The sequence below is a fragment of the Geofilum sp. OHC36d9 genome (assembly GCF_052400685.1).
Lineage (GTDB): Bacteria > Bacteroidota > Bacteroidia > Bacteroidales > Marinilabiliaceae > CAZHHH01.
Genome location: NZ_JBQTGJ010000024.1, coordinates 1 through 55,896 on the forward strand (window position 1 = coordinate 1; position 55,896 = coordinate 55,896).

Sequence of the window (55,896 nt, forward strand, 5' to 3'; positions counted from 1 at the left end):
CTATTTGTTAACATGGCAATTCCTTTTTTTTTCATTTTACTTGACTTTTTACGTCAAGCTATTTCAGAATATGACAGATTGTCGTGCGCCCCAGTTACAGCGAAAAACAGCCCTAATGGTTTTACTTTCTAAATTTTCGGATTTTCTTAACAATCTCGCGCTCTTTTCCATATAGCCCCAAAAGAAGATCGGCCATATTGGAAGCTTCCCTGTAAACCTCATCCAACAAATTATTGGCATGGGTTGTTGCCTTTATACCGCTTGCTGTCCAATTCCGACTTTACTAAGGTTTTCTTTTATTTCTAATAATTCGACTTTGGCCACAGAATCGAATCCCTTTTCAGTCATGGTTACTTGTTCTTCCTCAATGAGTGTGATCTGATACGATAATCTTTCTATTTTCAAAATCTGAAATATGTTGTAGGAATTCATTTATTTCACCAAATAATGAACAATTATACTGGCCTTGGTTTATCGATAGTTTTCTGACAATAACTATTGTTTCGCTAATTTGCTCAACTTCATAGGAACATTGTCCATATACAGAACTAAACTGGACGCTATTTGGCAAAGATTCCATTGAGTATCCCTTTGGTACGGCTATTCGCAAAGTATCAATGTATGAGTAACTATATGGTTCATAGATATTCATATTTCTATTATCAGGAATAAAATCAAAAAATTTGTTACTGTGAAAAAAATCAGCAGAGAAAAGAATCATTGTATTTGTCTTTGAGGTATAATTGTAAATTTCACCTCTAGCGTGCAATTTTGCTTTGGGGTTTATTTTAGAATTATCTTCCAGCGAAAAGCCTTGAATTTTAATGCTTTTTGACGAGGACAAATGCTTTTGAAGTTCATCTTTTTGTTCTTTTGGAGAACTGTTTAGTAAGGAAAATATTTCAGTATATTGGTTACAGTTATATTCTGTACTTAGCTCAAAACAGGCGTCTCCCATTGTATCAATTTTAATATTGACATTTGATATTCGAGTGTTTTGATTTACATTAAAAGAAGGCGTTTTAACCAATTCACCACCGTTGGGTTTAATTAATAGCGCATAACGGTTTTGACTTCCCGGCGTAAGGAAACCAAAAGGGATTTTTTGATTCGTACATTCAAGCCATACAGTATCATTTTCAAAAGGGACGCATAGTATGATATGATTGGTTTGGTTTGCACTTGCAAAATCAGTGAATTTAATTTCCTGATATTTCCCTGTGCCAATTTCAGCATAATACGAACCGATTTCAGCACAATTTAATAATGCTTTGGTATAGTTTGATAAGGCTTTGCAGTCTCCATATCCTTTTGCATCCACATCCCTGGCTAATATTGGTTGAAATCCTCCAATGCCTAATGCTATATTCACATATCTTGTTTTGCTTTGCATATATTGGTATATAGCCTTTGCTTTATCTTTTTTTGTTGGAATGGTATCTGTCAAATCTTTAATAAATCGAACCGTTTCGTCAGACAATTCATCTCTGCCTTTGATTAAATCAGTAGTCCATTTCCCATAGCTTTGCCAGGTTGAAAAATCACCTTTACTACCTTCGTAAACAATTTCATTGGGCGACAGTAATACAGCGCACATAAAATCTAAATAATTTGGAGCTTGTGATTCATATTGTATCGCTTTAAGATTTTTTACAGACCATGTATAAACTTTTAAGTTGTCTGAAAGTGTAACATCCCGGTTATAATCATGGTTCAACTCCCTATACTTAATATCGTACTCTTTGGGTACACTAAATGACAATTCTGCTGCTTCAACCGAGACATTAAACCATTTCTGAGGAATCCATGTGTCAAAACCAACAATACCTGAATTTTCAATTACATATTCAAATTCGATGGTATAAGGAAAAGAGGTGATAGCCGGTTTAAAAAACTTTACCCTGTTGTCACTAAACAATGTGTAGTTATTGTTTGCTGCATAGTCACTGATTTCCTTTTTCTTAAGTTTTCCTTGTAAAATACCTTTCCCATTATACAAGGAACCTTTAATATCTAACACACGCGAATTTCTGTCATAAAAAAGGAGCAATTCAGAGGCATGTTTGCCATTTGGATTCAAAATAGTTATTGCATAATGTACCTCTGTTGTATATTTCTCAGCCGAAATTCTTTTGTATGATGTGTTATGGAATCGAATAACAGCATTTGCATTCAATTTTAACGAATCTGAAATATTGTCGACATCGTAATTATGCTGCCCTTGTGCTATAAATGATAAAACTAATGTCAGGGTTAAGAAAAGAGCTAATTTTTTCATTCCGATATTTTAAATAAAATCAGTTCGTTTTGTTTATCAACTATCATCTGATAAAAATTTTTCAATCCCTGATATTCCTCAGGTAAAAAAAGTGATTTACTTTGGGAAAACATTATAAAGAGAGAGATTCTGTTACCCAGCTGGGTTATATTGTAAATGTATCTCATTTTACCATCAGGGGTACAGATGTTCAGAGGTTTGGGTATTTCAGTAATGGTAAAGTTCTCAGGAAGTGAGATCGTATAAATCTGACGTACATTATAAGGATAGTCAAATTCAATGGGATAATCACGTTTTTCAAGTTTAAAGGGATTTTTTGAAATAAATGGTTGATATACAGGTTTGAAAAATGCAATATCGTTTGACTTTTCTATACTATTATTCTGGACAAATTTCAGAGTTAATTTCAAATCTTCTTGCGTAGAGTCCAACCCAACCACTTCCAATTCATTAATTTTGTAATCATTACTTCCTTTTTCAATAGATGATTGATATTCGGTAATACCGTTGTATTTTTTAATTATTTTCTTTTTAAGATAGGCCGCATACCCCTTTAAGGCCATTTCGTCAATTCCATTAATACTAAAGTCATTGTTTACATCTAATTTAAAACTTTCAATAATTGAATACGGCTTGTAATCCATCAGGTTGATCCAACTGCCACCTGTATTGTTTACGATTCGGCCTTTATCATTGAGACAACGAATGGGTAGCAGATTTATTTCTGAATAAGGGTCTGTAGCATCCATTAGCAATGTGTCGTTGCCGAGCTTTACCATCGATATAACATAATTAAACCGGCTAATTGAAGGATGTGCCGGATGTATAATGCCATTTTCTTGTGTACTAATTATTACAGGGTATGTATCAAAACCAAGTTCCCTGAGCAATACCGTCAGGTTTAGATTAATATCGGCACAGTTTCCAGTTCCTTCTTTATAGGCTTTGCTTAGACTTGATGTCGCATATTTGTTTTTATAGCCATTCCATGCCATTTTATCTTTTATAAAATTGAATGCACTATTTAAAAGTAAAAAGTCGGTTTGATCAAGCTGTTTCAGGGTTTCTACGTCATTTTTAAGATGGGACGCATTGTTTAATTCTTTCCCAAAACTAATATTACCGAGTAAATTATCATTTATTTTCTCCCAACTTGTTGTATAATATTTCATTAATGAATTGGGAAATTTGGTGGACTGAAGTTCAAATTCTATCTGACTGAGATAGTTCTCTTTGGTTCTTAAATATCCTTCAACAGGGAAAGCTGGAATTTCTTTGGCACTATAATGATAAATATTTTCGCTATAATTATATCTGTTAGTATAAGTCTGCTCTTTTACAGCAGTTCCTTCTGCCTTTTGATGATAGGTAATGGTTATTTCCCGACGGTTACTGTCCGCTTCCCTTTGTATAGGGAAATAGCCTTTTTGTGTATGATGATAATTAAAGTATTCGGGAATACTAACATGATATTCGCTTTGTAAGATTGGAATCGTTTTCTGAAAATACCATGGCCGCATATTAAAATAAAAGTCTGATTTAATAGTATATTCTATTTCAATTATAGAACCTTCCCTCACACTGGGCATTGCAAATTTTTGAGTAGTCCAGTATTTATTTGTTTCTTCTATAAATACGTCTTTTTTTTCAAGTTTGATCTTTACAATCTTATCGTTTTCTAAATTATAAGTGTACGCTTTAATTTTAACTATTTTTTCTTCATCACCATCGTGATATAATGGTATCTCAATATTAGCCCAGGAAAAACCCTCGGTATCAACTATTTTTATTCTGAAATGCCGTGAAAAAAATAATTGAAACCCTTTTTGGCTACTTTTTGCGTCATCTGAGCTTATTTTGGTATCGGCATATCTAAAATATGAATTTCCATAATCAAAAATAAAATAAGCATGAGCATTGGAGTCGATAGGACAAATATTATTATTAAACGCTTCTATCGATATCTTTCCGAATTTTTCAGGCGGTTTTTGAGAATAACAAGTTGAAAAAATGTTTGTTAATAAAATTAGGACAATAATTTTCAGGTTAGTTTTAAGTTGCATTTTTCTATATTTTTTAATTTTGGATACTATTCTTTATACATGCAGGCAACGTGCCCATAACGTTATGATTGTTTTAAGTTAATTACTGTATTTATATTGTCTTCCGGTAATTTCCGTAAAAACAGACATTGAATGTACGAATTTTCTAAAATTTGTCAAATAAATTGAATAAAAGTTGTAAATGGTTAAATGTGAGTCTCAGTGTATTTAGCTGATGCTTTTTAATTGTCTTTTTTTAATTTCCGATGTGAACCATCGCAGTTGGGCATCCTCTCTGACTGCCCGCATATACAATCGTTCAGGCCCTTTCCCCGGAATATTTTATCCATATTATTTCCGATTCTTGATTCACGGTTTTTTGATTGTTTTGGCTGAAAGAAATGCAAGAGATAGCCTCTTTGTCTTCCCGGTATCGGGTTTTAAAAAGCAATTTCAAAATCAGAATTTTCCTTAAATTCTGAATCTAATTCCGGCGGCATATCAAATTCAGTTGTCTGCTTCATCTGAAGCACCAATCCTGCTTTTTCTATATCTATAGCCTCAATTGGCTTTTAAACAATTCGCCAATTTTTAAGCGGACACCAACATTTTCTACTCATGAAACAGGTTATTAATTTTCTCACAATCAAATTTTGTTTCATGATTTATTACTGGAAGTAAAGCAATCACCATATCTGCAAGTGTCATAAAATCCTTCTCTGTATAAACGAGATAGTCAACCGTTCCCGATTTTTGTAATTTAATAGTCACGTCCGGAAAAGAAACGTCATCACCAGCCAGAATTCTTAAATCAGGGAAAGGGATATCGTCATCCGCTCTCACGGTATAGTCTGAATATTGTGATTTGGAAATAATAAATTGAGCCTGATTTTTATCTGAAGTTACACCAACAGTAAAATCTTCAAAACTTACTTCCGATCCAATTTCAATCTTAATATCGGGGAACGAAATATCATCACCTATACCAATACTAAAGTCCGGGAAGGAGATATCATCGTCAATAAAAAAAGTTACCTGCGCTTGAAGCGAAAAGCCGGTAAGACATAAGATTCCAACAATTAACTGTTTCATTATTATTATATAATATGAGTAAGCATCCCATTCAACCTTTCACAGGCTTCATCTATATTTTTCACCAATCCAATAATCTCTTTTCGCCTTCCAAAGCTTTTATTGCGGATATCTCCTGAGAAACTTCAATTACTCCCCGATAGTTATTTTTCTCATCACGAACCGCAAAATATTGGATGAATATAAAATTGCCTTTCATTTGAATCCAAAAATCCGCCTTCTCCTTTTCTCCCTTTCTAAATGATTCTACAATTTCCTCAACCACATGTACACTTTCGGGTGGATGGCAATTACTGACCTCGCGCCCGATGATAGCTGTTGTACGCGGAAAAATTCGTTTTTTAGGGTTAGAGAAGTAACACACTTTATTATTTTCATCGACATAGGTAATGTCAACCGGAAGGTGGTTAAAAACAAGTTTAATTTGCTCAACGCTCAAGGCGCCTGTCCCGAGGTTAATTTGTCCATTTTCAAGAATAGAGCGGGCTTCCTGTGAAACAGGTTTGGGCGGTTTAATATATGGGTAGCCCATTTCAAAACCCTCACGGTTCATTGCGTCGAGCTCTTTTTCGCTGATGGTTGATAGAATGTAAGGAAACAATATTTGTTCTTCCCTGAATTTGATGGCGTGCATATTAAAGAATATGTCGCCAACATATCTATTAAACGATTTTAAATCAATATCCTCCAACGAAAGCTGGCTAATTACAGTTTTAATATTTCGTCGAATATCATCCTGAAAAGACCACATAATCTGAAGACAACGATAATCATCCCATGTTTTTTCAATCATGGGAAATAGCACATTCTCTTTAATGGTATAATGCTTCACAAATACTTCAAGTTTTTCGAAAAGTTTTTTCAACTCCTTTTTAAGCATTGCGTTTTTAGCATCCTTCACAAAAGCTTTGAAAACAGGGCGAATTTTGTTTAAAACCAGCTCCATTTCATGGTTATTCTGTTCCAATACCCCCAAAAAAGAATCGGGTGCGGGTTCTATTCGTTGATAGCTTTCGATGGAAGCATGAAAAATATTCAGCACTTTATTTGTAAGAACTTTTATATCTTCCATTGGGTGTCCGTCTTTAATCAGTTCATCGAAAAGAGTGATAAAATCGGTAGGTATAACAGAATCAATGAAGCCTTCGTTTTCTCTGATAAAACTTTGTGCATTCCCAGTATTCAACAGCAGATGCGAGAGCTCCATCAATTTTGCAATTCGTTTTGCTTTTGTGTTTGTAAATTCCGACATATTATCTATTTCTTAAAAAATACCCAATATTCCTCTTCTCCTTTTTGATTTAACCAATGCTGGTAATTCAAACTCAATGATTTATCGATAAGTGGTGCCGGAATAAATGGGGCAATGACCTTTAATATCTCATTCCCGCTCAATTTTTTTACGGCCGAAAGCACTTCGTGCACGGGTTGTTCGCCCGCATTAAGCATTTCTCTGATATCGATGGACTCAGTAACCAAATCCTCGTTGAACCAATGAGGTTGTTCGCGGTTAAAGTTGCCACTATCGTCCTGAAAACCATCCAAAGCGGATTGACCAACTTCAGCTCTCAGCTTGTTTATCAACACTTCAACTTTAAGACCACCTATGGTTGCCGCCTGCGATAAACTTGTAATCCTGGTAATGGTTTTGCGCAACACCGGATTTTTTAACTTCTTAAACGGTGGCGCCGATTCAATTAGCAGCTCTTCCAACTGAGGATAGGCTTCGAGCAAATCGAATATTTTTGTTTTGGGAGTTATAACGAGCTTTTCCATCTTATTCTTCTTTGGGTTTACCATACGATAAAATACGTTGTTCCCCTTCCAAAGCCCTGTTTTCGGTAAGGTCTTGCGAATATTCCAGCGTTCCCAGGTATTCGCCATGCTCGTCACGAAGGGCAAAATATTCAATCTTGATAAACTTGCCTTTCATTTGAATCCAAAACGGCGCATGAGAGGCTCTGCCCGATTTAAAATCGTCAATAATCTTTTCTACAATATGGGTGCTTCCGGGGGGATGGCACAAACGCACATCACGGTTAATGATTGAGCGGCTACGGGCAAAAATACGTTCTTTACCCTGAGTAAAATATTTTACTTTGTCGTTTTTATCCACAAAAGTCATATCGGCAGGAATGGTATTGAGAATAGCCATTATTTCTTTGGCCGTAAAACTGCCTGATGGAAGTTGAATGTTGCCGTCATCCTTAACTGCTGTTTCATCAGTATCGCCAAATTCACTAATTAAACCTTCGGGTTTCCATTCTGTTTGCGGATCGTATAGAGTAAATCCAAATTCAAGCGTTTGTTTGTTAATCTTCCACCAATCCTCAACTGTGAGCACATCCATTGCCATAGGGAAAAGGATTTCTTCTTCCTTTTGCACCATGTCTACCAACCCCTGAATTGCAGGGTAAAAAAGTAAGTCAAGCGAATCGGCCAAATCATTTCTGGTTAAATCGGGCGTCTTAAGAATTTCGATACAAGCTTTTAACTGCTCCCGAATTTCATCGTGTTTACCCCACATTACTTTGGGAGGACCTGTAATCTCATTTTTTTCGAGGTATGGAAAAACAAGGTATTCTTTTCGTTTATAGTGTTTATCCACATCCATTAACTCGTTAAAAAGGCCTTGCAGAGCCAGCAGGTATCGCTCATATTCGTCGGCTTGAACCTCATCAAGAGCTTGCAGTAATGCTCTGGTTTTTACTGCCACATTTTTAATTGCAATATTCTCATGCTTAAACACATCCACGGGATGTCCCTGCGGAACTTCCTTTGCACCACTTAAATCAACATTACCCTCTAAAACGGAACCATGAATATCGCATAAATTAAGCACCTCCTCTTGCGGAAGTCCTTCTTGCATCAATTCCTGCTCCACTTCCACCACCTCGCCGTATGGAATATTTTTGAGCGATTCAATTAATTGTTGCCTTACGTCATTGGCTGACTCCCCGTCGTGGAGCTTCAAAATGAGTTCCTTTAACTTATCTTTTCTAAACCTCGAGTTATTAATTAATTCACTCATCGCATAAAGTTTTAAATTGATAAAAGCTTTGTCTTATTCTGTGGGTATTGAGCTCATTACAAAAAACACTTAAAGCAACATTGCTCTCATTACCTTGTGTCGTCAAAAAATACCACTATTTTATCTACCGGACAAAAAAGACTATTTCTCCGGTCTCCTTTTTCATATGTTTAAATTTATCTTTCAATGGTCATATGGAACTCTCGATGAATTTTAATCATTCTCCTGAGTGTATTTTAGAATGCTAAAATTCATGTTCGTTTCATATGTTTATAATTTGTCTCTCAGTTGCCATATGACCTTGTTCACGAACAAACCTACGCCTTAATTTTCTTCCTGTATCGTTTTCGCCACAGCAAATAGCCACTCAAAACCACCATAATACTTGCCAGTCCTGATAGTGGAACAATTAAAATATAAAAGTCACCTATTAAACTCTGAAAAAACCTGCCTGTGTGTATTTCAAGCGCTAAATTCCATAACGACATTTTAGATTCATCCAGTACATTTTCAGGCATTGGAGGGAATACCTGCGCATGATGCAATGGAATAACGCCTTTGTCATAATCTACCATGTATTGATTTCCGGCTACATCAGTAATATGCCCGGTAATTTTATAATCACCAATGGGTCGCCCTGAAGGGTTGCCCTGGTATATTTTACCCTGCGCATAGTTGTAAATGTCAGGATGTGATGGATGCCATAAAAACAAACCACTAAAAGAACCAACCAGATAAGCCCCGTTTGAAAAGGTCTCCAACGTATTAATTCCCATAACACTTACAGGCGGTTGAATTTCAATAAAAAGCGGCTGCAAATCATCCAAAGCCATGTAATACATCCCCTCTGATGTTGACAATAAGAAAATTTTTCTGTTTTCATCGTACAGCAAATCTCTTAATTTATCGTACCACGGATTGGGCTGATAAAGGTGTGAATATTTTATGGGTGCAACTTTTGCATTGGCAATGGCAATTAATAAAGGTGGACGCAAAAACATACCCGTAAAAAACAAAATGAGCAAAGCGACAAAAGTCCATGCACCTATATAATTGTGCCATTTTAAGGACCACCGGTTCACTTTAATAATGTTGGTTGATTTCTTTGTTTTTGCCTTACGCCTTTTTATCCATCCGGGAAAAATAAAATAAATAATGCCGGTAAGCGAAAGAAATATCGTCACGATCCCGAGCATATCAACAAAAAGTTTTCCGGGCAAACCAAATATTTCGCCCGAATGAATTTGCCAAATGGTTTTGAACAGACTGACTTCATTTTGGAAATCAGATGGTTTTTGTAATTCTATTTTTTCAAATACGGTATGGCTTCCATTGGACAAACCCTTAAATAAATAGGATCGATTGAGCGCATAAATGGTATCCTCAATGCTCTCAATAGCAACAAAACGTTTAATATCTACATCTAAAGCAAACTTCACCCATTCTTTTAGCTTTGCATTGTAAGCAAATAAACCAAAATGCGTGGCAGCATACAAGTGTCCGTCTGCTGAACGGAGCACATCAAATATCTTGCGGTTATCCATTCCTTTGGGAAAACCAGCGTTAAACGAACGATAATCTTTAAAAGTAGAATCGGTTACCCACACGCCAATATTGCCATACACCAAAATGCTGTCATTATTAATGATAAGATTTCCTTTTAAGGCACTATTATTCCAGTTGCGATAGTGAAAATTGTCAGGAAGTATGGTTCTGCTAACATCAATGCCGGAAAAAAATTCCCGGTGGTTCATAAAGATACCCGTGATGCTGTAATACAATAGTAATACAGAGATAATAAGCCCCGGCCACTTATGAAGCTTTTTATATACTTTGGCTAACTTACCTGATGGATTCCCCATAATCAATCACAATTTTCCATTTCAACAATATGGTAACCTTTAGCCTCTATATTTTTTATCATAATCTGGCTTGCCTCTTCGATATGGCAAAACGCACACTCTTTTGAAGAGAGTATTTCTGATTTTACCTGTTTCCCTTTTAAGTAATCATGTCCAAATTGATAAATTACTTCCGGCTCTCGTATCTGTTCCGGTACTAAAATATCAAAGTGCATTTTCTTACCATCGGTCCGTTGTACGTATGTATCCCAAACTGCTATTTTCATTTTTATTCTTCAGGTTTAATTATCCGGCAGACAAATTTCAAAGCCTCCATTATTTCATTTTCAGACCGCTGTAATTTATTTTTGTTTGCCACATGAATCTCGCAATAATAGTCATGCCCTTTTGCGGGAAACTATTCTCAAGCACGTTTCATATTTTCGATAATGGACACCCGGCTTCGCAATCATATTATCGAATACTAAAAAATATACGGCGACCAAAAGCTGACTATTTTACAAAAGACACAGGTCATTACCGTAACCTCTCTACAGTCTTTATTTTCCCATCATCAATCATCATAACCCGCCTGACAAGATAAACACGCATTGGCATAGGCATCATATTCATCAAAAGCAGGCCCGGGCTTTCCGTTTATGGTTATTACCCTGTCTATTCTGACATTTTCATCTGATTCAATAGCCAGAAATTCACCCTTATTGTTTTTTAAAATACCGGCAAATCGTCCGTTAGATTCTTCTAACGATTGATTATCACCAAAATAAACAACTCTTACAACTTGCTGCATTAAAGAGTCGGCAATTTCAAAAAAAGCCGGACTAACCGGTAAATAAATGTTATTTGCTTGCATCGTTTTCAGATTTTAAACACGCATTAATTATAGCATTGACATGGATACGTGTTGTGTTTAAGAAAGGCAAATCACAATAACTGTCGTCCGTAAACATCAATGGAAATTCGGTACAGCCCAATATAACAGCATCAATTTGTTGTTTTTCCTTCATATCTGCGACAATTTCAAGTAACTCTTGTTTTGTTTTATCTTTAAAAATGCCTAATTCAAGTTCCTGAAACAGCTTAGAATGAATGAACTCAATTTGTTGTTCATCCGGCACAATTACTTCAATGTTGTATTCGCTAAAAACCTTTTGATAAAAGTCGTTATTCATCGTAAATTTGGTACCCAGCAAACCGCACCTTTTTGCGCCAACAGATTGCGCCTCCTTAGCGCAAACATCCACAATACTAATTAACGGCAAATCAACCTTTGCCTGAATTTCACTGAATAATAAATGTGGCGTATTGGCACTTATCACAGCAAAGTCAGCTCCCGCATTTTTAATACCATTGAGGCATTGTATTAAATAATCTGCTGCTTCACCATACCTATTCGTCTCAAGTAAACCGATGAATTTTGACATCGTAACACTATAAATTACAATCTCAGGATAATCCAGACTTCCATTAGAATTTAATGCATTAAAACCATTTATTAATTCTTTGTAGTAATCGGAGGTAGCTTCCGGCCCTAACCCGCCTAATATCCCTATTTTCTTCATTATAGAATAGTTTAAGTAGAAATTTAATACGCTAACTCATCAACCAGTTTATAAAGTTCTTTATTTTCTATTTCGGTACGCAATACCAATTTCTTAAGAATTTGTTGGGTGTCATGAATAAACTCAGTTGCGTTTGCTTTTATCTTATGTTCGTTAGACCATTTCTTATCGTAAAGATTTATTATTTCTATGATATTACCCATCTCATTAAAAAACTTTCCCGCTGTATTAGCAATATTTACATCTTCGTGATTTAATAAAATGGGATATATCACTTTATCTTCAATAGATAAATGAAACTTTAACTTCCCAAATAACCCGGAAATTAATAAACGTATTTCGCGTGCATTATTCAATATTACCTCTGGCTTTAACTTGCCATTAACGTTTTCAATGGCATTTAAAATACCTTCGTGCTGCTCTCTGTACCGATTTGTGTTCATTTCGTATTAGTTAATCGTTTTAATCGAATTTAAATGACTGGTTTTGTCAGGCATAATCTGCTTCCAGGTATATTACCAGGAATCAATACAATTAGATAACATCCATAAAGTCGGGAGTTTGGCTATAAAATTCAGGTATAAGGCTGCGTAGCTCTAAAAAGAGGTGGGTTTACTGATGTAAAGAACCATTTTATAAACAAGCCTAACGCCAAAGGAGGACTTTATAAACAGTCTCTGATCGGGAGAAACATACCTGCTCTATAATTACGATGGTTCATCGGCTGCACGAACTTTAATTTTGTTTTGCTGCCCCTCTAAAATGTGAGTTTACTTTCGTTAATGGCAATTTTGAGGACAAACATAAAGCAAAAGTTAGCCTTCTCTTGTAAGCCTTATTATTAATCTACATCAACACCTTTATTTTACAAATCTCAAACAAACTCATTACTACAAGCCAAAACAGATACTGTTTATCTCAAATAGCTGAGCCATTTAGAGGCTGACTTTTACAATGCCTCGCAACACTTAATTCTTGAATATATATTCATAACTATTGTTTTTTAATTTCAACAAAGATAGATAATTTTTATAAAAAGATACTAGTGTCTTTTTATAAAAATTATACATTTGAACATAAATTCTAAACTCAAACGATTATGAATACAAAGAAGCTATGGGAAGTATTTGTACTGGTAATGGTTATATCCGTTGGAATATTAGGGTATAATAATCAATAAATTTATCGGGAAGCGCCACCTATGTCAAAAAGTCCATTATGTGGCAAATAATAAATCTTCATTTTTGAGAATTCGAAGATTGAAAAAGGTGAGTTAACCGATGTAAATAACCATTTTAAATGCGAGCGTAACGAAAAAAATAAAATTTCACTTAAAAGATGTGTAGCTCCTCAACAGCCTCTTTAAGAAAATCGCGGGAATAATAGTCATCATCCACCACTTTTTCGTTCCATATAACAATGTCTAAATCAATATTTCGGGGTCCATATTTAGGTGCTGAGCGATCGCGGCCCATGTCGTCTTCAACTTTTTTTAGAAAAAGCTTTAAATCGGCATAATCCATCCCCGTTTTAGCCAACAAGGCACCATTAATGAAGTCGGCCTGATTGATGATGCCCACAGGCTTTGTTATTTGCAGAGAAGACAATTTCATAATTTTCAACGCCTTCGTCAGGCGCTGTATGGCTTCTGCAAAATTCAGATAAGGCTCAATGTTCGATCCCATCCCTATCACGACCAAATTATCACGCATGGATCAAAATTTATTCAACAACAACTAAACTATTTCTCTTTTCTTCTCCAACGAAAAAGCAACGCTTCGGGCAAACCTTAATGCGTGTGGCTTATCAGCGGTAACTTCCACCTTCAATATCCGTTCATTTAACAACAAATAATCGGCCACGTTGTTAACCAACCTCTCCAACAAATTAAAATGGCCATCTTCCACCAAACGAACAATCCCTTTGCACAATGTTTTATAATTAAGTGCGTCATCGGGACTATCGCTTATTTCTTCACCTCTAAGACCATAGTGAATGGCAATATTTAACAGAACATCCTGTTTCTTGCCCAACTCATGAGGATTGAACCCCACTTCTGTTCGGAGCAACAAATCTCTTATAAAAATAACAGCCATAATTTAAATTAAATGTGCGCCGGAATCACAATTAATTATTTGTCCGGTAATTGAATTATTAGTGATTAAAAAATACACACTATTGACGAGGTTGTCAAGTCCAACAGCTCTCTTTAAAGGTGTTTGTGCCACCACATTACTCAACCACGAATCGTCCTTGCCCATAGGAGGTAGCACTGGACCAGGCGCCACACCATTAACGCGCATATCAGGCGCCCATTCCAACGCAGCCATCTTGGTCAGATGCATCAACGATTTTTTAGCCAGCGAATAGGCAGCGTATGAACTGTCCTCATTATGAACCCGTGTATCCAAAATATTGACAATAACCCCAGATTTATATTTAAGATAAAAATCGCGCATTAAAAAAAAAGGCGTCTCAAAATTAATGATAAACTCACGTCTCAACAGTTCACCCTCTGTTTTGGCCAAAGCACCGGGATCAAATACCGAAGCATTATTTATCAGTGCGTCTAGTTTCGAAACACCTTCAGGCAATACAGACATCATTTTTTGAGCTGTAATCTCGCCCAAAGACATATCGCCCTGAACCACACAAAACTTCTGATCAGGATAATCTTCAGAAAACTTTTTTGCCAGAGCCAACGCCTCTTTCTTACTTTCATTATAATGCAAAACCACATTCCACCCTTTTTGGGCAAAATGTTCGCAAAGAACCCGACCAACCCTTTTGGCAGCGCCTGTTACTAAAACCGTTGGATGCATCATTACTTTAATTCTCTAATTATTGATATATTAATGTCACTAATTTTTCAAGTCCCTGGCGATCAGAATCCTCAAAACGATTAAAAGCCCGGCTGTCGACATCTAAAACAGCCACTATCTGTCCCATTTTATCTTTCACTGGGACCACAATTTCTGAATTACTAAGCGAAGAACAGGCTATATGACCAGGAAATTCATTGACATTACCTACCACCACACTTTCTCCTCTATTAATTGCAGCCCAACAAACCCCAACATCTTTTTTCAATTTCAGGCAAGCCACCGGACCCTGATAAGGCCCTACAATCAGGTCGCCACCCTCTAAAAAATAAAATCCAGTCCAAAAATAATCCTTCATTTTATGATGAAGCAAGGCAGCCATCGTTGCCATACGAGTAATCGGATGCGAAGTGGCTGAAATTAAACCAGCAACCTGTTTGTATACACGCTCATACCGAGCCAAATTACGATCTTCCATATACTAAACTATATTTATAGAGAAACAAAAAAACGAATGGACAACTTATTTCTGTTTATAATTTGTTTTCATTTGCCTGAAGAAATACTCAAGAAACAATCGTCCTCCAATGTAAGGATCAAAAATAAGTGTAAATAAATATTTAATTCTGACCAGTTCATCATTTAACTGTAGCCTACAAATCACAAACTAAAAAATAGATTTAATTACAAAAAATAGATAAACAACAAAATTATGACATTTCTTCCAACAATAAGAACCAAATTATTAATGGCTGAAATTACGACATTTTCAGGGTTTGAGCTCAATTCAAAAATAATTTTCCCAAAATATTAACAAAATTAAAGGTTGCACAAAACAGCCGGCATTAACTTTCGTCAAAACCGGCTGTCCACTCATCTACTAAACCTAAACCCAAAACTATGCTATTTAAACATTCAGGTATTCGAATACCTGAATTATTTAAAAATAAAATTAATTTGCGTAACTGCCTTCAGCATCTCTCAACATACTTTGTAATTTCTTACGAGTAAAGAAAATACGACTCTTAACTGTTCCGATAGGGAGTTCCAACTTCTCAGCAATTTCTTTATACTTATACCCATCGGTATGCATTTTAAATGGGATGCGAAAGTCATCGTCCAACTTCTCAATATAGTGATTCATTTCTGAAACACTGTGCACCATTTCTGGTGTTTCAGAGGTATAATTACGACGGTAAGCCACCCTTAAGGCATCTTCATTACCGTCAAATGTATTACGAGTTTTTTGGTTACGACGATAATTATTAATAAAGGTATTCTTCATAATAGTAAAAATCCAGGCCTTAAAATTTGTATTGGCCGTAAACTGATTACGATAGGTCAAAGCCTTTAAAATAGTCTCCTGTAACAAATCTCTTGCATCTTCATCGTTAGCGGTCAAACTTAATGCAAAATAAAGCAACTTGTCCTGTAGTCCCAACAGGTGATTATTAAATTGAATTGTTGTCATGGCTGATGATTTTGTTTTGTTTGTATAACAAATGTACGCAAAGAATAAACAACAACAAATATTTATGACCAGATAATTATAAGTATTTAGACTAAATATAAATAAAAACCACTGTAAAACTTTACAAATGAGAAATTTAATATATAATATCAAAATTGTCAATAGTTCATAGCCAAAAACTATAAAGTAATTTCCTAAACAAAAGCTTTTAGAATCTTTTTATCCTAAATACACCATTTATCAACGCTGACCGCCAGCTTTTTGACATAGATATTGAGCGAATAAACTCGTATTTTTAGGACGAGCACAACGCGGTAGTATGACTTTTCTTGCAAGCACTAATTAATTAGATTATTTTTAAAGCTGGTAATAACTACTAAGCCGTCGCAAAACAAGTTATAGAAAAAACCATTCCGATATGAAACGACACATCACCTCATTGCTTATACATGGTAATAAAGAAGAAAAATCAGCAGAATCAAACAGAAGTCTGAAAATACCGATATACGAAACGGCCTCGTTTGATTTTGAAACGTCTGAAGACATGGAGAAAGCATTCAGAGGCGAAAGTAACGCCTTTTCATACTCCCGAATATCAAACCCTACTGTTAACGAATTGCAAAATCGGCTACAGCTATTCAGCGGCTCGGCTCACAGTTTATGTGTAAGTTCGGGAATGGCGGCTATTTCGAACGTATTCCTGACATTATGCAGCGCAGGTGATAACATCATTACATCGCGGTATCTTTTTGGCAACACCTATTCTTTATTTGCGAATACGCTAAGTTCGTTTGAAATTGAAACCAGGTTTACCGATCTTGACAACCTATCAGAAATAGCATCTCACATCGATTCGAATACCAGAGCCATTTTTCTTGAGGTGCCCACCAACCCACAATTAATTATTTTCGACATCGAAAAAATAGCGGCGCTGGCACAGGAAAAGCAAATTCCCCTGGTGATTGATAACAGTATTCTGACACCTTATGCCTTTCATGCCAATGAATTTTGTGTTGACATCGAAATATTTTCCAACACTAAATTTATTTCGGGTGGCGCCACTTCCATTGGTGGCGCTATTCAAATTTATAAATCCAACAAATGGCAATTTATTCCTAAACTAAAAAAAGAATATGATGCTTTTGGACAACAAGCCTTCTTTAAACGTCTATACAAAGAAATTTACCGAAATATCGGCGCCTGCTTATCACCATCCAGCGCATGGCTTCAACTGCTAGGCCTGGAGACAATAGGTGTTAGAATTGACAGAATTGAAAAAAATGCGCTCACAGTGGCTCAGTTTCTTGAAAACCACCCAAAAGTAAAACAAGTTAGTTACTTATCACTTCCCTCCTATAAATACTTTGACAGAGCCCAAAAATATACCAATGGACACGGAGGTTGCCTCATCAACTTAACATTAAAAGATAAAAAAGCCTGTTTCACAATGATGGATAAGCTAAAAATGGTGAGAAGAGGAACCAATTTTTGCGATAACAAATCAATGATTATTCATCCGGCATCAACTATTTACTGGGATTACAGCGCTAATGACAAAGAGTTGATGTTGATAAATGAAGGCACGCTTCGCTTGTCGGTAGGATTAGAGCACCAGGATGATATCATTGAAGATTTGTCCCGCGCATTGCAATCAATATAGTTAGTTCATACAAGGCAAGTCTATTTAGAGTCTGTCTATAAAGTCAACTTCTGCGTTACGCTTGTCATAAAAACAGTCATTTACGAAAAGTAAACTCCTTGATTTTTATGACTTCGCAAGCCTTGAATTTGAACTTTATAGTTCGGACACTTAGTTTATAGACAGGCACTATTTAGTGTTTGAAATATAAAGCCCAACTTCTGCGTTACGCTTGCTCTAAAAATGGTCATTTACGGGAGTAAACTCACATTTTTCGAGCTGCGCAAACCTTGAATTAGAACTTTATATTTCAAACACTTAGTTTATGGACAGACTCTATTTAGCGGGAGGCCATCAGAGACAAACGCGCTGCTTCAAGCTTATCCCGCTCCTGTGCCGATAAATCAGGATATTTTAAAGGTAAAGCCTGCAATCGATTGACAATAATATTACTGACAGCCAGCCGCATAAACCACTTTTTGTCGGCAGGAATAACATACCAGGGTGCATAATCGGTACTGGTATTTGATAATAATTGCGAGTAAGCTTTCATATAAGCATTCCAATGTTGCCGTTCAGACACATCCGCCATGGAGAATTTCCAGTTCCTGGCCGGGTCATCAATTCGTTTCAAAAACCTCTTTTTTTGCTCCTCTTTCGACACGTTAAGAAAAAATTTCAGGATAATCGTTCCATTATCGTGCAAGTGTTTTTCGAAATGATTAATCTGGTTAAATCGTTTTTCCCAAAAATGATCGTCCACATCATCGACGGATGTAATACCAGGCAATTGCTGCTTCAGCAGATACTCCGGATGAACTCTCACAACCAACACTTCTTCGTAATACGAACGGTTAAAAATACCAATACGTCCACGCTCCGGCAACCGCTGATAAATTCGCCACATATAATCATGATCCAATTCCTCAGCCGAAGGTGTTTTAAAGCTATACACCTGTGTTCCCTGCGGATTAACGCCCGACATCACATGTTTGATGGTGCCATCCTTACCCGCCGCATCCATCGCCTGAAAAATAATTAACACCGAATACCGATTATGTGCATATAACTTATCCTGAAGCTGCTGCAAAGCCTCGATATTTGAATTGAGCTCCACCGCAGCGTCGTCCTTATCGCTCATACCATTGGTATAATCGGAATGAAAATCACTCACCTTCACTTTTTCCCCAGGCTTAACCCGCAAAGCATCATCATTATTTAGTTGTATCATAAATCATGATTTTTATAGCATAAGATACAAACAAAGAAGGCATGTACAAAAATAAATTCGACCATATCACCAATTTGCGTCTATTCAGGAACTACACATAAAAACGTATTGTTTTAACCGAAAGCGCAAATTAAAAACTTTACCAATCTGATTAATATGAGTTCTCTATGCCAGAGAACCATTTTAAGGACTAATATAGCGCAAACTCCCGACTTTATGGACAGGCACTATTTAAATACCGTAAGGATAAAAGGAACCAACACAGGCACCAGCATTGATAATACCAACCCACTAAAAACAGCCACAACAGCCATTTCTTTCCCGCTATACCGAACCACCACCGGAAGTGTAGTGTCCATGGCAGTAGCACCACCTGAAGCAATAACCGCATATTTTCCGAACCATTTGACCAAAAGCGGCGCCAAAGTTAAAGTCAACACTTCTCTGAAAATATTAGCCAGCAAGGCAACCACACCCAGTTCTTCCCCACTTATTTCGGCTATCAAAATTCCGGATAAAGAGTAATAACCAAAACCGGCACCAACAGCCATTGCCTCCCGGATTGAAATATTAAATAACAAAAAAGAAAACAGTGTCGCACCCAATAATGAACCCAAAATAACGGCCAATGGCACCAAAATCATCTTTGCATTAACCTGTCTGAAAATACGACGCATCTCGGTATCGCTACCAATGCCAATACCAACCAACAGCATCAATAAGTATAATGTATAAGAGGATAAATCTTCATTATGCATCCATTCCGGCGCCAACCCGGTATAAGCAATTAATCCACCTGCAAAAAAAACTGAAAGAAAAAGTAAACTACTTTTCATATGATTATAATTTGTTTCTCAATTGCCATATGAAACTCTCCGGAATAATCATACTTCTGTATGTGAATCAATTCCCATGGCTCGTTTCGTACCCGTAAATAATTTGTTCTGTAAGGAGAAGGCAGAACGCCCTTATAAAATTCATATTTATTTATCTTCTCAAGCAAGTTGACTCACTCTGGTGATGGTTGATCGTTAATTTTTAAAAAACCAACGAATAAATAATAAAACCAATACCATACTTCCAAGTGAAGCTCCTATTGTAAGCCACAGTGCGATTAACCCCAAACCAGCCATCTGACTCACCACTTTCTCGTTAAATCCCACCGACAAACCAAGGACGAACAAAAGCACACCGATTAAAGCCAAAGTCAGTGTCTCCATTCTCTTTTTTGAAACTGCCGGATGATTTAACCATCGACCTGCCAATAGGCCAATCAAAAATAAACCAATTACAAAAAAAGTAGTCATTAACATTTATTGTTAAAATCAAGCATTAAAGATAAGAACTAATCATCTATTTTTGTGCGTTCGTCAAAGCATTCTAATAAATGGTCAATTTAGACTTGAGCTCCCAGAGTCTTTGACGTACATTTGCATCATAGAAATTACAACGGGAAACGAAACAATACTTACGACTACTATTTAAAAAGGGGAATTATGATGAAAATTTTGTCTATTATTTTTTATGCAACTGCTATTCTACTCATTTCAAAATGCCACAACTCAAGCAACGAGAGTAGAATGAACAAAAACAGAATAAACGATACACCAGATTCAAGAGAACTTATTTTGTCAGAAAGTAATTATGTAACGCCTCCTGATGGTGAAGTGCCAGAAATACTAACTTATTTTCCAGACTCTATAAACAAAAGTATAACAGCCATTCAAAAAGAAACCATTGCGGTAAAAAAATTAAACGCCTCCGTCTTTTTCTTTCAACCAGCAGGTAGTTTTATAGAATAGACACAATAATTTTATCACCCCCATCAATCCTATAAAAAGTGTCAACTTTTGCCATTGAATGATTGTCTTCAATGGCATTTTTATTTGTAGACCGTTAAAAACGAGGCGGTTTTTCATTGGGAAAACGTGTCGCATATTCAGACCAAAAACTCTTTACCTCAGTCTTAACCTCTTTATGAAGCCACAACATTCCCAATAAATTTGGAATGGTCATAAGTGCAATTGTAATCCCTGAAAAAATCCATATAAGGGATGTATCAACAACAGACGCCACAAAAAACCCGGCTATGTAAAAAACTTTATAGTAGACAACCGACTTCATTCCAAACAAATAGATCATTGCGCGTCCACCATAATAACTCCAGGAAATAGAAGTAGAAAAAGCAAATAACAGTAACCCTACCGCCACAATATACTTTCCCCATTCGCCCAACCAACTTCGTGAAAAAGCGATCGTCGTTAAAGGAGCGCTATGAACCAGAGACTTACCTTTAATCTGAAAATGCGTGTTAAGATGCGGTTTTCCTTTGGTCACAATCAACCCTCCGGTATATGGGATCCCTTTTTTTAACACCACCACATCGTCGGCCAGCGAACGGGCATGAATCAGTGACACATCTGAGCGTATGGTGCCATTTTCAACATCAAGCGTGCCTGAAAACAGAGGAAGAATCTGATCGCCATTAATGTGGGCCACCAATTTTGCTCGTGATGCCGATTGCGACTCAGAATAAGAACCATCGAGAATCTCCAGGTCGGTAATTTGAAATAAGTTTTCATGCTTTTCCTTCCACACCCCGGAAGCCAACAGAGTCATGCCTGTTAAGGTACAAATAATAATGGTGTCGATAAAAGGTTCTAACAAAGCAACCAACCCTTCCGAAACGGGTTCATGCGCACGCGCAGCAGCGTGAGCAATCGGCGCCGAACCCTGTCCTGCTTCATTCGAGAACAGACCACGATTGACACCACGATTAAAAGCAAAAGAAACCGAAGCACCCAAAAATCCACCGGAAGCGGCCGTCCCCGTAAAAACATCAGAAACCATTGCGACTATTGATGGCCAAATATTCTCATAGTTATAAGCAATAACCAATATGGCACCCAAAAAATAAACAAAAGCCATTAAAGGCACCAACATCTGTGTAACTCTGGCAATACGTTTAATACCTCCAACAATAACAAACGCTAAAAAGACAGATAAAACAAGTCCCGTATAAACATGAGGTACCGAAAAAGTTTCCCACAGAGAATTGGAGATACTATTAATCTGAGGCAGGCAGCCGGTTCCAAATGACGAAAAAACCGTTGCAACAGCAAATACGACACCTAAAACCTTTCCAAAATGAATCACTTTGCCCGAAGGCATTGAAAACTTCAGCCTCTTTTTCATATAATACATAGGGCCACCGGCGATGGACCCATCTGAAGCTCGCTCACGGTACTTGTGCGAAAGCGTGACTTCCACAAATTTTGTGGTCATACCTATTAAAGCTGTCACCAACATCCAAAAAAGCGCTGCCGGCCCTCCCAGATGCAAAGCAAACGCAACACCTGCAATATTGCCGGTTCCCACAGTTCCCGACAAAGCCGTTGTTAAAGCCTGAAAATGGCTTGTATCACCCTTGTCGTCTGCACGATCAAACTTACCCTTTACAATTTGTATCGCATATTTAAAATAACGAATCTGTGGAAAAACCAGATATACGGTAAAAAACAACCCTGTTCCCAAAAGCAAGAAAACAAACCACTGCGACCCACCTATTGAGGCATCTATAAATGATAATATCTCACTAAATCTTTGCATAATTATCGCACATTTGAACAACTTATTTCTTATAAACAAGGTCGATTATCTTTCATTTTGAAATATTTAAGCGACCAATTTTAACAAATATAAAATATTAGTTGTCAATATCGAAAAAACTGACACTTTTTATACAAAAAACCCCGAATCAGCAAAACTGCTCGGGGTAAAACGATTTCTAACATAAAAATCAAGCTGTAAATTCGCTTAGCGCGTCATAGGCTTTGCCGCCATATACGACAGAAGGGCCACCTCCCATAAGAATGGCGACCCCAATGGTTTCAACAATTTCATTTTTGGTTGCACCTATGTCCAAAGCGGCTTTAACATGGCAGGCAATACAGCCTTCGCACTTAACCGCAATGGCAATACCCAAAGCAATCAGTTCCTTATATTTAGCCGACAACGCTTCGTCTTGTGCGACTGACTCATGCATCTTTACGAAGCCCTCTCCGACACCCGGATTTGCTTGAGAAAAAGTTTCAAGAAAACCATAAACCTCTTCGACTTGTTTTGAATACGTTCCCATAATTTAGTTTTATCAACGAGTTTCAGCACCCAAAAGATAAAACGAAATAGAAAGGAAGTCCAGACTTTATTTAGTGCCTGTCCATAAACTAAGTGTTTGAAATATAAAGCTCAAATACGAGGCTCGTGAAGTCATAAAAAGCAAGGCGTTTACTTTTCGTAAATGACTGTTTTTATGACAAGCATAACGAAGTAGTTGACTTGATAGACAAACACTATTTAGCCCAATCGCATCGACAATTGGATACGTTTACGATCCACATCCACCTCCAGCACCTTTACCTGAACATGCTCGTGAAGTGCCACTACCTCATTGGGATCAGAAACAAACCGATCGGCAAGCTGGCTTATGTGAACCAACCCATCCTGCTTAACGCCAACATCCACAAATGCGCCAAAATTGGTTATATTGGTTATGATACCGGGCAAAACCATACCTTGATGCAAATCCTCGATGGTATGTACATCGGGAGAAAATTCAAACACTTTAATTTGCTGACGAGGGTCACGGCCGGGCTTTTCCAGCTCAGATAAAATATCTGTTAAGGTCGGCATACCGACTTTATCACTCACATATTTTTTAAGATCAATTTTACTCCGAAGATCCTTATCATTAATTAAATCGACGATATCGCAGCCCAAATCAACGGCCATTTTTTTAACAATGCCATAGGACTCAGGGTGCACAGCCGAGTTTTCAAGCGGATTAGCGGCGTGACTGATACGAAGAAAACCCGCGGCCTGTTCAAAAGCCTTAGCTCCCAGTCGTCCGACCTTCAACAACTCCTTACGCGATTTAAAAGGTCCGTTCACGGTTCTGTAATCCACAATATTCTTAGCCAGTTGAGGACCCAGTCCCGACACGTATGTCAACAAATGGCTACTGGCCGTATTAAGCTCTACGCCAACACTATTTACGGCCGACTCCACCACCTTATCCAATGAATTTTTAAGCTGTGCCTGATCAACATCATGCTGGTACTGACCAACACCTATCGATTTAGGATCAATCTTAACCAACTCGGCCAAAGGATCCATCAAACGGCGTCCGATAGAAACCGCTCCACGAACCGTCACATCATAATCGGGAAACTCATCACGGGCCGTTTTACTGGCGCTATAAACCGAAGCACCATCCTCACTCACCACGAATACCTGTATGTCACGATTGAACCGGATATTGCGAATAAATGCCTCCGTTTCGCGACTGGCCGTTCCATTTCCAATGGCAATAGCCTCTATTTTATAGGATTCAACCAGAGTATCAACTTTTCGATATGCCTGTTTCATCTCATTTTTAGGGGGATGCGGATATATCGTTTCATTATGCACCAAATTACCCTGTTCATCCAGACAAACCAACTTACATCCGGTACGGAATCCGGGGTCAAGCGCCAACACACGTTTCTGCCCCAAAGGTGCCGACAACAATAATTGTCGCAGATTTGCAGCAAACACCCGAATCGCTTCCACTTCTGCTTTTTCACGCAAAACAGCAGAAACTTCATTCTCAATGGATGGCGCTAACAACCGCTTGTAACCATCTTCAACGGCCATTTCTACCTGCTGCGAGGAAGCAGTCCGGCCTTTCACAAATAAACGATTTAGACGATGCAATGCTTCTTCTGCTTCAGGAGATACTGAGACTTTAAGAAAGCCTTCCTTCTCGCCCCGCCTAATTGCCAGTAATCGATGCGAAGGACAACGACGCACCGACTCTGAGAAATCGAAATAATCGCGATACTTAGCAGCCTCTTCCTCTTTCTTTTTAACGACTTTAGACGTAATAACCGCTTCACGTTCAAAAAAATGACGAATAACCTCACGGGCTTTCGCATCCTCGTTCACGCGCTCCGCAATAATATCACGGGCCCCTTGCAATGCAGCCTCAGCATCGGGCACTTCATCATTTAAAAAATCAAGAGCCCGAAGTTCTACATCCTTTTCATGCTGAAGCAAAATGAGATTTGCCAAAGGCTCCAATCCTTTCTCCCTTGCCTTTACCGCACGGGTTTTTCGTTTTGGTTTGTACGGCAGATACAAATCCTCCAGCTCATGGGCATCCCAGGACTGCTCAATTTTACGGCGCAATTCATCGGTGAGCATTCCCTGCTCATCAATCGTCTCCAAAATTGTTTCGCGTCGCTTCTGAATATCCTGAAGCTTTTCATATCGCTCCTTAATGGTTCCAACAGCAACCTCATCAAGACTGCCGGTCATCTCCTTCCGATAGCGGCTAATAAATGGAATCGTAGCCCCCTCATCCAAAAGAGCCATTGTATTTTTTACCTGACGCAAAGAAATCCCGGTCTCACGGGCAATGATGTCTGAAAACATAAACTAAAGTTCGTTATCGGGTTTCATTAATAATTCAATTCCAGTATCTCAAAAAAAAAGGGCAAAACAGCAAGCCATTTACACCCTTAACAATTGGCCATTTATATTCATAAAGGCTGAACTAAAAAATTAAAATTCAATGCTTGCAATGTTCTGAAAACGCATGTTTACTCAAGTAAATACAAATTGTTGAGGACAAGCGTAACGCTGAGCACTAATTAGAAGATTTCTTTTTGGGTGAAAAATTTTTACGCCCGCCTTTGGCCCCTTTATAACCGCCTTTACGATGGAAATTACCTCTTTTGGATTTAGAAGGATCATACTCAGGTCCAGGCTCAAACCCATCGGGCAGAGGCGATTTATATACAGTGGTGTCAATTAAACGCTCAATGGTAGCAAATTTTTCCATGTCGTTTTCATTGATCAGCGTCAGGGCCACGCCTGTAGACTTGGCTCGTGCTGTTCGTCCCACACGATGGACATAATCTTCGGCATCGCCAGGAACGTCATAATTAACAACTAAATCGATACCATCCACATCAATACCTCGTGCAATAATATCTGTAGCAACCAAAATTTCGGTTTTGCGATTTCTAAAATTAAGCATCACCGACTCACGTTCAGACTGATCCAGATCGGAATGAATGGCTTCAGCCTGAAAACCCTCACGACGTAAAGCTTTATGAATCTCTTTAACCTTCAATTTTGTTGATGAAAAAATAAGAACACTATTGAGATCCTTCCCTTTAAGTAACGACGAAATAAGCGGAATTTTCTGAGTATCGTAAACCAAATAAGCCGCCTGTAAAATTCCTTCGGCCGGTTTTGACATGGCAATACTTATTTCTTCGGCATCGGGTTTCAACAATTTACGCGAAAGATCCCTGATTTTAGGCGGCATAGTAGCCGAAAAAAGTAACGTTTGGCGTTGTGAAGGCATCGCCTTCACTATTTGCATGATATCATCGTGAAACCCCATATCGAGCATTCGATCGGCTTCATCCAAAATTAAATAGCTAAGTGATGAAAACTTAACATATCCCATTGACAAATGCTGTAATAACCGACCGGGTGTTGCCACCACCACATTGGCACCTGTAATAAGCGCTTTTTTCTGCATTTCCCATAGCCCGGCATCATTACCCCCATAAACAGCAATTGAAGTCACCGGCAAAAAATAAGAAAAGCCTTGCATTTGCTGGTCAATCTGTATGGCCAATTCGCGCGTTGGGACTAAAATAAGAGTAGTAGTGACATCGGTATTTCCTGCTACCAGCTGATTAAATACTGGTAAAAGATAGGCTGCCGTTTTCCCTGTCCCGGTTTGTGCACATGCAATCAAATCCCTGGATTGCAAAATAATAGGGATGGTTTGCTCCTGCACCGGAGTGGCATCTTCAAAACGCATGGCCTCTAATCCTTCCAGGATCTCGGCGTTAAAACCAAATTCTGTAAACTTCAAAATAACAAGTATTAAGGAAAAACTTATTCAACAAACAATACCAACCCTTTCAGGTATTCACCTTCGGGATGATAAATATCTACCGGATGGTCGGCCGGTTGACTCAATTGATGTAACACGCGTACTTTACGCCCCGACCGGGCTGCGGCAGAAAATATCATAGTACGAAACGCCTCTTTAGAAACCACCTGCGAACATGAAAATGTAAATAAAATACCGCCAGGCGCTATCATTTCCAAGGCTTTGGCATTAAGACGGCGATAGCCTTGCAGGGCATTATTCAACACCTTCAGATGCTTGGCAAACGCGGGTGGGTCAAGAATCACCAGGTCATAAACCTCCTTGCTGCTTTCCATAAATTTAAATGCATCCATGGCAAATGCTTCATGCCTCGAATCGTCGGGAAAATTCAATTGTACATTTTGACGTGTCAACTCCACGGCCCGCTCTGAGCTATCGACCGAGTGCACCAAACGCGCATTCCCACGCATGGCATAAAAGGAGAAACCGCCGGTATAACAAAACATATTCAAGACCGAACGGCCGTCACTATACTTCTCAAGAAGCGCACGGTTGTCTCTCTGATCCACGAAGAAGCCCGTTTTTTGTCCTTTTTCCCAATCAACATTAAATTTAAGACCATTTTCAAGGGCTATCGTCCCATTATTGCGTCCCCATATAAACCCATTTACCGGCTCCACTCCGGCTTTAAATGGTAAAGTACCTTCCGATTTTTCATAGATGGCTTTTAAGCCATCGCCCAACACGTCACGTAACACCTGAACCAGCATCTCCCGTAACCGATACATGGCTACCGTATGCATTTGCACGACAGCGGTTGAATCATACATATCGATAATCAAACCGGGAAAACCATCACCTTCGCCATGAACAAGTCGAAACGCATTGGTTTTATCAGACCCGGCCAGCCCCAACGTCTGGCGTAACTTCAAGGCCATTTCCAGCTTACGATGCCAAAAAGACGCATCGATCGTCTCTTCGGAAAAAGAAACAACCCGAACGGTTATGGATCCAATTTGATAATGTCCTCTTGCCAAAAAATTGCCATGCGAATCTTCCACGGTAACCAAATCACCTTCTTCAATATTTCCACGCACATGTTTCACGGCACCGGAAAAAACCCATGGATGAAAGCGTTTAAGGCTTTGCTCCTTTCCAGGTTTCAAAATAACTACTGGTAATGACATATAAAGAGGATACTAATTTTTATAAGATATTTTTTTTACTTTATAGGATGGATCAATAACAATAAGTTCTTCAAAAATTCGTAATCCAATCCAGGCATCAATGGCCGCATAGTCAATTTGCCCTTCAGTGAGGATTTCTGCTTCCCAATTACTCAACCGTTGTCGCTTAGAGACTCTAACATTTAGAACTAATGCCGCTAAAGCCTTGAGACTAAAAACATCGATACCAAAAGATTTAACCATATCCTGCAATTCGACAAATCCGCCGGGCTTAAATTTACAAAGTCGATTTAAACCTCTTAGGTCATCACGAATCCCCACACCTACTTTCAAGATGTTGGGGTCAGACAAAAGACGAGCCAAGGAGGCTGTCAAACCGGTTTTGTTCAACCGAAACAGGAAAGCTCTTGATCTGGTAGAGAGTTGAAGCAGTGAGACGTTATGATTGGCCCCTTTTTTAAACGATGGTTTTGTTTCTGTGTCAAATCCCAGCAACTTTTCGTGAAGCAACGTTTCAACAATCTCATCGACCTTTTCAGGATTTTCAACCACGGTAATAATTCCACTAAACTGACAAAGGGGTAATTCTCCTATGGCTTCTTTACTTATACTACTATCCATTTAAAGAAATAAATTTCAGATTAACTCTCCTCGTCGGGCAGATTGACATGTTCATCCTGCCATTCACGCTGACGCTGAGAAATAATCCAGTGATCTGTTTTGCGTTTTTCGGGATCGGAAGAAACGACGTCTTCTTCTTCTTCATCCCCCAATGGCTCATTGGTATAATAAACCTGGTGCAAAGCCCTGAGAACATTAACCAATCGTTGTCCCCAGTACATCTGAAAATTCTGGACCAGCTCAACCAATGCATCATTCATAATTTCGGTAACAGCTGTACGATATAACATCAAAAAATCTTTGACATCCTGATAAATATCGGCCATATTCTCAGAAACAGTTGATGTAAGCGGTAAATCGCTACGCTGCATGTCGGCTGTAAATACTTCCAGATAATCATCACTACGGCCCATTTTTCGCTGTATCAACAAGCGCAATGCCTCATATTCATCTTCAGACACACTTTTTTCCAAAAAATCATCAAGCATATTGCTAACCTGTGGCAATAGTGTTGCTTTCAAATACATCAAAGGGAGAATCTTAAGAGCTGTTCCGACAAAATCGCGCGATGGCTGTGCCTCCATTCCTTCAAGCCAGGCACAAAATTCCCGGCTAACCGTAACAAATTCGATAACATTAGGCGAATATACCGGGTGTTCAAAACTCTCCACCATCTCCTTCATAAGCGATCGATAAAAATAAAAAGCACTGATTATTAAATAAAACCATCTTTATTATTAATATCAACAAGAAAATGCCATCTCTTTTTTGTTACTCTGATCTTTCAAAAAAGTCATTTACCATAGTAAACTCACATTTTCAGAACTTGACAAGCCTTGAATTTGTACATTTCTTATCAAGTACTTGAGTTTTCTTATTGATACTAATCAGACAAAGTTACAAAAAACCGCTCAATAATTAATCACGAACACACCATTCCATTGTACCGGCATCATTTTCTGTGATTAAACCCACCTCCTCAAGCCAATGAAGAACACGCCAAACATCAGCTTCAGCAAACCGTAGCTGCGAAACTAATTGCGCAGCAGTCAACGATTTTTTTTGAAGAATGACCTTCACCTGTTGTTCTATTGTCTGAAATAAATCATCTGAAAGGGACGTTTTACGACGTTCAATGCAAACATCACAATGGCCACAATAATTACCTTCATTTTGGCCAAAATAGCGTAACAACAATTTACTCCGGCACAAATGTGAAGTGGTAGCATACGCCAATACAGCATCAACACGTTTACGATATTGTTCCAATCGATTTTTATAAACCATAGGTGCAAATTGCACGTGTCTGGCCTCTTCGCGGCGGCGTAAAAAAGTAACCAACGGGGTTTTGCGCTGAGGGATATAATGCAAAACCCGAAGCTTCGACAAGAGCTGTAATTGCTCATAAACTGTATCACGGGTTGCCTCCAAACGTTTAGCCAACGTTTCTTCATCGATGGTGGCATACTCGGTAAACAAACCCGTATAACTGCGAAGTAAAGTTTTAATAAGCGATGCGAGATGGGGATGGGAATCCTGAAAATCGTACAACTCAAAATTATCCATCAGCATCATCAACTTTGAAGGGATATTGGTCTGCTCCGAAAAATCGAGATACCCAGCACGGGTTAAAATCTTAAGACTATTAAAAACTGTGAGTATATTAAATTTATAAGCCGAACAAAATTTTCCAATATTGAAGTCGAACATCTGGTTTTCACCAAACCCCACCGCCACCTGAAAAAAATTCCCAAGGGCTTCATAAACTCTGCGAATAATATCGGGCTCAGGGAAAGAAGTTGTAACACTTCGGTTCAATTGCCTTTTATCATTATCGGACCATAGCAAAACGGCGTAAGCTTTATGGCCATCACGACCTGCACGACCAGCTTCCTGAAAATAGGCCTCCAACGAATCGGGAACATCCATATGGACCACGACTCTAACATCTGGCTTATCTATTCCCATTCCAAAGGCATTGGTCGAAACAATTACCCGGCACAGCCCTCGCATCCATCCATCCTGACGTGCATCCTTAACTCTGGGCGAAAGACCGGCATGGTAAAAATCGGCAGGGATGCCATTTGAGGTCAAAAATTCGGCATACTCATGCGTTTTCTTTCTGTTGCGGACGTATACAATAGCCGTTCCAGGCACAGAATTTAATATCCGCAGTAATTCCTTCGACTTATCTTCTGATCTTCGTACCACATAAGCCAGGTTAGGGCGTTCAAAGCTTTTCTTAAAAAGATTGGTTTTCTTAAATAAAAGTTGGTTTTGAATGTCAACAGCCACCTGAGGCGTAGCGGTAGCTGTTAGCGCCAATACCGGCACTTCAGGCAAAGCCTCCCGTATTTCGGCAATCTTAAGATATGATGGCCGGAAATCATATCCCCATTGCGAGATACAATGTGCTTCGTCGATGGCTAACATATTCACCTTCAGATGGGGTAATTTATCATGGAAAAGGGAGGTTGATAATCGTTCGGGCGACAAATACAAAAACTTATAATTGCCATAAATGCAATTATCAATTGTCACCTGCAACTCACGAGTCGTAAGTCCCGAGTGAATCGCCGCAGCTTTTATTCCTCGTCGTTTCAAATTCTCAACCTGATCCTTCATTAAAGCAATCAAGGGCGTCACCACCAAACAAATTCCTTCCATGGCCAAGGCAGGCACCTGAAAGGTGATAGACTTACCCCCCCCAGTTGGTAGCAGTCCCAACGTATCGTTGCCCTGTGCCACCGACCGGATGATATCTTCCTGCAGGGGCCTGAAATTGTCGAACCCCCAGTATTTCTTTAATATTTGTCGATAAATATTCTCCACAAAGTTCAAATGTACAAAAACACAAAGAAAAGGGGGAATTTGACAAATGCAAACTCCCCCATACCATTAATAAATACAATTCTAATTAATCAACTCCAGATCTCTGACCTTAACCGACAAGTAAGACTTAACTTCCCCTTCTTTTGACTTATAGGCATCGCTCTCCGGGACGCCTTCCAACAAAACCTTGGTTCCTTTTTTAAGGTAATCGGCCACTTTGGTACTCTGTTCTTTTCCTCTCCACATGTTAGCCTGTACCCATTCTGTTTTTTCAACTTTGTTGCCCTGTTGGTCACGATAATCCATTGAAACAGCAACACTAAATTTAATTAATTTGCTGTTGCCAACTTCCTTGACCTCAGCATCAGCGCCTAAAGCACCTGATAAAATCATCTTTAACATGATATTATTTTTTAGGTTAGAAGAAAATTATCAGAATAAACTTACAAACTAATCATCAAAAGATCAACCGTTTCGTTCAAATTTTAGTCTAAAAAAATCCAAAACGACAATAAAAATGGCTGAATGCCGGTACTTCTTCTAAATTAGAATCAGGGAAAAAACTAATAAGAAAAACTACTTCCGCCCAAAAATTCTCTTAAAATAGAAGTTGGTGGAATTTCACGCGGCTGCAAGGGTTTAAAATAACTAAAAAACTTTAACAGACGGTTGGCTTCGACAAATTCGGGCTGATTAGGCTGAACCTCGAGCAAAATTGACTCGGCATAAGGCTTTAATACCGCCAACTCATACAACAACGCCGAGTTAAACATAATATCAGCTTCTTCCTGAAAAGGAAATATGTGTTTATCTTCTCCCCTACGCACACTTCCCCATCGTGAAATTGTTTGTTGTGCTGAATATTTCCGGTATTTATAATCTCTGACTATTCTACGAATTAAACGGTTATCGGTGGTTGGAATCCTCGTTTGATCATCAATATTGATTGAAGTGAGGGCTGATACATAAACTTTAAATTTAGCCTCGTCGGACACCGAAGGCGTTAATTTAGGATTCAGTCCATGAATACCTTCAATAATGAGAATATTTTCACGTCCCATCTTCAATTTCTCATCATCATAATAACGTGTTCCTGTTTCAAAAGAAAATTTAGGAATCTCAACTTCCCCACCACCAAGCAAGGTCACCAAATGCTCATTAAACAACTTTAAATCAATAGCTTCTAACGCCTCAAAATCTAAATCCCCATTTTCATCTTTGGGAGTATGATCCCGATCCACAAAATAATTATCGAGCGAAAGATTCAGCGGTTTTATACCTAATACCATTAGCTGAATAGCCAGTCTTTTGCCAAAGGTTGTTTTTCCACTGGAAGATGGCCCGCTAATCAGCACAATACGTATTTTATCTTTTCGGGCAAATATACGATCGGCAATCTGAGCAATTTTTTTTTCGTGAAGTGCCTCTGTAATCTTTATTAGCATATCGGAACGTCCGCCGCCAGACCGAATGGCGTGATTTAAATCACTCACTTTGGTAACATTCAGCACCTTGGTCCAGTGACTAAATTCCCGAAAAATTTCAAATAATTGATTCTGAATAACCAGATCTTCCACTTCATTGGGGTTATCCGCCTTGGGCAAACGCAACAAAAATCCGTTATAATATTTATTCAGATCAAAAACTTTAAGATAAGAAGTATTGGGAACCATTAAGCCATAAAACATGCCGATATGCTCCCCCATCTTAAAATAGGTTGAATAATATTCTCCCCGGTGACGAATTAGCGCTGTTTTATCTTCTATTCCCTTTTCCTTAAAAAGAGAGATAACATCGTCTGTTTCATCCTTTATTTGCAAAATAGGTAAATGACGGTCCGAAATTTCCCGCATTTTGCCAGCCAAATTGATGACCATTTGTACGGTAAGTTCCTGATTGAGATTATCCAACTCACAATATAGTCCTTTACTAACGGAATGCTCAATACGAAGGTGGGCACCCGGGAACATTTCATCAACAGCGGCCAAAAGCAAAAATGACAAACTGCGAACATATATTCGCATGCCGTCAACATGTGTAATATCAATAAACTGAACTGTTTTGGGATGAAACAACTCATGCGAACACGCTCTGAGGCGATTGTTAACCAGTGCCCCTAAAATGGGGTAAGGCAATTTGATATTCAGCAATTCAGCAATTTCACTAAGAGAAGAACCACGCCTGCAACGAATTGATTGACCATTATTCAGACACTTAACTTTTATTTCTTTATCCATAATTTATTTCTAAAAAAGGCGATTATCAGTTACAGACCAGCAAAAACCAGTCCCAACGAAATTAACCAAAAGAAATGAAAAAAGGCAAAAGACAGAAAGTTATCTCTCAAACAAAAAAACGGAATAATCAGAGAAAGAAACCTATTCTTGAGCTATCGCTTTACATTTACTGCACAACCCATAAATATAAAGCGAGTGATGTGAAACTTCAAAATCCATGGTTTCCGAAGCATTGCTCAAAACAATCTGAACCGAAGGATCGCAAAATTCAGTTACACTGCCGCATTTGATGCAAATAAGATGATCGTGTTGCTTTGATTCAAAGGCTTTTTCGAACTGGGCAATATTTTTTCCAAACTGATGCTTGATCACCAGCTTACAATCCAGCAATAAATCAATGGTGTTATACAAAGTAGCGCGACTAACTCTATAATTCTTATTCTTCATAAAAATATAGAGTGACTCAATATCGAAATGGCCATTGTGAGAATATATCTCATCTAAAATAGCATATCGTTCAGGGGTTTTACGATGTCCATTTTTCTGCAAATATTCAGTAAAAATCTGTTTCACCACCTCTTTTGCACGCGTCTTATCCATAATTAGTCCTATTAAAAACAACGGTGCGAAATGTAGCAAATATTAGTGAGAAATACAAAGCGTCAAATCAATCACTTCAAAAGGCTACAAATTATAAGTCACCTAAAAAAAACGGTTTAGGTTGCTATACTAATTCGTTCCTGCCGTGTTACATTATATACCCCCTTAATAGCGGAGATATTATATATCAGATTATTCAAATCTTCTGTATTATGTATGTAGAGATAAATAGTCCCCTCAAAAATGCCATCATGACTTTCAAAATGAATCGACCGCATATTAACATTCTGGTCGTCGGAAATAACTTTTGTTATTTTGCTGACGATACCAATCTGATCGATACCTGAAAGATTTATTAAAGCCAGAAAAGACAATATTTTATGCGACTCCCAACTGGCCGAAACAATACGATTACCCTGCGAAGACATAAGCCGTATAGCCACCGGACATTTTCGGCTATGAAGCGTCAATTTATTGTGTTCATCCATGTAACCGACCACATCATCGCCGGGAATGGGATTACAGCAGGTAGCAATAACGTATTGATCATCAGGCATATCATCAGATATAACCATTTCTGTTTTTCCTGCATTCTTACCGATAACACCCGCATTGTGTTTTCCAAATGAAAGGCGCCAGTAACGAACCCATTTATTGGAAGTTTTATCACTCAGAATTTTGGGTAGATTATCAAGTCGGATAAGATTTTTAGCAATTTTATAAAAAAGCTCATCTTTGACAGGAAGGTTATAAAAACCCTGAATTTTCTTAAGAATTTTAGCGTTAATGGTGAGCTTCATGCTATTGAGAGCCTCTTCAAGGAGCCGCTCCCCTTTTTGCACCATGGTTTTACGTTCCTTTTTAAACGCCTCTTTTATTCTCGTTTTAGCCTTGGCCGTGGTCACATAATTCAGCCACTCATACTTTGGGGTCTGTCGTTCAGAAGTAAGAATCTCAACCTGATCTCCACTTTTTAATTCGTGACTAAGTGGCACCAGCCGATAATTAACCTTTGCACCAATACATTTATACCCTATATTAGAATGAATTTCAAATGCCAGATCGAGCGCTGTAGCGCCTTTAGGTAAAATTTTCACGTCGCCTTTAGGCGTAAAAATCATCATCTCGGCACTAAACAAATTGAGTTTAAAATCGTCAAGAAACTCAAGCGAGTCGGAGTCGGGATTTTCAAGAACCTCGCGTATGCGTTTTAACCAATTATCGAGTTCTGATTCTTTATCGGTGCTTCCTTTATACTTCCAATGAGCAGCAAAACCACGTTCTGCTATTTCATCCATTCGTTCACTCCGAATCTGAATTTCCACCCACCGGCCATCAGGCCCCATAAAAGTAGCATGCAAAGCCTCATAACCATTTGCCTTAGGAACACTTACCCAATCCCGCAAACGGTCGGGCTTGGGCTTGTACATATCGGTTATAAGAGAATAGATCTGCCAGCACTGAATTTTCTCATTGATGCCATCTTTAGGTTTAAAAACAATACGAAGCGCCAGCAAGTCATAAATTTCATCAAAAGGAATCTGTTTTTTTTGCATCTTACTCCATATAGAGTAGATGGATTTTGGACGTCCTTTAATATCAAATTCAAACGCCTCATTCTTAAGACGTTCAATAATTGGCAACGAAAATCGGGTCAACAAATGGTCGTTACGAATCTGGTATTCTTTGAGATGCTCAGAAATGTCGTTATAAACGGCAGGATGTTCATACTTTAAACTCAAATCCTCCAATTCAGACTTTATGGCATACAAACCCAGACGATGGGCCAACGGGGCATAGATGAAAAGCGTTTCGCCTGCAATTTTCAACTTTTTGTGTTCGGGCATACTGTCAAGCGTACGCATATTATGCAAACGGTCGGCTAATTTGATAAGTATAACCCGCACATCCTCAACCATGGTAAGCAAAAGCTTACGAAAATTTTCGGCCTGACGGGATTGGGTTTGATCAAAAGCACCCTCCAGTTTGGTAAGACCATCAACAATGCTGGCTATTTTATCGTTGAAAATCGTTTGAATATCTTCAAGTGTATAGTTGGTATCTTCCACCACATCGTGCAACAAGGCCGCAGTAATACCCTTGGCACCCAGACCAATCTCTTCAGCTACAATACGAGCCACCGCCAATGGATGCATAATATAGAGTTCGCCAGACTTTCGGCGAACATTTTTATGCGCTTCCATAGCCAATTCAAAAGCCTTATAAATCATCCGGTAGTCATCTTTCGACAAACTACGGGTACATGATTTCAGAATATCTTCAAGCTGTTTTTTGGCCTCTTGCTCTTCTTGATTAAGGACGGAATCTTTACTCATAATAGCATCAACATAAACTCCTAAAATAATTTAATGTTTTGATAAATCAAACAACCCTGCATTTATTTAGTTTCAGCAAGAAAACAACATTTTTGTTGCGTTACTTTCGCCATCAAAATAACCATTTACACAAAAAGATACACATTTTTCAAGCTGCCACCAGAGTCATCTGGCAAGCACTATTTACCCGCCACAACCACATAAAAATCGTCGGGTTGCAAATATTTTTGAGCCAGAAACATAATTCGTTCCGGCGTGATTGCTCTTAATTCCATTTCCATGCGTCGGTAAAAATCGAAATCCAGCTTATTTTCCTGAAGGGTCCGATAGATGTCGGACGATGAAAATGGGCCATCAAAATACCGCAGCATCTCGCCCAACATAAAATTCCGCACCAACTCCATCTCGTTCTCCGAAACCAACTCAGTGGTCAAACGAATCATTTCCTGACGAATGGCCTTCAGCGCTTCATCGCGCATCTCACCGGCCACTTCGGACGAGATTGTCCAAACGCCGCCTTCCTTATATGAAATAAGACTGGAACCAATGCCATAAGTCAACCCTTTTTCCTCCCTCACAGATGTCATCAAACGAGAGCCAAAATAGCCACCCAAAATGGTGTTTAGCACCATGAGTGAAATAAAATCGGGATGCGTATTATTAAACATAGGCCGTCCGATGCGCAAAGCCGATTGCAACGCTCCCTGTTTCTCTATCAGATGAAACTTACCAGCATCCGACATTAGCTGAAATGAACGTCCGGCAGGTTGCGCATTACGACTAAAACAACCATCTCCAAAATAACGATTTAATAAATCAGAAATATTTTTGCCTGGCTGACCGGCGACAACAATACTCATTTCTGCCGACTGGTATTGCGATTGATGAAAACGAACAAGATCGTCGCGCGTGATATTATCAAAATCGCTGCTACTGACTCCCCTGCCATAAGGATGTTCAGGACCAAATATTACTTCATAAAATTTACGCGCAGCCAATGTCTTCACCTTCTCAGAATCCATCAAAAATTCCTGCCGTCGTTTATTAATATAAATAGCAAATTCCTTATCGTCAAACACCGGATTTTTGATAACATCTTCAACCAAAGGCAACAATTCCGGCAGATCTTTGGTAAGACAAAATAAGGTAACAACGGCATTATGATAATAACTGGAAGTAGACAGATATGCCCCATAGAAATCAAACGTATCAGCGATCTCCAATGCCGATTTGGAGGTGGTTCCTTCAGTTAAAAGATTACCGACCGCCGACGATAAAAGAGGCTTATTGGCCTGCACTGCGCCAGCCGGAAAAACCCAATCAATTTTAGCAACCTCCTGACTACCGGCTTCAATCAACGACACATCTACCTCATTCCCGAGTTTAAATTTCCCCACCGGTAAAAAACCTATTGCGCCAGGCAACTCAAAACCCGGGCCTTCTACCCGGTTTATTGATTTTATCATGTATAATTATTTACTGTTTAACCGCCAAATAACGAAGAACCGTACTATTCTCAGTACGGAAAATCATTTTTGCAGCCTGTTGTATTTCGTCGGCTGTAACAACACGATAATGGTCTATTTCTCGATTAATTTCATCCGCATCGCCCATCAACTCATACTGTGCCAAATTCATGGCTTTATTTAAAAAACTTATTTCCGAAAAAACAAGATTGGATTCCATCTTATTCTTCACCTTTTGCAATTCAACCTCTGGCAGCCCATCCCTGACTATACGATTAAGCTGCTGCCAAATGGACTCTTCCGCTTCTTCTATTGTAACGCCAGGCATAATACGCCCCGTAATAGTAAACAGACCCGGATCCATATCACCCGAGAGATAGGCATTAATGTCAGAAAACAACTGACGATCCTTCATCAACGCCTGCGTCAATCGGGACGACGGACCGTTTGACAGCACATCTGACAACAAATCATTAATAAAAAAATCAGGATCGGAACGACGTCCAATATGAAAATTTATGGTTATCAGGCTGGCCGTTACATCGCGCTCAACAGTCAACATCTCCTGAGAGGTCCGTAGCGGCTCCTGAGGAATATTACGTTCAGGCACTTCGCGCCGTGGTATTTCACCAAACCACTTTTTAGTCAATTCAAATACCGCATTTGGATTCACATTACCAGCTACCGCCAGTACGGCATTATTTGGTGCATAGTATTTGTAAAAGAAATTTTTCACCTCCTCCAACGTCGCATTCTGAATATGCGAAATATCTTTGCCAATTGTAGGCCACTGATAAGGATGCTTCTTATAGGCCAATGGACGGGTTAAGAGAGGAATATCGCCATAAGGCTGATTCAGATATCGTTGTTTAAACTCCTCTATAACCACCTTTCGCTGAACTTCCAGACTTTTCTCCGTAAAATTAAGGGCCATCATGCGGTCCGATTCCAGCCAGAAGGCCGTTTCCAGATTTGCCGAAGGTAACGTCACATAATAATTGGTAAAATCGTTACTGGTCCACGCGTTATTTTCACCTCCCACACGTTGCAACGGCTCGTCGTAAGATGGGATATTTCTGCTGCCTCCAAACATCAGATGTTCGAAGAGATGAGCAAACCCCGTTCTACGCGGATCCTCGTCGCGAGCGCCCACATCATACAGTAAATTAACCGCAGCCATAGGTGTTGTTGTATCGGGATGCACCACCACCTTTAGCCCGTTTTCGAGCTGGTATTTCTCAAACTCAATCATTCATTTCCTTTCTGTAAAAGTGACAATCGTTGCCATGCCTGCATATAACCATTCAGTAAATCGTCAAAAATATCAGACACGGGTTTAACCTCTTTAATTAAAGTGGCCACCTGTCCTATTTCCAGTTCTCCATTTTCCAAATCGCCGTCAAAAATTCCTTTTTTTGCACGTCCACGCCCCAGCAACAGACTTAGCGACTCTTGCGTAGCACCGCTATCTTCGGCCGTCTTCACCAAGTCAAAAAAAGCATTTTTAAGCAACCGCGTTGGCGTAATCTTTTTCAATGACAACATAGTCTCGCCTTCCCTGGCGCCGGCTGCATATAATTTAAAAACAGCATGCGCCGACGACTCTTTCGACAGCGCAAACAGAGAACCGATTTGTACACCTTCAGCACCCAAAGCCATAGCTGCCAGCATCTGTTCCCCCGAACCGATTCCGCCGGCTGCAATGAGTGGCAATGTATTTGAACGACGTATGATGGGAATCAGATTCATGGTCGTAGTTTCCTCACGACCATTGTGCCCGCCAGCCTCAAACCCCTCGGCCACAATGGCGTCAACGCCGGCCGCCTCACACTTGGCTGCAAAACGACTGTTGGCAATAACGTGCACCACAGTTATGCCGTGCGATTTAAGCAACGGCGTATATTTTGCCGGACTTCCGGCCGCAGTAAAAACTATTTTTACCCCTTCCGAAATTATTATCTGCATTAACTCATCAACGCCGGGGTTTAGCAAAGGCACATTAACGCCCCAGGGCTTATCGGTGGCCTGCTTCATTTTTTGAATATGTTGCAGTAGTGTTTCGGGATGCATGCTTCCTGCACCCAGAAGCCCCAAGCCGCCACAATTACTAACCGCCGACGCCAGCCGCCAACCACTGCACCAGACCATTCCTCCCTGAATAACCGGATATTTTATATCAAAAAGTCGGGTAATTCGATTATTCTTAAAACTCATAATCAATAATAAATATGAATTCGTACTTAGTGCTTGCTAAAAAGTCCAACTTCTGCGTTATGCTTATTTCATACATGTTCATTTACCACAGTAAAGTCACTCTTTTAGGACTACACAAACCTTAAATTTGAATATTTCTTAATCAAACGCTTGAAAATTCACATACTGGTACTACTTAAACGGGCAAAGATAGTGGAATAAAAAGTAAGAACAACATGAAAACAGTACGACCAAAACAGTTGACAGCATGGTTAATATACAATCAAAACTGACACTTTTAGAGCTGTGTAAGCCTTGAACCTGAACATTTAAGTTCAAACTTTTATCTTTATTTTTATCCCGTTAACCAGTCGATGTCAACAGTTACTTAGTTCTCCATGCGAACCATTTTAAATAAAACATCAAAATAAAAACAGACCGTCATTTCCACCTGATCATCTATGACTTCAACAAAAGTCAATATTTCTTTTTGACGCGATCCAATTCACGCGAAGCGTCTTTTGACTTAAGCGTTTCCCTTTTATCGTATTGCTTTTTACCCTTCGCGACGGCTATTTCCATTTTAGCAAGTCCCCTATCGTTAATAAAAAGACGAATGGGAACAATGGTGAGGCCCGATTCTTTTGTTTTGCGCTGAAGTTTATACAGTTCCTTACGTTGCAACAACAACTTACGTTCACGCATAGGCTGGTGATTGTTATAGGTACCATAAAAATACTCTGAAATATTGAGGCCTCTGATCCATAACTCATCGGTCATAAAAAAACAATACGAATCCACCAGGCTGGCACGCCCCATGCGAATTGACTTAATTTCGGTACCAACCAGTTGAATACCGGCCACATACCGATCAATCAATTCGTAATCGAAGGTAGCCCGCTTGTTTCGGATATTAATCCTGTTATCAGACATAAACAACTAATTTCAACAATGAATAATAAATTAAAGAGGGCAACAAATGTATCAAAACAAAAAGAAGAACAGTTAACCACACACGACGGTTCATTTCTGCTTTATTCAGGTACTGCTGCATTCCGAGCCAAATAATATAAGCCGCGTAAAAAACCAAAAGGTTAGCCATTAAAAATTCAGGCACCAGAGATGTTATTAAAGTAACCACATACCCCAACCCGGATGAATAGGCAGATAAAGCAAACACATTGTTCTTTTCCATTTCGGATGACAACACGTAGCTCATTATGAAATAAGCCAGATATAATCCCCCAAAAAGAGCTATAAAAATTACCGTAGCCTGTTTCAGGGCTAACTCAAGACTAAATCCCTGATGGTTAAAAATAAACCCGACAAACGTTGTTAAAGCACATAATGCCATTAAAGGCAAAGCAAAATCTGATAAGATGGCATTTAAAGACTTCTTTTCACCATACACCTCAGCCCACCCTTCGGATGGATGAATAGTAAACAGCCACAATCTTTTAAAAAGATCCTGATATAATTGCGACGTAGTCCTGTTTGTTCCCTCAGTCATAAATTATTTTTATTGGCATTCTGTGATCAGATGCAAATTTAAGAAAATGCCTTGAGTCACCTCATCAAAACAGATAATTTGATACCCATAGGCTGGTTATCATCAACAAAATTTTATCTTTACCCAACAGAAATGTTATAACATGCATCCAGGCAAATATAATTTAATAGTAATTACTGGTCCAACGGCCAGTGGAAAAACAGCATTTGCGGCACATCTGGCCAACGCGCTTGATGGTGAAATTATCAGTGGCGACTCACGGCAAATATACCGCCGCATGGATTTGGGAACCGGCAAAGACTATCAGGACTATTTGGTAGACGGAAAACAAATACCGGCTCACCTCATCGACATAAAAGAACCCGGCTATAAATATAACGTATATGAATTCCAAAACGATTTTTTCAAAGTTTTCACGCAGTTAACAGAACAAAATAAAACAGCCATTTTATGCGGTGGCACCGGATTGTATATTGAAGCCGTATTGAAAGGCTATAAAATGATTCATGTACCGCCCAATCCAGAGTTAAGAAAGTCGCTGGAAGAAAAATCGTTAAAGGAACTGGAAACCATTTTAAGCCAATTTCGTAAATTACACAATTCGACAGATACTGATACCGTTAAACGCGCCATCAGAGCCATCGAAATTGAGACCTATTACCAGAGTCATCCTGACCTTGAAGTAACTCTGCCGGAAATAAGACCGCTCATAATCGGCGTTTCCATTGACCGGGAAGAAAGACGGAAAAAAATCACACGAAGATTAAATCAACGCTTGAATGAAGGCATGGTTGAAGAAGTAAAACATCTTCTTGAAGAAGGCATACCTCCGGAAGATTTAATATATTATGGTCTGGAATATAAATTTTTAACGCAATACGTTATTGGAGAATTAAGCTACGATGAGATGGTTCGACAACTGAATATTGCCATTCATCAATTTGCAAAACGACAAATGACGTGGTTTAGGGGCATGGAAAGACGAGGTTTTAATATTCATTGGATAGAAACCTCACAACCGATGGAAGAAAAAGTAAACACAGTCATAAATCTTTTAAGCGATTAAAACAAACGCCCATATTTGTTTGTATTATATTAAAACACAAATAAAGAAACCTAAGCCAAGGGATTCAAATCTCAAAAAAATGAAAGGAGACAGCGTGTGACACCAATTTTCAAAGAACTGGTATCTATGAGAGAAGCTGAGAGCTATATAGAACGTTTACAACGACTGGCTAATAACAATAAAAAGCTCAAAGCGCAAATAGAAGAACTGACCAGCCGTTTTTCGACCATCGAAGAACAAAACAGAAACTACCAAAAGCTTCTCCATCAATTTACTCCTGAACCAGATATGACGACGGGTAAAGACCGACGCAAATCCACCCGTCGGCTAAGAATGGTATCTGTACTATATGTAGGAATCTCCGGTTTCGACAAATTGTATCAATGCGAACATCCTGAACAAATGATTGATCGTTTGGACGAGCTTAGTATGCATCTGGACGAGATCGCATTTAAACATAACATCGTCAGAATCAAATCGCTTGGTGACGCAATGCTGTTTGCCACAGGTTTACAGGGCGAAACGCGCACCAACGCCATCGACATAACAGAAGTCGCACTGGAAATGCAACACATGGCCAAAAGCCTGATCCAAAACGACAGTCAAATAATTTGGCAAACACGCATAGCCATTCATACCGGTTCCGTACTGGCAATTCCCGAATCAAAAGAAAATCCTGTTTTCAGCTTTTCGGGCGATAATTTAAAAATGGCGATACGATTGGGCGAAGCAACCCCTCCATGTGCAATAACGGCTTCGGTAATGACCTACGAACTGATAAAAGAATTCTTTGTGGGAATTCATATTGGTCAAATGCCATTTAAATACATCGGAAACTTAAACATTTACCACATACAGGGTTGGGTTCCCGAACTACAATGCGACAAAAATAATTATGAGGCCAACAGTTCCTATAAAGTTAAATATGGCCATCTAAAATTCATGGATCTTCAGGAAGAAGTGCTGGACTATCTGGAAAAAAATCTTCCTGAAAAATTATTCTATCACAACATAAAGCACACGATAGATGTGATTACTGAAGTTGAATTAATTGGGTGGTCGGAAGGTGTTTCAGAAGAAGAAATTTTACTATTAAAGCTGGCCGCACTTTTTCACGATGCAGGTCATACCATCAACTATGTTGACCATGAATACCACAGTACCGTAATGGCCCGCGAAAAAATACTAAGCTATAATTTCCCCCATGAATATATCGATACTGTAAACCGGTTAATTATGGCCACCAAAATGCCGCCACAACCCAAAGATCTTTTAGAAAAAATTATGTGCGACTCAGATCTGGATTATCTGGGCAGAACCGATTTCATTCCGGTATCCAATACCCTTTATCAGGAATTAAAGGAACGAAACATGGTAGGTTCACTTAACGACTGGAATAAAAGACAATTACGTTTTATTAAAGAACACCAGTATTTCACCAAAACAGCCTCTCGCCTACGCGAGGTTAATAAACAAAACCAAATAGAACGGTTAAAACAAATTATCTATTAAATACTGCTGTCGGATGCCGCTTCAGCCCAACGGCAACGGCTTGTAAAAATAACCAACAACGACATACGTCGTGCAACGAGACGTATCTCTTCAGAGCAGCTCAAAACAATCCTTCTTAATTTTTAAAACGCAAATGAATCAGGACAATCTCCGGACGATTGCCGGTGCGCACCGGCGGTCCCCAGGTGCCAAAACCTGTGCTCACATAAAAATGCGTTTTCCCTTTTTGCTTATACCCCCGGCTCACTTCAAACAGCTTCTGTGTTATATAACCAAAAGGCCATAATTGTCCGTGGTGAGTATGTCCCGATATCTGAACATCAACACCGGCATCAGCCACCGCATCCAGGTTATAAGGCTGATGGTCGAGCATTATAACAGGCCTGCTCATATCGACACCGGCAAGCAACTCATTTAATGACAAACGCTCATTTTGCGTTCGGGCATTTTTAAAACGGTCTTCGCGCCCCACCACATAAAAAGCGTTGCTGATTAAAACAGAAGAATCACGCAACATCTTTATCCCATTTTGCTCCAGGTATTTTACTGAAGGCTCTACGCCACCAATATATTCGTGATTACCCGTCACGGCATAAACACCAAGTGGCGCTATAATTTTCTGTAGATTCTCACCCAGATTCTGCTGAATCACGGGCCCAACATCCTCATCAACCACATCGCCGGCCAGCAAAACCAAATCGGGCTTTAACGCATTAATGCTATTCACCAGCTTTTGCGTTTTGCGGGGACCAATAATCGTCCCCATGTGAACATCGCTCACGGCAACAATAGTAACCGACTTCATATCACCGGCAGGCTTATCAACCGACAAATTCAACGTCACAGTTTTGGCATGCCATGCATTAATATGACCGGCCAACACGACTACAACCACAATTCCTGCAACAGCTATCAGAGAATACCACTTTAGCATTAACACATCTGAATTGAAATACTGAAAAAAAGGCACAATTGAATTAACAACCCTTGCAATGTCAATCACCAGCAGTAACAGGGTCGAATAAAGCATCACCGCAAACCAAAAAGCCCCAATCCAATGTAACGTAATTGGGATAGGATGGTACCAATATTTTTCCAGGATACGCCCCAAAGGATAAGCCAACACCATCAATATCATAAAAAGGACAAACCAAACGCGCAAGTTTGGATAAACCTCCAGAGCCTGATAGCCCCTGTAACCAATGTATAAATTCACTAAAAAATGAACGACAAAAACGAGTATAAAAAACATAAATTCCATAATTTTAAATGATACATCCAGCTATTAAGGTGTCGTTATATGATATTAAAAATCTGACTATAAAATGTAATTTTTGCGTTATGCTTGCACTCAATCCAAACTCACAACTTTATGGACAAGCACTATTTATCGAAGATTATAACCGATAAAACAGTTGAAGGTTCATTCAAATGATAATCCAGGCAACCATCATAAAGAGTTTAACTGACTGTCTGCGCAAAACGAATTACCAAATAATTATATCTTCAGCATAAACCGAACAATCCATCGAAACATAATGCCCGGTAAAATTTTATGAAACAACAATAAGGCTTTAGCCCGATATCCGGCCGGATAACGAATTCGAAACCCACCCTGAACCGCGGCCTTATAAATAGTTTTCACCACCACATCAGCACTTTCGGCCCGTTTGAAAAGGTCGTTATAAAAAGTATCGACCTTACGGACGAACCCTTCATACTCAGCGCCTGAAGCAACCAAATCAACACGCGACCGGCCGTTAAACTCAGTCCTAATAGGCCCCGGTTCTATCAACCTGACTTTAATATTAAACGGTCGCAACTCATACCAAAGGCTTTCGGAAAAGCCTTCTATGGCAAATTTTGAGGCGTGATACACCGAGTAAAGCGGTAAAGCCAAACGCCCCGCAATGGATGACAGATTAATAATGGTTCCTGCCTTTTGTTTCTTAAAATGAGGCAAAAAAGCTGAAATAACCCGCGTCGTCCCCAAAAAATTGGTATTTAATTGTCGGAATAAAGCCTCTTCGCCAGCACCTTCAAAGGGACCAACAGCACCGTAACCCGCATTATTTATAATCACATCCACCTGACCAAAATCTTTAAAAACACGATCGACCACCAGCCCGATAGCGGCAGGGTCAGTCACATCAAGCTGATAGATGTTTACCCCTTTCAATTGGCGAAGTTCATCAGCAGCAGCAGGATTACGCATCGTAGCAGCCACCTGCCATCCTTTTTCAACAAAATATTTAACGGTGGCCAACCCAATACCGGATGATGCGCCGGTAATAAAAACAACATTATTGGTCATATCTGATTTTTAGTTTAGTAAACAATCAACCATTCCATTTAGTTGTAAAAAAAAACACAGAATATGACAAAGCATACTCTGTGTTTTCGTACTATAACAATTCAGTTTAATAAGCAAATAAGGGGAATCCGGTCATCATTTCATTTACCTCCTTGCGCACAGTGGAAATCACCTTTTCGTCGTCAGGACTTGAAAGAACTTCATCTATTAAGCGAACAATCGGCGACATATCACCTTCTTTTAAGCCACGTGTGGTAAGGGCAGCTGTTCCCAAACGAATACCGGAAGTCTGAAAGGGCGAACGGTCATCGAAAGGCACCATATTTTTGTTAATGGTAATATCGGCCATGACCAATGTGTTTTCGGCCTTTTTACCGGTCAGGTCCGGAAATTTAGTACGTAAATCAACCAACATACTATGATTATCGGTTCCGCCGGAAATAATCTTATAACCTTTCTCCATCAACAGCCGAGCCATTTCAGAGGCATTTTTCTTAACCTGTGTTTGATAAACCTTATATTCAGGTTGTAAAGCTTCGTAGAAAGAAACCGCTTTGGCGGCAATAACATGTTCCAAAGGTCCGCCCTGAATACCAGGAAAAACAGCAGAATCGAGCAATGAAGACATCTTACGAATGATTCCTTTTTTGGTAGTTTTACCGAAAGGATTATCAAAATCTTCACCCAGCATAATAATACCACCACGTGGACCACGCAACGTTTTATGCGTTGTAGAGGTTACAATATGTGCATATTTAACCGGATTATTAAGTAATCCGGCTGCAATTAAACCGGCAGGATGCGCCATGTCAATCATCAGCAATGCACCCACTTTGTCAGCAATAGCACGCATACGTTGGTAATCCCAATCGCGCGAATAAGCAGAAGCACCACCAATAATTAATTTTGGTTTATGTTTAAGCGCCTGCTCCTCCATCATATCATAATCAACCAGCCCGGTATCTTTCTTCACCCCATAGGCAATGGGCTCATAAAGCAAACCAGAACTGTTAACAGGAGAGCCATGTGACAGGTGACCACCATGAGACAAATCAAGACCTAAGAACTTGTCACCGGGCTCTAAAACCGTCATCAAAACAGCCATATTAGCCTGTGCACCACTGTGCGGCTGTACGTTGGCCCAGGCCACGCCAAACAACTCTTTCAGGCGCTCAATAGCCAACCCTTCACTCTGGTCAACCACCTGACAGCCGCCATAATAACGCGCACCCGGAAGTCCTTCAGCATACTTATTAGTCATAACAGAACCCATAGCTTCCATCACCTGGGGGCTAACAAAGTTTTCAGAGGCAATTAGCTCAATGCCATCCATCTGACGGTGCTGTTCTTTTTTGATTAAGTCAAAGATTTGTTCGTCTCTTTTCATGTGTTTATAATTTGTTTTTTAAGGTCACATGGAACTCGCCTTAATTAATTATACTCTTGTGTGTGAAGCAATTCCCATGGTTCGTTTCATCCGTGAATAATTTGTTTGTTAAAATCAGATGGAACGTCAGATTTGCTATGAACATGAATATTCGTGTTATCCCGCAAAAAAACTCGTCTCATCTGTAATATAATTAGCTTATTACGTAAGGACAGAAGCAACTTATTCCGACACCGGAATTTGTTTCACTAAACATTTTACAAATCAAAAGCTCTAAAAAAAGGACCAAAATGAAACACACAAAACCAACAACTACCCTCTACATTAATTGCTCAATCCTAAATTAAAGCGAGTTAATTTGGCTACAAAAATACCGTAATTAATTAAGATAGCCAGCAGATAACCTTTAAAAATCATTCATTTAATACTACTCTTCCGAGAAGTGAATCAGTACACGCCGGTACACCGAGAAAATCTTCGATTTAGAAACAAAACCGACATATTTACCATCGTCAACCACCGGCAAATTCCAGGCACCCGTGGCCTCAAACTTATTCATCACCTCATCCATATTTTCATCTATATTGATAAACGCCGGCGGAACCATCATCAAATGACTGACCTTAGTGGTTGTATAAAGCTCATTGTTAAACATTATTTCACGGATATCGTCGAGAATAACAATCCCGATCAGTTTATATGAATCGTCAACCACCGGAAAGATATTTCGGCGGGCCTTGGCAATTATCTTGACCAATTCGCCCAGCGTCTGATCCTGATGAACGGTTGTAAAATCAGTTTCGAGCACCTTATTTAAACGCATCAGCGTTAATACAGCCTTATCCTTATGATGAGTAATAAGTTCACCACGACGGGCCAGCCGTTTGGTGTAAATGGTATGCGGCTCAAAATATTTGTTTGTTAAAAGAGAAATAGTCGATACGGTAATCAGAGGAATAAAAAGCGCGTATCCATTGGTAATTTCAGCAATCAAAAAGATTGCAGTCAGCGGTGCATGCATCACACCGGCCATTAACGCGGCCATGCCCACCAGGGTGAAATGTGAAACAGGCACATCAGCACCAAACGTATTGAGCAGTAGGGCCAAAAAATAGCCTGTTACCCCGCCGATGAATAATGAAGGAGCAAAAATACCACCAACACCACCACTTCCGTTGGTTGCGACTGACGCCACCACCTTAAAGCCTATTAAAGAAAGCAGAAAAATAAGAACCACCCACTGCTGATCTTTGAAGCCATAAAAGATACTGTTCTCAAACAAGGCATAGGAGTTGCCCGAAAGAAGTGATGTGATAGTCGTATAGCCTTCACCATATAACGGGGGCAGTATAAAAATAAGAACACTTAAAACCAACCCTCCGACAATCCATTTGACATAGGGATTTTTAAGACGTTCCATTTTCTGTTCCAGAAAAAGCGTTCCCCGCGTTACATAAAGAGAAACCAAACCTCCAACCACCCCTAATATGACATAAAAAGGTAAATTATTCAGTTCAAACGGCGCCTCCAAAATAAACGTAAACTCAGCACCCTTACCAAGAAAAAAATAGGCAATTGAGGAAGCTGTCACAGCAGACAGCAACAAAGGCACTATCGACACCATTGTTAAGTCCAGCATCAACACCTCAAGCGTAAACATCAATCCCGCCATTGGCGCCTTAAAAATACCGGCGATGGCCCCGGATGCACCACAGCCAACAAGTAATGTTATTGTTTTGTAATTCAGATGAAACCAACGTCCCAAAGTTGATCCTATCGCAGCCCCGGTAAGCGCAATTGGCGCCTCAGCTCCTACCGATCCCCCAAAGCCGATGGTAAAGGCACTGGCAATTACCGAAGTAAAAGAATTATGACTCTTAATGTGGCTGTCCTTTTTAGAAATGGCATATAAAATCTTAGTGATGCCATGCCCAATGTTATCCTTAACCACATATCGTACAAACAAAATGGTAATTAAAATGCCGGCCATAGGATACAACAAAAACATGTAATTCCAGTTTGTTATATTAAAATCCTCCGTCACAAATACCTGAATATAGTGAATGGCATTTTTAAGAATAACAGCAGCTAAACCACTAAATAAGCCAACAATAAGGGCCAGTATTAGCAGAAAATTCTGGTGAGAAATATTTTTAGCACGCCAGATATTAAACTGGGTAAACCAATTAGAGAAAGAATCTTTATCAATCATTTTAAAAATTTCGGCAGTGCGAATTTAAACCTATTTGTCATTTTTATCAAACCAAATTCAAATGAAGCTGTTTAAAATATCTTAATTTTGCAGCGCCATAAACGGCAAAGGTGAAATTAAAAATTCTAATCACAAAACCAACATGTTATTAAGTATTGATAAAAATAACCTTGAGAATGTCATTATGATTGGTGACAGGGTACTTATTAAACCCAAATCACCCCAAAAACAAACCAAATCAGGCCTCTATTTACCTCCAAACATCCAGGAAAAAGACAAAATAGTGCAGGGATATGTGGTAAAAACCGGCCCCGGATACCCCATTCCGGCAATTGCAGAAACCGATGAGCCCTGGAAATCGAAAAATGAAAACGTACAATACGTTCCGCTACAACCCCGCGAAGGCGATATGGCCGTTTATATGCAAGGAAGCAGTTTCGACATTGAATTTAATGGCGAAAAATATCAAATTGTACCACAATCGGCCATTCTGATGTTAATCAGAGATGAAGGCTTATTTGAGTAATAATCAGACACAAGACAGCAGCGTGACAAACAAACGGCCATTTCTTTTGTTCCAATAATATTGAAATAATGCAAACCCAAAAAAAGATATGTGCAACATAAAAACCTTAGTCTCTGCATTAGGTCTGTTCCTTATGATGGGTACAACCCTGCAATCGCAAACGGCGGTGCTTTCGGGCGTTATTAAAGATGCCTACTCCAACGAGCCACTGCCCTTTACCAATATTATTGTATACGACACCACAAACGGAACGACCAGCGATGAGGACGGGCTATTTAAATTTGAAAATCTGAGCCCCGGTTTTGTACGCTTGCAGTTATCGTCCATAGGTTATGAACCACTCGTAACAGAACAAATCATGCTCTCATCGGTACGGCCAAATTACGTGGAAATTGCACTAAAACCAGCCACCACCAGTCTCGAAGAAGTAAAAATAACAGCCAGTCCCTTTGCAAAAAAGATTGAGAGTCCGCTGTCGCTGCAACGCATAGGTCTGGATATTATTGAAAAAAGTGCCGGCGCCAGCCGTGACTTTGCCCGGGTGTTACAAAGCTTCCCGGGTGTAGGCAGCACCACATCGTATCGTAACGACCTGATCGTACGTGGCGGCGGACCGTCAGAAAACCGCTTTTACCTCGACGGCATCGAAATTCCGGTGCTGAATCATTTCTCCACACAAGGTGCTTCGGGAGGTTCCATCAGCCTTTTAAACGTCGATTTTATACGAGAAGTTGATTTCTATTCAGGGGCTTTCCCGGCTTCACGCAACAACGCTTTAAGTTCGGTTTTCGAATTTAAACAGATTATACCGAACCCCGAAAAAACGAGTTACAAAGCCGTTATAGGCGCATCCGAAATAGCAGCATCGGTTAACACGCCACTGTCAAAAAAAACCACCGCACTCTTCTCGGCCCGTCGGTCGTATTTACAACTATTATTTAATTACATTGGTTTACCATTTCTGCCGACCTTCAACGATTTTCAATTTCTCACCAAAACGAAACTGAACCAACGCAACGAACTAACTTTTTTAGGGGTTGGCGCCATCGACCGGTATCGGCTTAACACAAGCACTGAGGCCACTGAAGAAAACCAATATATCCTCAACTATCTGCCAGAAAGTGACCAATGGAATTACGCCATTGGCAGTTCGTACAAGCACTTTTTCACCGACAGCTATTTTATTTTATCGGCCAGCCGCAATCATCTCAACAATGTCAATTTCAAATACACCAATAACGACGACAGCTCACCCGACAACTTACAGTACGACTACATCTCTGACGAAATAGAAAACAAATTACGATTTGAATATTTCTCAAACCCCGGTAGTATGACTCTGAGCACCGGGTTCAATGTAGAAACAGCCGGCTACTATAACCGAACCAGCAACACCGTCTTTTCTAACAATCAGGTGAACCGTGAGGATTATACCTCAACATTAAACCTGTTTAAGTGGGGCGGTTTTATTTCACTGTCGCAAACATTTTTCAACAACCGCCTGAAAGTATCGGCCGGAACACGTGTGGATGCCAACAACTACAACAGCTCCATGCAAAACCCCCTCGATCAGTTCAGCCCACGCGCTGCATTGTCATTTCAAATAATGCCCCGCGTAACCTTTAACACCTCTTTGGGCAGCTATTACCAATTGCCGGCATACACCACAATGGGTTACCGCGACGAAAACAACGACCTGATAAACAAAGCCAATGAATTAAAATACATACGAGCCAACCATTTTGTGGCCGGTTTTGAATGGCTTCCCAACGGCTACACGAAGGTTAGTATCGAAGGCTTCAATAAAAATTACAGCAATTATCCTGTTTCGGTTAGCGATGGCATTTCTCTGGCCAGCAAAGGTGCCGACTATGGCGTATTGGGCGACGAAGAAGTAGTGCCACTGTCAGATGGTAAGGCTTATGGCGCCGAGTTACTCATCCAACAAAAATCGCCCAATGGTCTAAGCTACATTTTGGCTTATACGCTGGTAAAAAGCGAATTCACCAATATAGACGGTCAGATGCTCCCTTCATCGTGGGACAGTGGCCAGCTGCTCACCCTGACGCTCAATAAATCATTCAGAAACAACTGGGATGCAGGTCTGAAATGGCGCTACATTGGGGCACTCCCCTACACACCCATCGACTACGAAACTTCACAAAAAGTGGAAGCCTGGGATGCCCGTAACCGGGAGTACCTTGACTACACAAAATTCAACAGTCTGAGATACGACCCCTTTCATCAACTTGACATTCGGATTGATAAATCGTATTACTTCAAAAAATTTGCGCTTGAAGTATACCTTGATGTGCAAAACGCCTACAATTTTCAAAGCAGAAATGCGCCCAAATTAATTCAGGAAACAGATGAAAACGGAAATCCTCGTCTTTCAAACGATGGCTCACAATATATACTGAAAGAACTAACCTCCACATCCGGAACCGTTCTGCCCTCAATTGGGATCATATTAGAATTTTAATTGACGCAACCCTTTAAAAAGATTACCATCTAACGCTTGAACCGGTTCGTAGAAAGGAACATTTTTTGCAGATAAAACATTGATAATATCTGCATTAACATCTCACATTACAGTGTTGGAGCTAAAAAAAATTATAGATGACTGCAAAGAAGGGCGTCGCGATGCTCAACAAATGCTATACGAGCATTTTGCATCGCGGATGTTTCCTGTTTGCCTTCGCTATGCCAAAAACAGAGCCGACGCAGAAGACTATTTGCAGGAAGGTTTTCTAAAAGTGTTTGCAAAAATTCATCAATTTAACCATGCCGGTTCCTTCGAAGGCTGGATGCGACGAGTAATAGTTACAACGATTCTTCAAGACCTTCGTAAAAAATCCAAAATACATTTTGTAAAAGAAGAGGAAATAATGAATCTGACCGAGGAGAGCCCGGCCGAAGAAGATGATTCATCCGGCACCCAACCATCACTCAACGAAATATTGAATTGGATCAGTAAACTTCCCGATCGGTATCAAATCGTGTTCAACCTGTATGTCCTTGAAAATTTTTCACACAACGAGATAGCCAAAGAACTGGGTATTTCGGTAGGAACCAGCAAATCAAATTTATCGCGTGCCCGTCAATGGCTGCAAAAACACATCAAGACCCAGATACCCGCGACTGATAAAAAAGAGGTAATATGGCAGATATAAAATATATAGAATCGGAATATAAAAAACAGATGGAAGGACAGATCACTGCGCCTCCAGCTGATATGTGGTCAAAAATTGAAGCATCTTTAAACGCCCAAAGCAATAAAAAAAGACTAATACTCCTTTGGGCCATTCCGGCTGCTGTCGTGATGATTGGCCTTTTAACCATTGGCATTTATGTGATACTTCCGCAAAAAAACTTATTGCCCAACCTGAGTGTATTAACTATTCCTGAATCAGAAAGCAACACCGAGGCATCACAGACAGCCGAACAGAGCCCTTATTTGTCAGACCAGGCAGATGATAAAATGATTGACGAACCATCGCAGTCACCCAACAGCGCCTCCCAAACAGAAAACATGAACCGGCCAAACAGCAATTATACTGCTGCAACAACCAATCAACCGGCTAACAACGAGCCGGTCGTTAAAACCACACTTTTTACATTAAAAAATCAATCCAAAAAGGAGAGTCCCCAAAAGGCAACTCCAACCGACATGCCTTTGCTGGAACATCAGCACAACAGCCCTCTGTTTGAGCCCCAGAAGGTATTGGCCGATAAATTACAATTCAAAGAAACCAAAACCAACTGGATTCAAAAATTCAACGTAAACAATCCGTCTGACGAAACAGCCACGACCAAAAACAAACAAGCCGTGAAAGTTCAACTGGGAGGCAGCGTGTCGCCCACATACAACTACCGCACATTATCACACTACGATGCAAACAACAGTTACCCCTCAGGGCAAAATACCGAAAAAGGCATTGTAACACTGGCTGCCGCCTTCGATGTAAACGTTAAGGTGCATAAAAACTGGACGATAGAATCGGGCATCCGATACTCGCGTATGGGCCAGGAAGTGACAGCAGGTGTTCAAAAAGAACGGTTTTATGCCATGTCAGAAAAATCAAGCGTTCCTGCTGTCAGGAATATTTCTCTCACCAACTCATTGGGTAGTTTTGAAACAAAAGATGCATCCGCCAATAAACCTGTGAAATCGATGGATTATAGCTCATCGCAGGAAATTAATCTATTGGCTTCTTCTGCATCCGAAAATAGCAATATGAACATCAAACAGTACCTCGACTATGTTGAAGTACCGCTAACCATTCGTTATTACCTGCCCCTGGACGGACACATCAAACTGTCGCTGGCTGGCGGTATTAGCACCAACTGGCTCATCGACAACCGGGCGTATCTAAACAACGATGGAGAGCAGCTCTCGTTGGGTGAAACAGCAGGTATATCATCCATGACGCTGAGCAGTCATGCCGGAATAGCCATGGGCGTCCCGCTGGTGGGCAGACTGTCGCTATCGGTTGAACCGCGTATCAACTATTTCCTTTCAGAAATAAATAAAGATCATCCATCCGGATTTCGACCTTACTCATTGGGATTCTTCACCGGATTAAGATATACACTGGGGAAATAACAAAAAAACCTGGTATGATACGGCGATGAATTCGGACTAAAAAATGCCCAACGATGTGTAACAGAGTTACGCTAATGCAAGTATTATAAAGGAGAGAAGGATTATTTTTAATATTAAAGACAATTCATGTCGGTTGGTGATTTAAAAAAAAAGGACGCTTTTTACATACCTACATTGCTTCCCCGGCAAAAAAGGACGTCGTGTAGATACCTACATGGCTTCCCAGACAAAAAAGGACGTCGTGTAGATACCTACATGGCTTCCCAGACAAAAAAGGACGCCGTGTAGATACCTACATGGCTTC

General features: G+C 39.5%; 48 protein-coding genes and 1 pseudogene. 9 read left to right on the top strand and 40 right to left on the bottom strand.

The window, feature by feature from the left end:
* Positions 1-364: 364 nt before the first annotated feature.
* The 16 genes from ACT3CD_RS15640 to ACT3CD_RS15715 all read right to left on the bottom strand — a co-directional run bounded on the left by ACT3CD_RS15640 (position 365) and on the right by ACT3CD_RS15715 (position 16,160).
* Entirely contained in the window at positions 365-2,278 is a 1,914-nt protein-coding gene (locus ACT3CD_RS15640) for a DUF3857 domain-containing protein (RefSeq protein ID WP_444646595.1), read from the bottom strand.
* A complete protein-coding gene (locus tag ACT3CD_RS15645) occupies positions 2,275-4,341 on the bottom strand; it encodes a DUF3857 domain-containing protein (RefSeq protein ID WP_444646596.1) in 2,067 nt (688 codons plus the stop codon). Before ACT3CD_RS15645 ends, ACT3CD_RS15640 begins: the two co-directional genes overlap by 4 nt.
* Before the next feature lie 591 nt (positions 4,342-4,932).
* Positions 4,933-5,412: a hypothetical protein gene (locus ACT3CD_RS15650; RefSeq protein ID WP_444646597.1), complete on the bottom strand. Its 480-nt coding sequence runs from the start codon at positions 5,410-5,412 to the stop codon at positions 4,933-4,935.
* 61 nt (positions 5,413-5,473) lie between these two features.
* Positions 5,474-6,664, bottom strand: coding sequence for a DUF438 domain-containing protein (locus ACT3CD_RS15655; RefSeq protein WP_444646598.1), 1,191 nt, complete (start codon positions 6,662-6,664; stop codon positions 5,474-5,476).
* Positions 6,665-6,669: 5 nt separating this feature from the next.
* Positions 6,670-7,188, bottom strand: a complete 519-nt coding sequence (locus tag ACT3CD_RS15660) for a DUF1858 domain-containing protein (RefSeq protein WP_444646599.1) — start codon at positions 7,186-7,188, stop codon at positions 6,670-6,672.
* Between the two features lies 1 nt (position 7,189).
* Positions 7,190-8,443, bottom strand: a complete 1,254-nt coding sequence (locus ACT3CD_RS15665) for a DUF438 domain-containing protein (protein WP_444646600.1) — start codon at positions 8,441-8,443, stop codon at positions 7,190-7,192.
* Positions 8,444-8,760: 317 nt separating this feature from the next.
* A complete protein-coding gene (locus tag ACT3CD_RS15670; protein WP_444646601.1) occupies positions 8,761-10,305 on the bottom strand; it encodes a PepSY domain-containing protein in 1,545 nt (514 codons plus the stop codon).
* A gap of 2 nt (positions 10,306-10,307) precedes the next feature.
* Positions 10,308-10,571 (bottom strand): DUF2024 family protein, encoded by a 264-nt coding sequence (locus tag ACT3CD_RS15675; protein WP_444646602.1) that lies wholly within the window; start codon positions 10,569-10,571, stop codon positions 10,308-10,310.
* Positions 10,572-10,858: 287 nt separating this feature from the next.
* Positions 10,859-11,158 (bottom strand): hypothetical protein, encoded by a 300-nt coding sequence (locus ACT3CD_RS15680; RefSeq protein ID WP_444646603.1) that lies wholly within the window; start codon positions 11,156-11,158, stop codon positions 10,859-10,861.
* On the bottom strand, positions 11,145-11,867 hold the full coding sequence (locus tag ACT3CD_RS15685; RefSeq protein ID WP_444646604.1) for an aspartate/glutamate racemase family protein: 723 nt from the start codon (positions 11,865-11,867) through the stop codon (positions 11,145-11,147). The genes ACT3CD_RS15680 and ACT3CD_RS15685 overlap by 14 nt, the downstream gene beginning before the upstream one ends.
* A gap of 23 nt (positions 11,868-11,890) precedes the next feature.
* Positions 11,891-12,310: a hemerythrin domain-containing protein gene (locus ACT3CD_RS15690; protein WP_444646605.1), complete on the bottom strand. Its 420-nt coding sequence runs from the start codon at positions 12,308-12,310 to the stop codon at positions 11,891-11,893.
* A gap of 888 nt (positions 12,311-13,198) precedes the next feature.
* A complete protein-coding gene (gene folK, locus ACT3CD_RS15695; protein ID WP_444646606.1) occupies positions 13,199-13,579 on the bottom strand; it encodes a 2-amino-4-hydroxy-6-hydroxymethyldihydropteridine diphosphokinase in 381 nt (126 codons plus the stop codon).
* 24 nt (positions 13,580-13,603) lie between these two features.
* Positions 13,604-13,963, bottom strand: a complete 360-nt coding sequence (locus tag ACT3CD_RS15700) for a dihydroneopterin aldolase (protein ID WP_444646607.1) — start codon at positions 13,961-13,963, stop codon at positions 13,604-13,606.
* A 3-nt stretch (positions 13,964-13,966) separates the two neighbouring features.
* The gene (locus tag ACT3CD_RS15705) at positions 13,967-14,692 is read right to left on the bottom strand and encodes an SDR family oxidoreductase (protein WP_444646608.1); all 726 of its coding nucleotides are present in this window, start codon (positions 14,690-14,692) and stop codon (positions 13,967-13,969) included.
* A gap of 16 nt (positions 14,693-14,708) precedes the next feature.
* Positions 14,709-15,167, bottom strand: a complete 459-nt coding sequence (locus ACT3CD_RS15710; protein ID WP_444646609.1) for a GAF domain-containing protein — start codon at positions 15,165-15,167, stop codon at positions 14,709-14,711.
* 474 nt (positions 15,168-15,641) lie between these two features.
* The gene (locus ACT3CD_RS15715; RefSeq protein ID WP_444646610.1) at positions 15,642-16,160 is read right to left on the bottom strand and encodes an RNA polymerase sigma factor; all 519 of its coding nucleotides are present in this window, start codon (positions 16,158-16,160) and stop codon (positions 15,642-15,644) included.
* Positions 16,161-16,578: 418 nt separating this feature from the next.
* Between ACT3CD_RS15715 and ACT3CD_RS15720 the strand changes: the two genes are divergently transcribed.
* A complete protein-coding gene (locus ACT3CD_RS15720; protein ID WP_444646611.1) occupies positions 16,579-17,820 on the top strand; it encodes an aminotransferase class I/II-fold pyridoxal phosphate-dependent enzyme in 1,242 nt (413 codons plus the stop codon).
* Between the two features lie 319 nt (positions 17,821-18,139).
* Here the strand turns inward: ACT3CD_RS15720 and ACT3CD_RS15725 are convergent, their stop codons facing one another.
* The 3 genes from ACT3CD_RS15725 to ACT3CD_RS15735 form a co-directional block, all read right to left on the bottom strand.
* A complete protein-coding gene (locus tag ACT3CD_RS15725; RefSeq protein ID WP_444646612.1) occupies positions 18,140-19,030 on the bottom strand; it encodes a polyphosphate kinase 2 family protein in 891 nt (296 codons plus the stop codon).
* 227 nt (positions 19,031-19,257) lie between these two features.
* Positions 19,258-19,866, bottom strand: a complete 609-nt coding sequence (locus tag ACT3CD_RS15730) for a lysine exporter LysO family protein (protein WP_444646613.1) — start codon at positions 19,864-19,866, stop codon at positions 19,258-19,260.
* Positions 19,867-20,061: 195 nt separating this feature from the next.
* Positions 20,062-20,337, bottom strand: a complete 276-nt coding sequence (locus ACT3CD_RS15735; protein WP_444646614.1) for a LysO family transporter — start codon at positions 20,335-20,337, stop codon at positions 20,062-20,064.
* A 189-nt stretch (positions 20,338-20,526) separates the two neighbouring features.
* Between ACT3CD_RS15735 and ACT3CD_RS15740 the strand changes: the two genes are divergently transcribed.
* Positions 20,527-20,832, top strand: a complete 306-nt coding sequence (locus tag ACT3CD_RS15740; RefSeq protein WP_444646615.1) for a hypothetical protein — start codon at positions 20,527-20,529, stop codon at positions 20,830-20,832.
* Positions 20,833-20,926: 94 nt separating this feature from the next.
* Here ACT3CD_RS15740 and ACT3CD_RS15745 read toward each other — a convergent pair whose 3' ends face one another.
* From ACT3CD_RS15745 to ACT3CD_RS15825, 17 genes are all read right to left on the bottom strand, one after another.
* Positions 20,927-22,639: an alanine/glycine:cation symporter family protein gene (locus ACT3CD_RS15745; RefSeq protein ID WP_444646616.1), complete on the bottom strand. Its 1,713-nt coding sequence runs from the start codon at positions 22,637-22,639 to the stop codon at positions 20,927-20,929.
* Between the two features lie 190 nt (positions 22,640-22,829).
* Complete coding sequence (locus tag ACT3CD_RS15750; protein ID WP_444646617.1) at positions 22,830-23,168, bottom strand: carboxymuconolactone decarboxylase family protein; 339 nt, start codon at positions 23,166-23,168, stop codon at positions 22,830-22,832.
* Positions 23,169-23,386: 218 nt separating this feature from the next.
* The gene (locus ACT3CD_RS15755) at positions 23,387-25,504 is read right to left on the bottom strand and encodes a Tex family protein (RefSeq protein ID WP_444646618.1); all 2,118 of its coding nucleotides are present in this window, start codon (positions 25,502-25,504) and stop codon (positions 23,387-23,389) included.
* Between the two features lie 214 nt (positions 25,505-25,718).
* A complete protein-coding gene (locus ACT3CD_RS15760) occupies positions 25,719-26,966 on the bottom strand; it encodes a DEAD/DEAH box helicase (protein ID WP_444646619.1) in 1,248 nt (415 codons plus the stop codon).
* A 23-nt stretch (positions 26,967-26,989) separates the two neighbouring features.
* Complete coding sequence (locus ACT3CD_RS15765; RefSeq protein ID WP_444646620.1) at positions 26,990-28,174, bottom strand: class I SAM-dependent rRNA methyltransferase; 1,185 nt, start codon at positions 28,172-28,174, stop codon at positions 26,990-26,992.
* 12 nt (positions 28,175-28,186) lie between these two features.
* Complete coding sequence (locus tag ACT3CD_RS15770) at positions 28,187-28,795, bottom strand: 3'-5' exonuclease (RefSeq protein WP_444646621.1); 609 nt, start codon at positions 28,793-28,795, stop codon at positions 28,187-28,189.
* 20 nt (positions 28,796-28,815) lie between these two features.
* Positions 28,816-29,478 carry a DUF5063 domain-containing protein gene (locus ACT3CD_RS15775; RefSeq protein ID WP_444646622.1) on the bottom strand — a complete coding sequence of 221 codons (663 nt, stop codon included), beginning with the start codon at positions 29,476-29,478 and terminating at the stop codon, positions 28,816-28,818.
* Between the two features lie 235 nt (positions 29,479-29,713).
* Positions 29,714-31,627, bottom strand: coding sequence for a RecQ family ATP-dependent DNA helicase (locus ACT3CD_RS15780; protein ID WP_444646623.1), 1,914 nt, complete (start codon positions 31,625-31,627; stop codon positions 29,714-29,716).
* Positions 31,628-31,708: 81 nt separating this feature from the next.
* A complete protein-coding gene (locus tag ACT3CD_RS15785) occupies positions 31,709-32,029 on the bottom strand; it encodes a single-stranded DNA-binding protein (protein ID WP_444646624.1) in 321 nt (106 codons plus the stop codon).
* A 161-nt stretch (positions 32,030-32,190) separates the two neighbouring features.
* Positions 32,191-33,864: a nucleoside kinase gene (locus tag ACT3CD_RS15790; protein ID WP_444646625.1), complete on the bottom strand. Its 1,674-nt coding sequence runs from the start codon at positions 33,862-33,864 to the stop codon at positions 32,191-32,193.
* Between the two features lie 141 nt (positions 33,865-34,005).
* Complete coding sequence (locus tag ACT3CD_RS15795) at positions 34,006-34,464, bottom strand: Fur family transcriptional regulator (RefSeq protein ID WP_444646626.1); 459 nt, start codon at positions 34,462-34,464, stop codon at positions 34,006-34,008.
* A 116-nt stretch (positions 34,465-34,580) separates the two neighbouring features.
* Positions 34,581-36,800, bottom strand: coding sequence for a RelA/SpoT family protein (locus tag ACT3CD_RS15800; RefSeq protein WP_444646627.1), 2,220 nt, complete (start codon positions 36,798-36,800; stop codon positions 34,581-34,583).
* A gap of 179 nt (positions 36,801-36,979) precedes the next feature.
* Positions 36,980-38,266, bottom strand: a complete 1,287-nt coding sequence (locus tag ACT3CD_RS15805) for a M16 family metallopeptidase (protein ID WP_444646628.1) — start codon at positions 38,264-38,266, stop codon at positions 36,980-36,982.
* A 10-nt stretch (positions 38,267-38,276) separates the two neighbouring features.
* Entirely contained in the window at positions 38,277-39,518 is a 1,242-nt protein-coding gene (locus tag ACT3CD_RS15810; protein WP_444646629.1) for a M16 family metallopeptidase, read from the bottom strand.
* Positions 39,515-40,480, bottom strand: coding sequence for an NAD(P)H-dependent flavin oxidoreductase (locus ACT3CD_RS15815; RefSeq protein WP_444646630.1), 966 nt, complete (start codon positions 40,478-40,480; stop codon positions 39,515-39,517). Before ACT3CD_RS15815 ends, ACT3CD_RS15810 begins: the two co-directional genes overlap by 4 nt.
* 456 nt (positions 40,481-40,936) lie before the next feature.
* Positions 40,937-41,392, bottom strand: a complete 456-nt coding sequence (gene smpB / locus ACT3CD_RS15820; protein ID WP_444646631.1) for an SsrA-binding protein SmpB — start codon at positions 41,390-41,392, stop codon at positions 40,937-40,939.
* Positions 41,385-41,969, bottom strand: coding sequence for a YIP1 family protein (locus ACT3CD_RS15825; protein ID WP_444646632.1), 585 nt, complete (start codon positions 41,967-41,969; stop codon positions 41,385-41,387). Before ACT3CD_RS15825 ends, smpB begins: the two co-directional genes overlap by 8 nt.
* 142 nt (positions 41,970-42,111) lie before the next feature.
* Here ACT3CD_RS15825 and miaA point away from each other — a divergent pair, with 142 nt between their 5' ends.
* Together miaA and ACT3CD_RS15835 are read left to right on the top strand one after the other, a co-directional pair.
* A complete protein-coding gene (gene miaA, locus ACT3CD_RS15830) occupies positions 42,112-43,035 on the top strand; it encodes a tRNA (adenosine(37)-N6)-dimethylallyltransferase MiaA (protein WP_444646633.1) in 924 nt (307 codons plus the stop codon).
* Between the two features lie 126 nt (positions 43,036-43,161).
* Positions 43,162-44,547: an adenylate/guanylate cyclase domain-containing protein gene (locus ACT3CD_RS15835; RefSeq protein ID WP_444646634.1), complete on the top strand. Its 1,386-nt coding sequence runs from the start codon at positions 43,162-43,164 to the stop codon at positions 44,545-44,547.
* A 115-nt stretch (positions 44,548-44,662) separates the two neighbouring features.
* Here ACT3CD_RS15835 and ACT3CD_RS15840 read toward each other — a convergent pair whose 3' ends face one another.
* The 4 genes from ACT3CD_RS15840 to ACT3CD_RS15855 all read right to left on the bottom strand — a co-directional run bounded on the left by ACT3CD_RS15840 (position 44,663) and on the right by ACT3CD_RS15855 (position 50,460).
* A complete protein-coding gene (locus ACT3CD_RS15840) occupies positions 44,663-45,799 on the bottom strand; it encodes a metallophosphoesterase (RefSeq protein ID WP_444646635.1) in 1,137 nt (378 codons plus the stop codon).
* Positions 45,800-46,045: 246 nt separating this feature from the next.
* Complete coding sequence (locus ACT3CD_RS15845; protein WP_444646636.1) at positions 46,046-46,861, bottom strand: SDR family oxidoreductase; 816 nt, start codon at positions 46,859-46,861, stop codon at positions 46,046-46,048.
* A gap of 106 nt (positions 46,862-46,967) precedes the next feature.
* Positions 46,968-48,248, bottom strand: coding sequence for a serine hydroxymethyltransferase (gene glyA / locus ACT3CD_RS15850; protein WP_444646637.1), 1,281 nt, complete (start codon positions 48,246-48,248; stop codon positions 46,968-46,970).
* 427 nt (positions 48,249-48,675) lie between these two features.
* A complete protein-coding gene (locus ACT3CD_RS15855; protein WP_444646638.1) occupies positions 48,676-50,460 on the bottom strand; it encodes a chloride channel protein in 1,785 nt (594 codons plus the stop codon).
* A 142-nt stretch (positions 50,461-50,602) separates the two neighbouring features.
* Here ACT3CD_RS15855 and ACT3CD_RS15860 point away from each other — a divergent pair, with 142 nt between their 5' ends.
* The 5 genes and pseudogenes from ACT3CD_RS15860 to ACT3CD_RS15880 form a co-directional block, all read left to right on the top strand.
* On the top strand, positions 50,603-50,986 hold the full coding sequence (locus tag ACT3CD_RS15860) for a co-chaperone GroES (RefSeq protein ID WP_444646639.1): 384 nt from the start codon (positions 50,603-50,605) through the stop codon (positions 50,984-50,986).
* Positions 50,987-51,074: 88 nt separating this feature from the next.
* Positions 51,075-53,468 (top strand): TonB-dependent receptor, encoded by a 2,394-nt coding sequence (locus ACT3CD_RS15865; protein ID WP_444646640.1) that lies wholly within the window; start codon positions 51,075-51,077, stop codon positions 53,466-53,468.
* 79 nt (positions 53,469-53,547) lie between these two features.
* Complete coding sequence (locus ACT3CD_RS15870; RefSeq protein ID WP_444646641.1) at positions 53,548-54,159, top strand: RNA polymerase sigma factor; 612 nt, start codon at positions 53,548-53,550, stop codon at positions 54,157-54,159.
* Complete coding sequence (locus ACT3CD_RS15875) at positions 54,147-55,592, top strand: hypothetical protein (RefSeq protein ID WP_444646642.1); 1,446 nt, start codon at positions 54,147-54,149, stop codon at positions 55,590-55,592. The genes ACT3CD_RS15870 and ACT3CD_RS15875 overlap by 13 nt, the downstream gene beginning before the upstream one ends.
* 73 nt (positions 55,593-55,665) lie before the next feature.
* Positions 55,666-55,737 (top strand): annotated as a pseudogene (locus tag ACT3CD_RS15880) (hypothetical protein); the annotation flags it as partial.
* Positions 55,738-55,896 lie beyond the last annotated feature (159 nt).

Coding starts and splice junctions, on each gene's coding strand:
- ACT3CD_RS15640 (WP_444646595.1), bottom strand. CDS start 2,278: ATGAAAAAATTAGCTCTTTTCTTAACCCTGACATTAGTTTTATCATTT.
- ACT3CD_RS15645 (WP_444646596.1), bottom strand. CDS start 4,341: ATGCAACTTAAAACTAACCTGAAAATTATTGTCCTAATTTTATTAACA.
- ACT3CD_RS15650 (WP_444646597.1), bottom strand. CDS start 5,412: ATGAAACAGTTAATTGTTGGAATCTTATGTCTTACCGGCTTTTCGCTT.
- ACT3CD_RS15655 (WP_444646598.1), bottom strand. CDS start 6,664: ATGTCGGAATTTACAAACACAAAAGCAAAACGAATTGCAAAATTGATG.
- ACT3CD_RS15660 (WP_444646599.1), bottom strand. CDS start 7,188: ATGGAAAAGCTCGTTATAACTCCCAAAACAAAAATATTCGATTTGCTC.
- ACT3CD_RS15665 (WP_444646600.1), bottom strand. CDS start 8,443: ATGAGTGAATTAATTAATAACTCGAGGTTTAGAAAAGATAAGTTAAAG.
- ACT3CD_RS15670 (WP_444646601.1), bottom strand. CDS start 10,305: ATGGGGAATCCATCAGGTAAGTTAGCCAAAGTATATAAAAAGCTTCAT.
- ACT3CD_RS15675 (WP_444646602.1), bottom strand. CDS start 10,571: ATGAAAATAGCAGTTTGGGATACATACGTACAACGGACCGATGGTAAG.
- ACT3CD_RS15680 (WP_444646603.1), bottom strand. CDS start 11,158: ATGCAAGCAAATAACATTTATTTACCGGTTAGTCCGGCTTTTTTTGAA.
- ACT3CD_RS15685 (WP_444646604.1), bottom strand. CDS start 11,867: ATGAAGAAAATAGGGATATTAGGCGGGTTAGGGCCGGAAGCTACCTCC.
- ACT3CD_RS15690 (WP_444646605.1), bottom strand. CDS start 12,310: ATGAACACAAATCGGTACAGAGAGCAGCACGAAGGTATTTTAAATGCC.
- folK (WP_444646606.1), bottom strand. CDS start 13,579: ATGCGTGATAATTTGGTCGTGATAGGGATGGGATCGAACATTGAGCCT.
- ACT3CD_RS15700 (WP_444646607.1), bottom strand. CDS start 13,963: ATGGCTGTTATTTTTATAAGAGATTTGTTGCTCCGAACAGAAGTGGGG.
- ACT3CD_RS15705 (WP_444646608.1), bottom strand. CDS start 14,692: ATGATGCATCCAACGGTTTTAGTAACAGGCGCTGCCAAAAGGGTTGGT.
- ACT3CD_RS15710 (WP_444646609.1), bottom strand. CDS start 15,167: ATGGAAGATCGTAATTTGGCTCGGTATGAGCGTGTATACAAACAGGTT.
- ACT3CD_RS15715 (WP_444646610.1), bottom strand. CDS start 16,160: ATGACAACAATTCAATTTAATAATCACCTGTTGGGACTACAGGACAAG.
- ACT3CD_RS15720 (WP_444646611.1), top strand. CDS start 16,579: ATGAAACGACACATCACCTCATTGCTTATACATGGTAATAAAGAAGAA.
- ACT3CD_RS15725 (WP_444646612.1), bottom strand. CDS start 19,030: ATGATACAACTAAATAATGATGATGCTTTGCGGGTTAAGCCTGGGGAA.
- ACT3CD_RS15730 (WP_444646613.1), bottom strand. CDS start 19,866: ATGAAAAGTAGTTTACTTTTTCTTTCAGTTTTTTTTGCAGGTGGATTA.
- ACT3CD_RS15735 (WP_444646614.1), bottom strand. CDS start 20,337: ATGACTACTTTTTTTGTAATTGGTTTATTTTTGATTGGCCTATTGGCA.
- ACT3CD_RS15740 (WP_444646615.1), top strand. CDS start 20,527: ATGATGAAAATTTTGTCTATTATTTTTTATGCAACTGCTATTCTACTC.
- ACT3CD_RS15745 (WP_444646616.1), bottom strand. CDS start 22,639: ATGCAAAGATTTAGTGAGATATTATCATTTATAGATGCCTCAATAGGT.
- ACT3CD_RS15750 (WP_444646617.1), bottom strand. CDS start 23,168: ATGGGAACGTATTCAAAACAAGTCGAAGAGGTTTATGGTTTTCTTGAA.
- ACT3CD_RS15755 (WP_444646618.1), bottom strand. CDS start 25,504: ATGTTTTCAGACATCATTGCCCGTGAGACCGGGATTTCTTTGCGTCAG.
- ACT3CD_RS15765 (WP_444646620.1), bottom strand. CDS start 28,174: ATGTCATTACCAGTAGTTATTTTGAAACCTGGAAAGGAGCAAAGCCTT.
- ACT3CD_RS15770 (WP_444646621.1), bottom strand. CDS start 28,795: ATGGATAGTAGTATAAGTAAAGAAGCCATAGGAGAATTACCCCTTTGT.
- ACT3CD_RS15775 (WP_444646622.1), bottom strand. CDS start 29,478: ATGAAGGAGATGGTGGAGAGTTTTGAACACCCGGTATATTCGCCTAAT.
- ACT3CD_RS15785 (WP_444646624.1), bottom strand. CDS start 32,029: ATGTTAAAGATGATTTTATCAGGTGCTTTAGGCGCTGATGCTGAGGTC.
- ACT3CD_RS15790 (WP_444646625.1), bottom strand. CDS start 33,864: ATGGATAAAGAAATAAAAGTTAAGTGTCTGAATAATGGTCAATCAATT.
- ACT3CD_RS15795 (WP_444646626.1), bottom strand. CDS start 34,464: ATGGATAAGACGCGTGCAAAAGAGGTGGTGAAACAGATTTTTACTGAA.
- ACT3CD_RS15800 (WP_444646627.1), bottom strand. CDS start 36,800: ATGAGTAAAGATTCCGTCCTTAATCAAGAAGAGCAAGAGGCCAAAAAA.
- ACT3CD_RS15805 (WP_444646628.1), bottom strand. CDS start 38,266: ATGATAAAATCAATAAACCGGGTAGAAGGCCCGGGTTTTGAGTTGCCT.
- ACT3CD_RS15810 (WP_444646629.1), bottom strand. CDS start 39,518: ATGATTGAGTTTGAGAAATACCAGCTCGAAAACGGGCTAAAGGTGGTG.
- ACT3CD_RS15815 (WP_444646630.1), bottom strand. CDS start 40,480: ATGAGTTTTAAGAATAATCGAATTACCCGACTTTTTGATATAAAATAT.
- smpB (WP_444646631.1), bottom strand. CDS start 41,392: ATGTCTGATAACAGGATTAATATCCGAAACAAGCGGGCTACCTTCGAT.
- ACT3CD_RS15825 (WP_444646632.1), bottom strand. CDS start 41,969: ATGACTGAGGGAACAAACAGGACTACGTCGCAATTATATCAGGATCTT.
- miaA (WP_444646633.1), top strand. CDS start 42,112: ATGCATCCAGGCAAATATAATTTAATAGTAATTACTGGTCCAACGGCC.
- ACT3CD_RS15835 (WP_444646634.1), top strand. CDS start 43,162: ATGAGAGAAGCTGAGAGCTATATAGAACGTTTACAACGACTGGCTAAT.
- ACT3CD_RS15840 (WP_444646635.1), bottom strand. CDS start 45,799: ATGTTTTTTATACTCGTTTTTGTCGTTCATTTTTTAGTGAATTTATAC.
- ACT3CD_RS15845 (WP_444646636.1), bottom strand. CDS start 46,861: ATGACCAATAATGTTGTTTTTATTACCGGCGCATCATCCGGTATTGGG.
- glyA (WP_444646637.1), bottom strand. CDS start 48,248: ATGAAAAGAGACGAACAAATCTTTGACTTAATCAAAAAAGAACAGCAC.
- ACT3CD_RS15855 (WP_444646638.1), bottom strand. CDS start 50,460: ATGATTGATAAAGATTCTTTCTCTAATTGGTTTACCCAGTTTAATATC.
- ACT3CD_RS15860 (WP_444646639.1), top strand. CDS start 50,603: ATGTTATTAAGTATTGATAAAAATAACCTTGAGAATGTCATTATGATT.
- ACT3CD_RS15865 (WP_444646640.1), top strand. CDS start 51,075: ATGTGCAACATAAAAACCTTAGTCTCTGCATTAGGTCTGTTCCTTATG.
- ACT3CD_RS15875 (WP_444646642.1), top strand. CDS start 54,147: ATGGCAGATATAAAATATATAGAATCGGAATATAAAAAACAGATGGAA.